The 57,671-nt window shown below is 48.9% G+C and carries 26 protein-coding genes (2 of these 26 only partly in view); 19 read left to right on the plus strand and 7 right to left on the minus strand.

Features of this window, described 5'->3' with window-relative positions; all coding sequences use genetic code 11:
- The 4 genes in view from L3V45_RS08490 to L3V45_RS08505 are tightly spaced (at most 17 nt apart) and all read left to right on the plus strand, a layout consistent with a single transcriptional unit that may run on beyond the window.
- On the plus strand, positions 1–7,187 hold the 3' portion of the coding sequence (locus L3V45_RS08490) for a type I polyketide synthase (RefSeq protein WP_272904913.1). 6,235 nt of this gene lie to the left of the window's left edge; 7,187 of the gene's 13,422 nt are visible here — the last part of the coding sequence; the start codon falls outside the window, past its left edge; its stop codon occupies positions 7,185–7,187.
- Between the two features lie 17 nt (positions 7,188–7,204).
- Positions 7,205–17,749, plus strand: a complete 10,545-nt coding sequence (locus L3V45_RS08495; RefSeq protein ID WP_236837346.1) for a type I polyketide synthase — start codon at positions 7,205–7,207, stop codon at positions 17,747–17,749.
- Positions 17,739–34,040: a non-ribosomal peptide synthetase gene (locus L3V45_RS08500; RefSeq protein ID WP_236837347.1), complete on the plus strand. Its 16,302-nt coding sequence runs from the start codon at positions 17,739–17,741 to the stop codon at positions 34,038–34,040. Before L3V45_RS08495 ends, L3V45_RS08500 begins: the two co-directional genes overlap by 11 nt.
- Positions 34,041–34,053: 13 nt before the next feature.
- Entirely contained in the window at positions 34,054–41,511 is a 7,458-nt protein-coding gene (locus L3V45_RS08505) for a beta-ketoacyl synthase N-terminal-like domain-containing protein (RefSeq protein WP_236837348.1), read from the plus strand.
- Positions 41,512–41,644: 133 nt separating this feature from the next.
- Here the strand turns inward: L3V45_RS08505 and L3V45_RS08510 are convergent, their stop codons facing one another.
- A complete protein-coding gene (locus L3V45_RS08510; protein ID WP_032857407.1) occupies positions 41,645–42,856 on the minus strand; it encodes a cytochrome P450 family protein in 1,212 nt (403 codons plus the stop codon).
- 288 nt (positions 42,857–43,144) lie between these two features.
- On the opposite strand from L3V45_RS08510, the gene L3V45_RS08515 reads away from it, so the two are divergent.
- Positions 43,145–43,579: a NucA/NucB deoxyribonuclease domain-containing protein gene (locus tag L3V45_RS08515; RefSeq protein WP_003154085.1), complete on the plus strand. Its 435-nt coding sequence runs from the start codon at positions 43,145–43,147 to the stop codon at positions 43,577–43,579.
- 59 nt (positions 43,580–43,638) lie between these two features.
- Positions 43,639–44,394 carry a YoaK family protein gene (locus tag L3V45_RS08520; protein WP_003154084.1) on the plus strand — a complete coding sequence of 252 codons (756 nt, stop codon included), beginning with the start codon at positions 43,639–43,641 and terminating at the stop codon, positions 44,392–44,394.
- A 33-nt stretch (positions 44,395–44,427) separates the two neighbouring features.
- Here the strand turns inward: L3V45_RS08520 and L3V45_RS08525 are convergent, their stop codons facing one another.
- Positions 44,428–44,790, minus strand: a complete 363-nt coding sequence (locus tag L3V45_RS08525; protein ID WP_003154082.1) for a protein YmzB — start codon at positions 44,788–44,790, stop codon at positions 44,428–44,430.
- Positions 44,791–44,981: 191 nt separating this feature from the next.
- The gene (locus L3V45_RS08530) at positions 44,982–46,310 is read right to left on the minus strand and encodes a serine protease AprX (RefSeq protein WP_236837349.1); all 1,329 of its coding nucleotides are present in this window, start codon (positions 46,308–46,310) and stop codon (positions 44,982–44,984) included.
- Between the two features lie 179 nt (positions 46,311–46,489).
- On the opposite strand from L3V45_RS08530, the gene L3V45_RS08535 reads away from it, so the two are divergent.
- The 3 genes from L3V45_RS08535 (at position 46,490) to L3V45_RS08545 (ending at position 48,199) form a co-directional block, all read left to right on the plus strand.
- Entirely contained in the window at positions 46,490–46,723 is a 234-nt protein-coding gene (locus tag L3V45_RS08535; protein ID WP_024085328.1) for a hypothetical protein, read from the plus strand.
- Between the two features lie 255 nt (positions 46,724–46,978).
- The gene (locus tag L3V45_RS08540; RefSeq protein ID WP_160249381.1) at positions 46,979–47,686 is read left to right on the plus strand and encodes a poly-gamma-glutamate hydrolase family protein; all 708 of its coding nucleotides are present in this window, start codon (positions 46,979–46,981) and stop codon (positions 47,684–47,686) included.
- Positions 47,687–47,746: 60 nt separating this feature from the next.
- Positions 47,747–48,199, plus strand: a complete 453-nt coding sequence (locus L3V45_RS08545; protein WP_014305039.1) for an OsmC family protein — start codon at positions 47,747–47,749, stop codon at positions 48,197–48,199.
- Positions 48,200–48,212: 13 nt separating this feature from the next.
- On the opposite strand, the gene erbB is transcribed toward L3V45_RS08545, so the two are convergent.
- From erbB to L3V45_RS08560, 3 genes are all read right to left on the minus strand, one after another.
- The gene (gene erbB / locus L3V45_RS08550) at positions 48,213–48,566 is read right to left on the minus strand and encodes an SMR family multidrug efflux transporter EbrB (RefSeq protein WP_003154073.1); all 354 of its coding nucleotides are present in this window, start codon (positions 48,564–48,566) and stop codon (positions 48,213–48,215) included.
- A 16-nt stretch (positions 48,567–48,582) separates the two neighbouring features.
- Positions 48,583–48,897: an SMR family multidrug efflux transporter EbrA gene (gene erbA / locus L3V45_RS08555; RefSeq protein WP_003154071.1), complete on the minus strand. Its 315-nt coding sequence runs from the start codon at positions 48,895–48,897 to the stop codon at positions 48,583–48,585.
- A 138-nt stretch (positions 48,898–49,035) separates the two neighbouring features.
- Entirely contained in the window at positions 49,036–49,329 is a 294-nt protein-coding gene (locus L3V45_RS08560) for a hypothetical protein (RefSeq protein ID WP_003154069.1), read from the minus strand.
- A gap of 101 nt (positions 49,330–49,430) precedes the next feature.
- On the opposite strand from L3V45_RS08560, the gene L3V45_RS08565 reads away from it, so the two are divergent.
- From L3V45_RS08565 to L3V45_RS08605, 9 genes are all read left to right on the plus strand, one after another.
- Positions 49,431–49,835 (plus strand): YmaF family protein, encoded by a 405-nt coding sequence (locus L3V45_RS08565; protein WP_003154067.1) that lies wholly within the window; start codon positions 49,431–49,433, stop codon positions 49,833–49,835.
- 98 nt (positions 49,836–49,933) lie between these two features.
- Positions 49,934–50,878 carry a tRNA (adenosine(37)-N6)-dimethylallyltransferase MiaA gene (gene miaA, locus L3V45_RS08570; protein ID WP_015388203.1) on the plus strand — a complete coding sequence of 315 codons (945 nt, stop codon included), beginning with the start codon at positions 49,934–49,936 and terminating at the stop codon, positions 50,876–50,878.
- Between the two features lie 39 nt (positions 50,879–50,917).
- Complete coding sequence (gene hfq, locus L3V45_RS08575) at positions 50,918–51,139, plus strand: RNA chaperone Hfq (RefSeq protein WP_003154064.1); 222 nt, start codon at positions 50,918–50,920, stop codon at positions 51,137–51,139.
- A gap of 96 nt (positions 51,140–51,235) precedes the next feature.
- Complete coding sequence (locus tag L3V45_RS08580) at positions 51,236–51,511, plus strand: YmzC family protein (RefSeq protein WP_003154063.1); 276 nt, start codon at positions 51,236–51,238, stop codon at positions 51,509–51,511.
- Positions 51,512–51,593: 82 nt separating this feature from the next.
- Entirely contained in the window at positions 51,594–51,809 is a 216-nt protein-coding gene (locus L3V45_RS08585; protein WP_003154062.1) for a hypothetical protein, read from the plus strand.
- Positions 51,810–52,068: 259 nt separating this feature from the next.
- Positions 52,069–52,461 (plus strand): class Ib ribonucleoside-diphosphate reductase assembly flavoprotein NrdI, encoded by a 393-nt coding sequence (nrdI, locus tag L3V45_RS08590; protein WP_003154061.1) that lies wholly within the window; start codon positions 52,069–52,071, stop codon positions 52,459–52,461.
- Positions 52,421–54,523 carry a class 1b ribonucleoside-diphosphate reductase subunit alpha gene (gene nrdE, locus L3V45_RS08595; RefSeq protein WP_003154060.1) on the plus strand — a complete coding sequence of 701 codons (2,103 nt, stop codon included), beginning with the start codon at positions 52,421–52,423 and terminating at the stop codon, positions 54,521–54,523. Before nrdI ends, nrdE begins: the two co-directional genes overlap by 41 nt.
- A gap of 17 nt (positions 54,524–54,540) precedes the next feature.
- On the plus strand, positions 54,541–55,530 hold the full coding sequence (nrdF, locus tag L3V45_RS08600; RefSeq protein WP_003154059.1) for a class 1b ribonucleoside-diphosphate reductase subunit beta: 990 nt from the start codon (positions 54,541–54,543) through the stop codon (positions 55,528–55,530).
- A gap of 48 nt (positions 55,531–55,578) precedes the next feature.
- The gene (locus tag L3V45_RS08605; RefSeq protein WP_003154057.1) at positions 55,579–56,199 is read left to right on the plus strand and encodes a hypothetical protein; all 621 of its coding nucleotides are present in this window, start codon (positions 55,579–55,581) and stop codon (positions 56,197–56,199) included.
- Positions 56,200–56,247: 48 nt separating this feature from the next.
- Here L3V45_RS08605 and L3V45_RS08610 read toward each other — a convergent pair whose 3' ends face one another.
- On the minus strand, positions 56,248–57,006 hold the full coding sequence (locus tag L3V45_RS08610) for an N-acetylmuramoyl-L-alanine amidase (protein ID WP_003154055.1): 759 nt from the start codon (positions 57,004–57,006) through the stop codon (positions 56,248–56,250).
- 306 nt (positions 57,007–57,312) lie between these two features.
- Between L3V45_RS08610 and spoVK the strand changes: the two genes are divergently transcribed.
- Positions 57,313–57,671 carry the beginning of a stage V sporulation protein K gene (gene spoVK, locus L3V45_RS08615; protein ID WP_015417523.1) on the plus strand. The gene runs 610 nt beyond the window's last position, so only the first 359 of its 969 coding nucleotides appear in the window; it begins with the start codon at positions 57,313–57,315; its stop codon lies beyond the right edge, outside the window.

Raw genomic sequence — 57,671 nt, forward strand, 5'->3', positions numbered from 1 at the left:
AAAGCTTGCGGAACGGGGAATGCGAGACAGCATTTGCCGGGGGCGTCAATGTATCTGTTCATCCGAATAAATATTTGATGCTCGGCCAGAACAGATTTTTATCAAGCAAAGGCAGATGTGAAAGTTTCGGTGAAGGCGGGGACGGTTATGTGCCCGGTGAAGGAGTGGGAGCGGTACTCCTTAAGCCGCTTTCTAAAGCGAAAGCGGACGGTGATCATATTTACGGCCTGATCAAAGGAACGGCCGTAAACCATGATGGAAAAACAAACGGGTATTCCGTACCGAATCCGAACGCCCAAGCCGCGGTGATCAAACAGGCGTTAAAAGACGCGGGAACCGATCCGAGGGCGGTCAGCTACATCGAAGCCCACGGCACCGGGACTTCACTCGGTGATCCGATTGAAATCACGGGTCTGACAAAAGCCTTTTCAGAACAAACACAAGATAAACAGTTTTGTGCCATCGGCTCAGCAAAATCCAATATCGGTCACTGTGAAAGCGCGGCGGGCATCGCGGGTCTGACGAAGGTGCTCCTGCAAATGAAACATAAGAAACTCGCACCGTCACTGCATTCCCGGACGCTTAACCCGAATATTGATTTTCTCGCTACGCCGTTCAAAGTGCAGCAGACGCTTGAAGAGTGGAAAAGACCGGTCATAAATGAAAACGGAATAAATAAAGAACTGCCGAGAACCGCGGGGCTTTCCTCATTCGGAGCCGGGGGCGTCAACGCTCATATCGTCATCGAAGAATATACCGCTGATGAGGATAAGGAGACGGCTTTTGCCGCACCTCATCCGTCGATGATCGTCCTTTCCGCGAAAAATGAACAACGGCTTCAAAAACGGGCGGAACGTCTTCTTGATGCGCTGCGGAGCGGGCGTTACCGGGAAGCGGATCTGAGCCGGATCGCATATACGCTTCAAATCGGACGTGAACCGATGGAAGAGCGTCTCGGAATGATTGTCAGCAATTTGCGCGAGCTTGAAGAAAAGCTTGACGAATTTACGGGCGGCAAGGAGTCAATTGACCGGCTCTACCGCGGACAAGTCAAACAGAATAAAGACACGATGGCGCTGTTTGCGGCTGATGAGGACATGGAAAAAACCATTGAGGCATGGCTTGAAAAAGGCAAAGCCGCAAAGGTATTAGAGCTTTGGGTGAAGGGCCTTCCGCTGAATTGGGATAAGCTGTATCAAATGGGCAGACCGCAAAAAATCAGTCTCCCGGCCTACCCGTTTGCAAAAGACCGTTATTGGATCGACACATCAGCTGATGCAGCTGTCAAAAGACCGGCCGAAACACAGTCTGCGCCGATCGCACCGGCGGCCGTCCCGGAACCGGTCATTGAAGTAGCAACTCTTCACGAGGAGACTGCCAAAGAAAAACCGTCAAACATTTCATTGCAGCCTTTGAGCGGCGCGAAACCGAAAAGAACCGTACAGTCTGCTTCCCGTCCGGCGGTATCCGCTGAAAAAGTAAGTGCCGAATTAACGGAAAGGTTGGCGGACGTTTTATATATGGATGCCGACGATATCGACGCAGATGACACATTTATTGATATCGGCATGGATTCAATCACAGGTCTTGAATGGATAAAGGCCGTTAATAAAGCGTACGGCACGTCCCTTACGGTGACGAAAGTATATGATTATCCGACAATCCGCCAGTTTGCGGCCTTCTTGCAAAAAGAACTCGGGACAGAACCGATCCTTGAGGAAGCAGCCGAACCGCAGAAAACAGAGGCCGTAAAAAAACCGTCAAACATACTGCTGCAGCCTTTAAACGCTCATAAGCAGCATGTGATACAAGCAGAAGCGGATATTCTGGAGGCGATGTCTGAAACGGCAGCTTCCGCCGAACCGGAAGAACCGATTGAAGCGGTGCATGACGAGTTATCAAAAGCACTGGCTGATGTATTGTACATGGAGCGGCATGAAGTGGATATTGATGAGGCCTTTATTGACCTCGGTATGGATTCGATTACCGGTCTTGAATGGATAAAGGCCGTCAATAAACGGTACGGCACGGACTGTAACGTAACGAAAGTGTATGATTATCCGACAATCCGTCAATTTGCCGATTTTCTGCGTACGCAGCCGTCCGTCCGCGGCAGAAAAAAACAGGCGGTTCCCGTACGTCCAAAGCCGCTTACACAGCAAGCCGCCCCGCAGGAGAAAACACCTGCCGAGCCGGAGAGATTAACGGTTCAAAAGGAACCTGAACCGGTGCAGGCCAAACGGGAGCCTAAAGACGAGATAGCGGACGCGATAGCCATCGTCGGCATGTCGGGCAAGTACCCGGATGCGCCGGACCTAAAGGCATATTGGGACAACTTAGCCCATGCGAAAAACGCTATCCGCGACATCCCGCTTTCCCGCTGGGATGTAAACAAATACTATGATCCGGCCTTAAACAAGAAGGGCAAAGTATACTGCAGATCAATCGGTATGCTTGACGGCATTGAAGAGTTTGATCCGCTGTTCTTTAATATTTCTCCGTCTGAAGCGGAACTTATGGACCCGCAGCACCGGATATTTTTACAGGAAGGTTTTAAAGCCTTTGAAGATGCGGGTTACAGCTCAAAAGAATTAAACGGAAAAAATTGCGGCGTTTATTTGGGGATTATGAACAATGAATACGGAATGATGTTAAACAAACATCAGACAGGAGGAAGCGCGACGGGCAACAGTTTCAGCATCGCGGCGGCCCGCCTGCCTTATTATCTCAATTTGAAAGGGCCGGCCATTCCGATCGATACGGCATGCTCTTCATCTCTCGTCGGGACTCATTTGGCGCGTCAGGCGCTGTTGAATCATGAAATTGACATGGCCCTTGTCGGCGGCGTCACCTTGTATTTAACGCCTGAATCATACATCAGCATGTGTGAAGCCGGAATGCTGTCTCCTGACGGCCAATGTAAAGCATTTGATAACAGTGCGAACGGATTTGTGCCTGGCGAAGGCGCGGGGGCGCTCGTTTTGAAGAGGCTGAAAGATGCGGAAGCCGATCAAGACCATATTTACGGAGTCATTATCGGATCTGGAATTAACCAAGACGGAAAAACCAACGGCATTACCGCACCAAGCGCGAAAAGCCAAATGGATTTAGAGCGTCAAGTGTATGAAGCGCACAACATCCACCCTGAGAGCATCACCTATGCGGAAATGCACGGCACCGGCACAAAGCAGGGGGATCCGATTGAATTAGAAGCCTTATCTTCTGTATTCAAGGAAAAAACGGACCGCAAACAATTTTGCGCCATCGGTTCGGTAAAATCGAATATCGGGCATACGTCGGCGGCGGCAGGTGTAGCAAGCGTCCAGAAGGTTCTGCTGTCGATGAAGCACCAGCAGCTTGTGCCGACCCTTCATTTCAGCACGCCGAATGAACATTTTGATTTCGATGACTCGCCTTTATTTGTCAATACCGAACTTAAACCTTGGGAAACAGGCGGAGCACCGCGGCGGGCCTGCGTCAGCTCATTCGGCTACAGCGGCACAAACGCTCATCTCGTTATCGAAGAGTATCAGCCGAAAGACCGGGGAAGCCGCAAGTCTGATGAGACAAACATTTTTGTGCTGTCGGCGAAAAAAGCGCCGCAGGTAAAAACCTATGCTGAGTCTGTGATCGAATTTGCAAAAGCCAATCAGAATATCAATCTTTCGGATATGGCATACACGCTTCAGACCGGGCGTGATGCGATGGATTACCGTCTTGCGGTTACAGCCGGTTCGAGAGAAGAACTGATCAGCCGTTTAACCGATTTTGTAAACGGAAATACGGGTGAAGGGATATATGAAGCCCACATCAAAACGGCAAAAAAAGAAATCAAAGCATTTGAAACGGACGATGATCTGAAGCAGCTTGTCAGGTCGTGGTTCGATAAGAAAAAATACGTCAAAATAGCGGAATTGTGGGCCAAAGGGCTTCAGATGGCCTGGGACAGACTCTATCAAGGCGAAAAACCCCGCAGAATCAGTCTGCCGGCTTACCCGTTTGCGAAGGAGCCGTACTGGCTGCCTGAACCAAAAGCCGTACCGCAGGAAACAGAAGACCGGCGCGAGGCTGTGCTTTTAGAAAAGCAATGGGTTCCGTGTGAGATCGATTCGGCCGGTGAGAAAAGCGGCAGGACGGTCATGATTCTGGCTGATGCAAGAACAGCGGAACTTGCCGAAGAGACTGCGAAGCATTTCGCTGACTCGTTCATTCTCCCGGCCGCTGACGCTGACACTGCAGCTAGCGATTGGAATCACATAGATGGCGTAATCGATCTGACGGGATGCGGAGACGAAGACCCTTCACTGGAAGGGATCAGCCGGCTCCAGACTCTGATTGATACAAGCCGCCGGCAAGCGCGGCCGCTGACGTTGCTATATGTAACAAAAGGCTTGGAGCCATTTCAGCAGAAAACGATTCATCTTGCAGGAGCGGCAAAAAGCGGCCTGTACAGAATGCTTCAAAATGAGTATCAAAACGTGACGTCCAGACACATGGATGCCGATACAGATACGGATCAGCAGACGCTTGCCAAACAGATTGCAGATGAATTTTCGGCGGACAGCACAGAACCGGAAGTCTGCCGCCGAAACGGACAAAGATACCGTGCTTTGTTCAGCGAGATTCCAAGCGGGAAGCGAGCAGAACATAAGCCAGCACCGTTTCCTGAAGACCATGTGCTTTTCATTACCGGAGGGACGAGGGGACTGGGTCTCTTATGCGCCCGCCATTTCACAGAAAAACACGGCGTGAAAAAAGTAGTGCTGACAGGCAGAGAACCGATTCCTCCCCGTCATAAACGGTCAGCCGTTAATACGAGGCTGAGAGAGAAGATACGGGCGATTGAAGAGCTTGAAGCAAAAGGAGTGCAAGTGGCGGTGATCAGTCTGAAATTGTCTGATCATGATGCGGCGGCAGCGGAAATTGAAACGATCCGGCGCACGATGGGACCGATCGGCGGCGTCATTCACTGTGCGGGATCGGTTAATTCAGTAAATCCGGCGTTTATCAGAAAGACTGCCGACGACATACAAGAAGTGCTTGAACCGAAAGTCGCCGGGCTTCAAACATTAAGCAGCCTTTTCACAAATGATCCTTTGCAATTTTTTGTCTTATTTTCTTCAGTATCTGCAGTCGTTCCGGCGCTCGCGGCGGGACAGTCGGATTATGCGATGGCAAATGCGTACATGGATTATTTCGCGGCGGCTCATCAGCATCAATATCCGTTAGTCAGCATTCAATGGCCGAACTGGAAGGAAACCGGATTGGGTGAAGTCCGCACAGAAAACCTGAAGCAGACCGGGCTGCTGGGACTGTCCAACGCGGAAGGACTTGACTTGCTGGACCGCATTTTATCTGAAAACATCCGCCCGTCCGTTCTGCCGGCTATCGTTGATCGGAGCGAATGGCATCCCGACAGGCTGCTCTGTCAAGAGAAAAAACAAAAAGAGTCTGAAGCCGTAATAAACGGCAAAGCCGCGGACAAACAATCAGACAGAGAACTGCTTCTTGATACGAAGGCGTGGCTTGTGAAATTGTTTTCCGATGAGCTGAAAATCGCTCCGGATGAACTGGAAACAGACGAACCGTTTCAGGATTACGGGGTTGATTCGATCATTTTAGCGCAGCTTTTACAGCAAATGAATCAAGCGCTCAAAGAGGATTTAGATCCGTCTGTTTTATATGAACATCCGACGATTGACGCGTTTGCCGAATGGCTTGTATCCAATGGGCAGCCGCTGCTTGCAGAAAGGGAGGAACCTGATACGGAAATCTTGGTTCCGGCTGCCGTACAAACGGTTCACACTGAGCAAAAGCGTGCTGCCGTAACTGAAGACATTGCCGTCGTCGGAATGAGCTGCCGTTTTCCGGGAGCGGAATCGTTAGAACAATATTGGGACTTGCTGAGAAGCGGCAGGTCCGCAATCGGCTCCGTCCCGGCGGAACGTTTCGGATATGCAAATCAATATGTTGCGGGATTGATTGACAATATGGATCACTTTGATTCCGAATTCTTTTTCATTCCGGAAAACGACGCGAAAGCGATGGACCCTCAGGCGTTGGCGGTGCTGGAAGAGAGCTTGAAACTTTGGTGCCATGCCGGCTATACCCGTGAAGAAATCAAGGGCATAGAAGCCGGTGTGTATATCGGAGGCCGCAGCCAGCATCAGCCTGATCCTGAAAGTCTTGCGAATACCCGCAACCCGATTGTTGCGGGCGGGCAGAATTATTTAGCGGCAAACGTTTCGCAATTTTTTGATCTGCGCGGGCCGAGTATCGTGCTTGATACGGCTTGTTCATCAGCTTTGACAGGAATGAACATGGCCGTTCAGGCACTGAGAAGCGGCGATATCAAAGCGGCGGTAGTTGGCGGCGTCAGCCTGCTGAACACAGATGCGGCGCACCGGATGTTCCAAGAGCGCGGGCTGTTAAACGAGAAACCGGCATTTCACGTATTTGACAAGCGTTCAGGCGGAGTGGTCCTCGGTGAAGGCGTCGGCATGGCTCTGTTAAAAACAGTAAGCCAGGCGCAAAAAGACGGCGACACGATACACGCAGTCATTAAGGCTGCCGCCATGAACAATGACGGCAGAACGGCAGGCCCGTCAGCCCCGAATATGCAGGCGCAAAAAGACGTTATGCAAAGCGCGCTTTTCAAAAGCGGCAAAAAGCCGGAAGACATCAGTTATATCGAAGCAAACGGATCGGGTTCCGCGGTGACTGATTTGCTTGAGCTGAAGGCGATTCATTCCGTATACCGCTCAGGTCAGCATGTTCCGCTCGGCATCGGGTCAATCAAGCCGAACATCGGGCATCCGCTTTGCGCAGAAGGCATCGCAAGCTTCATTAAAGTCGTATTAATGCTGAAGCATAAACAAACGGTTCCGTTTCTCTCAGGAGACGAACCGATGCCGCATTTTGATATAACAAAGACAGATTTTCACTTTCATAAAACAGCCGGCGAATGGGATGCAGCCAGACCGTCAGCAGCCATCAACTGCTTTGCCGACGGCGGAACGAACGCCCACGTCATTCTGGAAGCTTGGGAAGAAAAAGATACCCGAATGAAAAGAAAGCCGCTGCCGGTACCGTCATTAAGACGTAAGGCTCTGGTAAAAGAACCTGACGTACGAGCGGAGAAACAAGAGCTTCCTGCGAAAAAAATGTTTTGGAAAGCATTTAAATAAGAGAGGAGTGGGAAGGAATGATATCGGAAAAAATCAATATCTCACTGGATCATCCCATCATGAAGGGCCATATGGTCTTTGGTGAAGCGGTATTGCCCGGTCTTGCTTATATCGATTTGATTTATCAGGTTTTTCAGGAACACGGTTATGTATACAATGAGCTTGAATTGAAGCACGTTACGATTTATCAGCCTTTAACCGTCAGTGAAACGGTTGCAATCATTCTGACCATTCAATGTTCTGATAGCGGAGATGGAAAGTGGCTCATCTCCCTTTCAGGGCAGAAACAGCAAGGTGACGAGCTGTCAGACAATATACAATATGCGACGGCTGAAATGGTGAAAAGAGACGCTGTCACATTTGACGAAATCATTGATTTCAGCGATGTGAAGCAGTCAGCCAGGTCTCTGAATCTTGATGATATGTATAACCGCTGTCTGGATCATGACTTGGTTCATTCCGGCATGATGAAATCAAATGGACAATTGTACGAAACAGAAAGCGGCATGCTGGCTGAGCTTTCTTGCGAAGAAGGAAAAGATTTCTTTTTATTCCATCCGGCCCTTTTGGATGCGAGCGGAATCGGGGGGAGTGGTTTGCTTTCAGAAACAAACCGGCTTCACCTGCCTTTATATTATGAATCGTTCACGGCCGCTGACAGGCTTCAATCAGAGTGCACGGCGCGTATCGCCGCTTCCGTCGTCCGTCAGGAAAAAGAACTCACAACGATGACGATCGAGTACTTCAGCCGATCCGGACAAAAGGTGGCGGAGCTTAAAAACATTACGGGAAAAGCGGTTCGGCTCGAAGAAGACGCGAATACAGCCGAACAGAATCAACAGGCTGCAGCTGAGCCGGAAAGCGCAGATGAAAAAGACATCATTCTGTTTTTAAAGAAGCTTTTGGCTGATAAGCTTGGGCAGCCTTGGGAGACGCTGGACGTTCTTGCAGGCTACTACGAGCTTGGACTGAATTCATCTTCTTTGCTTGAGATTGTACAGGATATCAGTAAAAAGACGGGTGCGGACCTCGCGCCCACTCTTCTCTTTGAATATACAAATATAAAAGAACTCGCAGCCTTTCTGAAAAAGACTGGTTCATTTGAATATGCGGAGGAACGTGCGGCCGAATCATCACGATCTGAAGCTGAAGCGCCGGACGCGCCAGAACATCATAAAAACACCGGAGACATCGCGATTATCGGAATGGCCGGCCGCTATCCGAAAGCGAAAAGTGTGGCGGAGTTTTGGGAAAACCTTAAGGCAGGCACCGATTGCATCACTGAAGTTCCGAAGTCCCGATGGGATTGGAAAACATATCAAAACGTAACGTCCCCGTCTGGAAAAACAGTATCAAAATGGGGCGGTTTCATTGACGATGCCGACTGTTTCGATCCGCAGTTTTTCAGAATCTCACCGCGTGAGGCGGAAACGATGGATCCGCAGGAGCGCCTGTTTTTAGAAACATGCTGGGAAACGATTGAAGATGCGGGGTATACGCCTGAAACGCTGGGGAATAAAGGGGAGAAACAGCATCCGATCGGCGTATTTGCAGGGGTGATGCATAAAGATTATTCCTTAATCGGCGCAGAACAATTATCTGAAGCTGATCCTTTTCCGGTTTCACTGAATTATGCGCAGATCGCCAACAGAGTGTCCTATTATTGTGACTTCCACGGGCCGAGCATCGCGGTGGATACCGTTTGTTCCTCATCATTGACCGCCGTTCATCTGGCCATTGAAAGCATCCGCCGCGGCGAATGTGAAGCCGCGCTTGCGGGAGGGGTGAACTTGTCGCTGCACCCGGCGAAATATCTCAGCTACGGAAGCGTAGGGATGCACTCAAGTGACGGCCGCTGCCGCACATTCGGCGAGGGCGGGGACGGCTACGTTTCCGGAGAAGGAGTCGGTGCGGTCTTGCTCAAGCCGCTGGAAAAAGCCGAACAAGACGGCGACCGCATTTACGCGGTCATTAAAGGAAGCGCCGTTAACCACGTCGGGAAAGTAAGCGGAATTACCGTCCCGAGTCCTGCTGCACAGGCAGAAGTCATTAAGGCCTGTCTGAAAAAAGCAGGTATCAGCCCGCGGACCGTCAGTTATGTGGAAGCCCATGGCACGGGTACTTCGTTAGGAGACCCGATTGAAATTGAAGGTCTGTCAAAAGCGTTCAGCCAAGGGACGCAGGATCAGCAATTTTGTTCCATCGGTTCGGTCAAATCAAATATCGGTCACGCAGAATCAGCGGCGGGGATCAGCGGGTTAACAAAAGCGGCGCTGCAGCTTCATCACAAAACGCTTGTCAAATCACTGCATTCTGCGGAATTAAATCCTTACCTGAAATTTGAGGGATCTCCTTTTTACGTACAGCAGCAGACTGCTCCGTGGAAGCAGCCGGCAGCCGAAGAAAACGGAAAAGTCACACATTATCCGCGCCGGGCCGGACTCAGTTCCTTCGGTGCATCAGGCTCGAACGCCCATATCATTTTAGAAGAATACATTCAGCCTGAACAAAAAGCGCCTGCACCTGAGAACAATGCAGCAAAACTCATCCCGCTGTCAGCAAGAAATAAAGACAGGCTTCTGGCCTATGCGGAAAAACTAGCCCGATCGCTTTCAGAAAAGACGGTGCTGTCTGAACTGGCTTATACACTTCAGACAGGACGTGAAGCAATGGAGGAGAGAGCTGTCTTTCTTGTAAATGACACCCGCGACTTGAAAGAAAAGCTGAATGATTTCGTAAAAGGAAACGAAAACATCCCCGGTCTTTGGCGCGGACAAGCCGAGCTGCCGGAACTGAGCGAAACCGCTCCCGAGACGGATGATCCGATACGGCTTGCCGAGTTATGGGCAGAAGGGAAAATAATAGATTGGAATAAGCTGTACGCTTCGGGTAAACCGCGTAAAACAAGCGTTCCGACGTATCCATTTGCAAAAGAACGCTATTGGATTCCGCAGCAGAAAAAACAGGAGAAAAGCCCGTCAGGCACAGTGCTGCATCCGCTTTTACAAGAAAATACGTCAGATTTTTCGCAGCAGCGCTTCACGTCTCTTTTTACTGGAGATGAATTTTTCCTATCTGACCATGTCGTCAACGGGCAAAAAATATTGCCGGGTGTCGCCTATTTGGAAATGGCCAGAGAGGCGGTCAAAAAGGCTGCTGCCGTGACGGAAAAAGGCCATAGCGTCACACTCAGGCAGGTTGTTTGGGTCCGGCCGGTCATGATTGAAGACAAACCGAAGGAAATACATATTGCCCTTTACCCAGAAGATAATGGTGAGATTACCTATGAAATATACAGTGAGGCAGAAAACGGTGAAGATCCGGTTATTCACAGCCAGGGTGAAGCGGTCATTACCGAACCGGGAAGCGCCCAGATTGATATCGAGTCTGTCAAAGCTTCCTGCAATTCAGGGACCGTGACTGCGGAAGAATGTTACGGTGCTTTTGAGAAGATCGGTCTGGATTACGGAGAGGCATACAGAGGCGTACAGCAATTGCTGATCGGAGAAGACCGATTATTGGCCCGTATTTCACTCCCGGCTGCCGTACATGACAATAAAGAACAGTATACGCTTCACCCGAGTATGATGGACGCCGCTTTTCACGCCTCCGTCGGTCTGCTTGTCCGCTCAATACATGACGATGCAGACAGCCACGAGCTTTCTCTGCCGTTTGCGATGCAGGAAGTGGAAGTGTTCGGGCCGTGTCCTGAACATATCTGGTCATATATCCGGTACACAGAAGGCAGCAAAGCAGATGACAACGTAAGAAAATTTGACATTGATATGTGCGATGATGCCGGTACGGTTTATGTCCGGATGAAAGGCGCGTCCGTCCGGGCGCTTGACACAGGCCAAACAGCGGGCGGAGAAACCCCGGAGGCGCCTGTCGGCCATACGATGCTGATTCCGGCATGGGAGCCCGTTGCACTTGAAAAAACAAAGAAAGCAAAAACAGCGGAAAAGCAGACTGCGGTTTTCGGTGAAACTGACAGAACGCATACGCGCATAAAAGAACATCTGCCGAACGCTTCCTATTATCCGATCAGAGGTACGGATGATATCACATCTCTTACGCACATGCTTGAAGGACAAAAAGAACTGGAGCAAATCATTTGGCTTGCTCCGCAGGCTGAGAGTGCTTGCAGCCTCAAGGAACAGGAAAGAAACGTTCTTCATGTGTTCAAGCTGATGAAAGCATTACTTGCCTTGGGGTACGGAGAAAAACATTTGGACTGGTGCATCGTCACAGCAAATGCCCAGCCGTTTTCCGATCAAGACAGCGCCGACCCGTCACAGGCCGCAGTCAGCGGGCTTGCCGGAACAATGGCGAAAGAATATCCGCATTGGAATATCCGCATGATTGACACGGAAACGGACGGCAGCTGGCCGGTCAAAGAGGCGCTCAGTCTTTCTGCCGGAAAAAACGGTCAAATTTGGGCGTACCGCAATCAGCAGCTGTTTGAGCGTCAGCTGATACCGCTTGACAATATGCCGAAAAACGGCACGCTGTACCAAACAGGCGGGGTTTATGCCGTGATCGGAGGCGCCGGATATCTTGGCGAGGCATGGAGTGAATACATGATCCGTCACTACAAAGCACATATCATTTGGATCGGAAGAAGCACACTGAATGATTCCATACAGGCGAAACTCGACCGGCTCAGCGCATTCGGCCCGGCGCCTGAATATGTTTCCGCCGATGCCGCTGACAGTGCTTCCTTAGAGCGGGCTTATCAGTTCATAAAAGAGCGTCACACAAAAATGAACGGAATCATCCACTCGGCAATGGATCTGTCTGAGCAAAGCTTAAATAATATGAAGACAGAAGAGTTCAAATCGGTGCTGCGGGCAAAAGCCGATGTCAGTGTGTCCATGGCGGAGGTATTTGGACGGGAGCCGCTTGACTTTGCGCTCTTCTTCTCCTCGCTTGTGGCATTTATCCATAACGTGAAACAAAGCCACTATGCCGCAGGATGCGCTTTCAGTGACGCATTTGCGAAAGAACTTGATCAGACGTGGAATTGTCCGGTCAAAGTCATGAATTGGGGCTATTGGGGCAACAGCGAAGCGGCTGAAGACGGCGATTTTATTCAGCTGATGGATCAGATCGGATTGGGATTGATCGAACCGGACGCTGCGATGGAGGCGCTTGAAACCCTTATGACGCTGCCGGTTGATCAAGCGGCTTTCATTCATACGACAAAACCGGTCGCAGTCGAAGGGATGAGTGAAATAGAAAAAATTTCCGTTTATCCGTCTCAGCCGCTTGTCTCTTCACAACAGCTGAAGGCCGCTCCGCCCGGCGCACGTCTTGTAAAAGAGGCTGAACATCAAAAGCTCGATGATTTTCTGTATCAGCTTTTGATCGCCCAGCTTAAAGAAGCAGACTTGCTGGCGCCGCAAAGCCTTAAAGCGTATGAGCCCGAACACGAATATTTTAAAAAATGGCTCAATCAAACAATCGCTTTCCTTCTGGAACATGGTTATCTGGAAGGGAATGCGGATTCATATAAACTGTCGGCCCGTGCCGAAGACACAACCGCCTCGCTATGGCAAAAATGGGAGCAGGAAAAAGAGGAATGGCTCAATAACGCCGATACAAAAGCGATGACTGTTTTAGCCGAGACGATGCTTAAAGCACTGCCGGACATTCTGCGCGAAGACGTGCCGGCGACTGACATCATGTTCCCGCACTCTTCAATGGAACTTGTTGAAGGAATTTATAAGCACAATCAAGTCGCGGATTACTTTAACAGCGCCCTGTCAGATACATTAACGGCTTATGTGAAAGAAAACATCAGCAAACATTCAAAAGCCGAGATCCGCATACTGGAAATCGGAGCGGGCACAGGCGGCACAAGCGCAGGCATATTTGAAAAGCTTAGGCCGTATCAAAACCATATAAAAGAATACTGTTACACCGATGTATCGAAAGCTTTTCTCGTGCATGCGGAGACGGAATACGGCAAACGGAATCCTTATCTGACGTATAAGCTTTTTAACGCAGAAGCGCCGCTTGCCGGCCAGGACATAGAGCCGGGCGCATACGACATCGTCGTTGCCGCCAATGTGCTCCACGCGACGAAAGACATCCGCCAGACGCTGAGAAACGCTAAAGCCGTTTTAAAAGACAACGGTTTGCTGCTCTTAAATGAAATGGCGGGAAACAGCCTGTTCCCGCATATTACTTTCGGACTGCTTGAAGGCTGGTGGCTGCATGAAGATTCTGCCCTTCGTATTCCGGGGTGCCCGGGCTTGTATCCGGAAAGCTGGAAGCGCGTGTTAGAAAGTGAAGGCTGGCATTCTGTCTTCTTCCCGGCAGAAGCGGCACATGAATTAAGCCATCAGATTATAGCGGCAAAAAGCAACGGCGTTGTCCGCCAAAAAACGCTTAAAGCAGGGGCCGGAAAACGGACCGCTCCGCCAAAAGCAGCACAAGCGCCGGAATTTAAAGCGCCGCAAACAACGGTGCAAAAAGGCGACACGTCTTTAACAGAAAAAAGCACCGAGTACTTGAAAACGTTAATCGGAGAAACGTTAAAAATTCCGCCGGCTCAAATTGATCCGAAAGCGCCGCTTGAAAAATACGGAATTGATTCTATCGTCGTCGTACAGCTGACAAACGCGTTACGAAATGTATTGGACCAAGTCAGCAGCACTTTATTTTTTGAATATCAGACGATCGAAGCGCTCGTCGCTCACTTAATCAAAACGAAAAAAGACGCGATGATCAAACTGACGGGACAAACGCCTGTTCAGGAAGAACGGAAGGCATCACCAGAACCGCAGGCTGTACAGCCGGCCAAGCCGCTTCGCACTGACTGGCGGCGGAGGGAAAAGCGGGCAGCCAGAGAGACCGTCCGGCAAAGTTCGGTTCGCGACGTGGCCATCATCGGTGTTTCAGGACGCTACCCGCAGGCAAAAACAGCGGCTGAGCTTTGGGCCAATATTAAAAAAGGAAAAAACTGCATAGAAGAAATTCCGCAGGAACGCTGGAACTGGCAGGATTACTATGATGAAGAGAAAGGTAAAGAAGGCTCTATTTATACGAAATGGGGCGGCTTCATTGAGGATATGGACAAGTTTGATCCGCTGTTCTTTCAGATTTCTCCTTTGGAAGCGGAGCGAATGGACCCGCAGGAGCGATTATTTTTAGAAACGGCGTATGCGAGTATCGAGGATGCCGGCTATACGCCTGACAACCTGTGCCAAAGCAGAAAAATTGGTGTTTTTGCCGGTGCGATGAACAAAAACTACCCGACAGGCTACGGCTACTGGTCCATTGCCAACAGGGTATCTTACCTTTTTGATTTCCAAGGGCCGAGCATTGCCGTTGATACAGCCTGCTCCTCTTCTTTGACAGCCATTCATCTGGCGCTTGAGAGCATATACAGCGGTTCAAGCGAATGCGCGATTGCCGGGGGCGTAAACATAGTGACCGACCCGATTCATTATATGAATCTGTCAGTCATGAACATGCTTTCCGCAAGCGACACGTGCAAATCGTTCGGAGACCGCGCGGACGGTTTTGTAGACGGAGAAGGGGTGGGCGCGGTCGTATTAAAGCCGTTGGAGCAAGCGATTGCCGACAACGATCACATTTACGGTGTGATTAAAGGAAGCGCTATTAACAGCGGAGGCAAAACGAACGGATACACCGTTCCGAATCCGAATGCGCAGGCCGCCTTAATAAAAGAAGCTTTCGAAAGGGCAAACGTCCCGGCGCGCACCGTCAGTTATATTGAAGCCCACGGCACGGGGACCGCATTAGGGGATCCGATTGAAATCGCCGGATTAACGAAAGCATTTGAAGAGGATACAACAGACAAACAGTTTTGCGCCATCGGCTCAGCAAAATCAAATATCGGCCATTGCGAAAGCGCAGCGGGCATTGCGGGTCTGACAAAAATATTATTCCAGCTCAAAGACCGCCAAATTGCGCCGTCCCTGCACGCGGAACAGCTGAACCCAAATATTGATTTCGCGTATACGCCGTTTGCCGTTCAGCAGGAGCTCGGTGAGTGGAAACGTCCCGTCATTGGCGGCAAAGAGCTTCCGAGAAGGGCGGGGTTAAGCAGCTTCGGCGCAGGAGGAGCAAACGCCCACCTCATCATAGAAGAATATACGGCAGACAAAGAGCCTGATGAGACGCCGGCAGATCAGCCCGCCATCATCGTCCTGTCCGCGAAAAACAGCGAACGGCTCACTGAAAAAGCAAAACAGCTCAGAGACGCCATCCGTGAAAAAAGATACAGCGGCCGCGATCTTATGAGCATAGCCTTTACTCTCCAGACTGGCCGGGTGCCGATGGAAGAGCGTCTCGGTTTTATCGTCCATTCACTTCATGAACTTGAGGAAAAACTGAACGGATTTATCGCCGGACAAAACAGCGCCGGACTGCACCGTGACGGCACGGAAGAAAACAAACGGATGCTTGCCGTATTTGCGGCCGATGATGACATGGAAACCATCATAGACGCTTGGATCAGCAAACGGAAATATTCTAAGCTGCTTGAGCTTTGGGTAAAAGGATTGGACATCAATTGGGCGAAATTATACGGAGACCGTCCTCCGGCCCGCATCAGCCTGCCTGCTTATCCGTTTGCGAAAGAACGCTTCTGGCATCAGCAGCCTGTACAAAGCAAGGCCGCGCCCGTTAAGGCGCCGGCTGATGAAAGTGATCCGGCGGAGCAGTTTGAAGTAATGGCTTTTAGAGAAGTTCTTAAAGAACAGGCTCTGCCGGCTGCCGGAGAAAAGCAAGTCAAAACGGTGATTTCTTTCTTAACTGATCAGAAGAAGCAGCAGGAAGCCGTCTCTGTGATCAAATCGTATGACAGTGACATTGACGTTATTTTTATCGCTCAGGGAGACCGGTATGAGGCCTTGTCCGCCGGCCGCTGCCAAGTGGTGCGGGAAGATCCGCAATCATATGTGAACGCTTTTGCGGATATTCAAAAAGAGTACGGTGAAGCTTCTGCCATTTTGTATTTATGGGCGCTTGAAGATAAAAGCTGCATCGAAGATTATTCATGTATTGTCCATATTCTCAAAGCAATGGCTGAGACCGGTCTGCAGCCGGAAAGGCTGTTATTGGCGGGGGAATATGCATCCGGTCTGGAAAGGTGCTACTTGGAATCATGGATCGGCTTTGAGCGTTCGCTCGGCATTGTTCTTCCGAAAACAAGTGTTACCGGCCACTTCCGAAAAGCCGGCGCGGCCATAACGGACTGGATGAGAACCATTTGGGACGAGCTGAAAGCTGAAACAGACCATACCGTTTTCTTGGAAGAGGGAAAACGATATGTCTATCACACCGAACCAACCGGACTAACGAAAGAAAACGGCAGGATCAGAACCGGCGGAACATATCTCATTACAGGCGGATTAGGAGGGCTCGGCTACTTATTTGCCCGCCATCTCGCCCGGAACTACCAGGCAAATGTCATTCTCACGGGGCGGTCGCCGATCAATGAAGAAAAGAAAGAAAAAATGAAAGACCTGGAAAATCTCGGCGCGGGTGTTCTTTACGCCGAAGCCGATGTTTGTGATCCGATCGGAATGGGCGACTGCATCAAGCGCGCGAAAGAACGATTCGGAGCTATTCACGGCGTCATTCATGCGGCGGGCATCGAAAGCAGAACATCCGTCTTTGAAAATGAAATCAGGAATTTCCGCAGTACGCTTGAACCGAAAATAAACGGGAGCCTGCTTCTTGACGAGTGGCTGAAAAACGAAACGCCTGATTTCATCTGCTACTTTTCATCCACATCTGCTGTTTTAGGAGATTTCGGCTGCTGTGATTACGCGGTCGCGAACAGGTTCCAAATGGCGTATGCCCGCTATAAAAACGAACAATCCGAAAGCGGAAACGCTTTTGTCATAAACTGGCCGGTCTGGAAAAACGGCGGAATGGCCGTCGGCGGTGAAGAGACGACGGGCATGTACCTGCAATCAAGCGGACAGCGCCTGTTAGAAACAGATGAAGGCATTGAGCTGTTTGAGCGCATCATTTCTCAAGACAACACCCAGTGCCTTGTCATTGCCGGCAAAAGAAGCCGCGCCGAACGATTTTTAGGCATACGGCGGGACGATTCATCAAAACCGGATGCGCTTTTGGAAACCGTGAGCCGCCGCATCCCGGAAGAAAGCACGGAAAAACGGCTCGAAGCGGATTTGAAAGAGCTGATACACAGTCTGCTGAAAATATCTAAAGATAAACTCGTCCTGCATAAAAACTGGGCGGAATTCGGATTTGATTCCATCTATTTAGCCAAATTTGCCGCTCTTTTGTCGAGTCATTACGGCATTGAAGTCACTCCGGCGTTATTTTACAGCTATGCCACGCTCGGAGACGTCATCAGCTATTACCTGACAGAACACAAAGAAACGATCGAAACGTTTTACCGAACGGAAGAAACTGAAACAAAAGCCGCCGCTCCGGATAACAAGGAGTACACGGATCAGGAGATCATCGCCATGATGAAACAGGTCTCTGAGGGGACATTAGATTTTAAAAGAGTGCAAGACATCATAGAAGGGAGTAAGACTTATGAATCATAAAGAACTTCTCGATGCCTACAGATCAGGAACGCTCACCATCGCTGAAGTAGAACAAAAGCTTCAGCCTTTCAAGCGGACAACTGCAAAACGTCCGCTTTCTGAAGGCCAGAAAGGTTTGTGGATGCTTCAGAAAATGTTTCCGGAGATGAGCGCATATAACATTCCGTTATGCTTTCGTTTTCAAAAGCTGGATATCGAGACATTCAAAAACGCCCTTTTGTCCGTGCAGCGCCAGCACCCTATTTTGACCAGTGTAATAAAAGAGGAAAACGGCCTTCCGTATCAGATAGAAGATACGGATCGGCATTTTCCGATTGAAGAAATGGATCTTTCTGAATTAAGCGGGCGTGACGCTCTTTCGTTTATTAAAGAAAAAGCAAAAGAACCGTTCGCGCTTGAAACCGGGCCGCTCCTGCGTGTTCATGTATTCCGGCGGGCGAAGCGGGAGCCGATTGTGTTAATCACCATTCACCATATTATTTTTGACGGCGTCTCTCTTATGACGTTTATGTCGGCGCTGCTGGACGCTTATGTAAAAGCAAGTGAAGGCAAAGAACCTGTCATGGTTCAGCAGGCCGCAGATTATCATGACTTTGTGAAATGGGAAAAAGAGCTGCTGGAAAGCGAAGCGGGAAAAACGCATCTCTCTTATTGGAAAAAGCAGCTGGAAGGACCGCTGCCGGTGCTTGAGCTTCCGTCGGATTATCCGAGATCATCGGTTCAAACTTGCAAAGGGCAGGCGTATCAGCGCTTGCTTCCTGATGAACTGAACCGGCAGATTAAAGTGTGCGCCCAAAAACATAATGTCAATGAATCCGTTGTGTATCTCGCTATTTTCAAAGGACTGCTCTATCAATATACGAATCAGGAAGATGTCATCGTCGGCATGCCGACGATGGGGCGCTCTGAGGCTCAATTTGAGTCTGTCATCGGATACTTTATTAATATGATCGCGGTCAGAAGCAGGGCGACGGGCGCCAAATCCTTTACGGCGTTTTTGAAGGAGCTGCAGCTGACACTGGCAGAAGGGCTGGACCATGCCGCGTATCCGTTTCCCGCGCTTGTCAAAGAATTGAAGACGGAACGCTCGCCTGCGGTTTCGCCTGTTTTTCAAACCGCGTTTTTCTATCAAAACTTCTTCCGGACAGAAGGAGCGGAAAAGCTGGCGGAACTATATCAATCACTCGGCATTGAAATGATAGAAGACATTCATCAGGAAGGCGAATTTGAGCTTGCGCTTGAAGTCTATAAAAAAGAAACGGGAACCGTCCTGCAATTTCTGTACAACCCGGATGTCTACAGCCCTTCTTTCATCGAACGGATGGCGGAGCATTATATGAAACTGGCAAAAAAGGTGCTTTCTGATCCGGAGATCACTTTTGAAGCCTGTTCCGGCCTGCTCAATCAAAAACGTGAAGCAAGCCGTTCATCCCATCAGCCGAATGAGCGCTGCATTCATGAAGTGTTTGCGGAAAAAGCCGGACGCCACCCTGACAGAGAAGCCGTCACATTCGGTGAAAGCAGTCTTACATATCGTGAATTAGATGAACGAAGCACGGCGCTCGCCGTGTACCTGCAAGAAAAGGGCGTCACACCGGAATGCCCGGTCGGCATTTGTACGGAGCGTTCTTTTGAGATGGTCATCGGCATCCTCGCCATTTTAAAAGCGGGAGGCGCGTATGTGCCGCTGGACCCGGCTTTTCCAAACGAACGGATGGCGCACGTGTTGACTGACAGCGGCGTTTCAATCGTATTAACGCAAGCAAATACGCGCGGCATGATTGAACAGTTGGCCGTCGGCGGTGTGAGCACGGTGGAAATTGAAAAGAGCGGACGTTCTGTCAGCGGGGCAAAACTGACGCCGTGTTCAAAACCGCATCATCTCGCTTATATTCTATATACGTCCGGAAGCACGGGAAAACCGAAAGGCGTCATGGTTGAGCACAGGGCCATCATGAATACGCTGCAGTTTTTGGAAGCTGAGTATCCGGTCGCACAAGAGGATGCCTATTTGTTAAAAACGAATTACGTATTTGACGTTTCGATTTCTGAATTATTCGGCTGGTTTATCGGAAACGGACGGCTTGTCATTTTGCCGCCTGGTGCAGAAAAAAACCCGCAGCTTTGCATGGAATACATCCAAACCCACCAGGTCACGCATCTGAATTTTGCTCCCGCCGTGTTTAATGTATTTCTGGAAACGGTAAAGCGGCATACGGCATTTACAGAAGACGGCCCTGTGAAATATGTGATGGTGGCCGGTGAGGCATTTCCGAAAGATTTAGTCAAAAAGGCCGTTTCCATCTTCAAACATGCCAGAATTGAAAACATATACGGCCCGACGGAAACATCTATTTATGCCGCTTACTACAGCTGCGGCCAAAAGGAAATCACAAGCAGGAATACGCCGATCGGGAAACCGATTCACAATACGCGGCTTTATATCGTCGATGAAAAGCTCAGCCCCGTCCCTGACGGTGTGGCCGGCGAGCTTTGCGTGGCCGGCGCCGGTCTGGCCAGAGGCTATTACAATCAGCCTGAGCTGACGGCGGCATCATTTATTGATAATCCGTTTAGTGAAGGAGAAAAGCTTTACAAGACAGGTGATTTGGCCAGATGGCTGCCTGACGGAAATATAGAATATGCCGGCCGGATTGACAGTCAGGTGAAAATTCGCGGCTTCCGCATCGAATTGGGAGCGATTGAAACGAAATTGAACGAACATCCGGACATTCTTGATCAGGCGGTTGTTGTTCAGGAAAAGAACGGACATAAAAAGCTGATTGCTTATTATACGGCCCGTTCCGGTCATACGGCAGATGAAAAAGCGCTCCGCAACCATCTTTTATCGAGTCTGCCGGATTATATGGCGCCTGCCCATTTTATCCGTCTGGATGCGCTGCCGTTAACACCGAGCGGAAAAGTGAACCGCAAAGACCTAAAACAGCGCAAGGTAATTGTTCACCGGTCTGAAAAGACGGGCAGACTGCCGTTATCAGAAGCGGAAGCGAAAGTGACCGCAATATGGGAAGACCTGCTGAATACGGCGGGCATCAAAACCGAAGACGGCTTTTTCGATGTGGGAGGCGACTCGCTTTTGGCTGTTGCGGCGGCAGAACGCATTAAACAGGAGCTGGAATGCGATTTTACCGTCACGGATTTATTCGAACACTCTACCATTCAGGCGATCAGCCGATTTATTGTTGAAACTAAACAGGCGGCTGAATCAGAGGCATCCGGCCAAGATGAGAGAGAAAGAGAACAAACACCGCAAAACGGGGTGCCGTCTTACTTTGACGACAGTGTGGCGATAGTGGGGATTTCCTGCCAGTTCCCCGGCGCGAAAAATCATCATGAGTTTTGGAAGCAGTTAAGAGAAGGAAAGGAAAGCGTCCGGTTCTACTCGGAAGAAGAACTTCGGGAAGCCGGCGTGCCTGAAGATTTGATCGAAAATCCCGACTATGTGCCGGCATTATCGACGATAGAAGGAAAAGATCTCTTTGACCCTGAGTTCTTTCACATTTCTCCGAAAGACGCAGAATTTATGGATCCTCAGCTTCGGCTTCTGCTGCTACATTCTTGGAAAGCCGTCGAGGACGCGGGATATGTATCCAAAGAGATTCCGAAGACAAGCGTATATATGTCGGCAAGCAATAATTCGTATCGGTCGCTTTTACCGGAAAAAACGACAGAAGGCCATGAATCTCCCGACGGCTATGTGTCATGGGTGTTAGCGCAGAGCGGCACGATTCCGACGATGGTTTCCCATAAGCTCGGATTAAAAGGGCCAAGCTATTTCGTTCATTCCAATTGCTCATCATCATTAGTCGGTCTTTATTCAGCCTATAAAAGCATCACGAGCGGAGAATCGGAATACGCGCTCGTCGGCGGAGCAACGCTGCATGCAGCGACAAGCATCGGCTATGTGCACCAAAACGGATTGAATTTTTCAAGCGACGGGCATGTCAAGGCATTTGACGCTTCAGCCGACGGTATGGCGGGCGGAGAAGGAGCTGCCGTCATTCTGCTGAAAAAGGCGTCGAAAGCCGTTCAGGACGGAGATCACATATACGCCATGCTCAGAGGCATCGGTCTGAACAATGACGGAGCGGATAAAGTCGGTTTTTACGCACCGAGTGTAAAAGGTCAGACTGACGTCATCCAGCATGTTTTAGACAGCACGAATATTCACCCGGAGACGATTTCCTATATCGAAGCGCACGGCACAGGAACGACATTGGGTGATCCGATTGAAATGTCCGCGCTGCAGCAAGTGTATAAACGTTACACGGACCGGGAGCAGTATTGCGGAATCGGCTCCGTAAAAACGAATATCGGACATTTGGATACAGCAGCAGGTCTGGCCGGGTGCATCAAAGTCGCCATGAGTTTATATCATCGGGAGCTGGCGCCTACCATTAATTACACGTCACCGAACCCGAATATCAAATTCAGCGGTTCGCCGTTTTATGTGGCGGATAAGAGAAAACTGCTTCCGGAGAGAGAGACGCCGCACCGGGCAGCGTTAAGCTCATTCGGACTCGGAGGAACAAACGCACACGCCATTTTTGAACAGTATGAAAACAAAACGATCAGCGGATTAAATGACGGACAGCCGCCTTATATCGTTCCGCTGTCAGCGAGAAATAAGCAGCGTCTTACTGCCTACGCAACTTGTTTATCCGGCTTTCTGGATGAAGCCGAAAACGATGTTTCCTTGCATGATCTGGCATTTACGTATCAGACCGGACGTGAAGCGATGGAAGAGAGAGCCGTTTTTATCAGTCATGATCGTCACGATCTGAAGCGTCAGCTGCAGGATTTCATCAACGGCAATGACCAAAACATCTTACGGGGCGAAAAAGTGAGAAGCAGAGAAGTGTCGGCTCAGGAGATGGAAGAGCTTGCGGCATGTCAGACACGTGATGAAAAGCTGAAAGCACTTGCGGCGCTCTGGATTGAAGGAGCGCGTGTTGATTGGGGCTTATTGTATCAGGATTCCGCGCCGCGAAGAATCAGTGCGCCGACCTACCCGTTCGCAGAGGAGCGCTTCTGGCCGGAAGAAACTGTGAAGCAAACAGATGCGAAGTTTTTGCATCCGCTGGTACATCAGAATACATCCGTCTTGCAGGAGCAGCGGTTCAGTTCGGAATTTACGGGAAAAGAGTATTTTATTGCCGAGCATATCATTAAAGGAATGGCGATCGTGCCGGCTGCCGTCACCCTTGAGATGGCACGGGCCGCGGCGGAGAAAAGCATCGGCGGGGCAACAGAGGATTCTCTCGGCCTGCGCTTAAAGAATATCGTATGGGTCCGCCCGGTGATAGTCGATCAGGACGCTGTCCGTGTCCATATCGGACTTTATGAAGAAGAGGACGGACAGATTCAATACAGAATGTACGGCGGTAACGATTCTATCGGTGAAGAAGCTCCTCTTTATAATCAGGGCATCGCTGAAATCATCCGGAAGGAACCGGAGGAAGCGGCGGATATTGAGCAGCTGAAGCGCCGGTGCACGCAGGGAACAATCGAATCTCAAGCGTTTTACAAAGGAATGATCGGAGCTGATTACGGGCCGGGCTACAAAGGTGTCCAGCTTGTATACAAAGGCGAAGACCGGCTGCTTGCTAAATTGAAGCTTCCTGAATCCGTCTCCCATACGAAAGCTGATTATATCCTTCATCCGAGTATGATGGACGGTGCGCTTCAGGCCGCCGAATATTTGCAAAACGTGACGAGAGCGCTGCTGGCAGAAAGCGGGGAACCATTCAAAGCCGCATTGCCGTTTGCTTTAGAGGAGCTGGACGTTCTGAATCCGTGCGCTGATGATATGTGGGTGCACGTCACATTCAGTGCGAACAATAAAGCCGGCGATCCTATCCAAAAAGCCGATATTGATTTATATGACAGTAACGGCGGGCTTTGTGTGCGGATGAGAGGTTTCTCAACGCGGATCATGGAAGAAAACGCGGGTGCCGGCGTTTCGGTCAGCCGTACGGACACATTGTTCGCTGAACCGGTCTGGAAAGAGCAGCCGGCACCGGCCGATCACGCGCCTTCGTATGAAGAGCATATCATTTTCCTTTGTGAGTACGATGAAGCCGTTAAACAAGCTGTCGAAGCAAAGCTTGAACATGCACGCGTCATTATCCTGGACGATCGTCCCGCATCTATTGCAGAGCGGTATCATTCTTATGCGGGTCAGCTGTTTGGCCATATCAAAACCATAATGAAAAGCAAGCCGAAGGGCCGCGTTCTTTTTCAGGCTGTTACGCGGTCAGCAGGCTTACAGCAGGTGTTCTCAGGCATTACCGGCCTCTTCAAAACCGCATGTCTTGAACATTCCAAGCTGATCTGTCAAATGATCGAAGCCGAGGAGAAAGAAAGTGCTGAAGGCATCGCGGAAAAAGCGGCGGAAAACCGTATGCATGCCGAAAGCGTCCATGTGAAATATGAAAACGGCAAGCGCTTTGCCGCTGATTGGGAAGAGATGGATATTTCTCAAGCGGAGCCGGACATTCCGTGGAAAGACGAAGGCGTTTATCTCAGTACAGGAGGTGCCGGAGGTTTAGGTCTGATTTTTGCAAAAGAGATCGCAAACCGTACAAAAGACGCCGTCATCATACTAACCGGCCGGTCCGCTCTCGGAGAAAAGCAGAAAGACATGCTGGAAACAGTACGTGCTGCCGGCGCTTCTGTTTTCTACGAGCAGACCGATGTCACGGACGAAGCAGAAGTATACCGATTGATCCGCAATATCCGTAAACGGCACGGCAAGCTGGACGGGATTGTTCACAGTGCCGGCATTATAAAAGACAACTACATGGTGAAGAAGACGGCAGAGGAATTCCAACACGTTCTCGCTCCGAAAGTGAAGGGCCTTGTGTATCTTGATGAAGCGTCACAACATGAGAAATTAGATGTCTTTATTGTCTTCTCATCCTTATCAGGTGTGCTTGGAAGCGTCGGCCAGGCTGATTATGCGTCTGCAAATGTTTTTATGGAGATGTATGCCGAGTACCGCCGTTCTTTACAAGCCGCAGGACAAAGATACGGAAAGACGCTTTCTGTCAGCTGGCCGTTATGGAAAGAAGGCGGAATGCAGGCAGGAAAGCAGACGGAAGATATGCTGATGCAGCAGGCGGGAATCGCACCGCTCAGCACAGATGCCGGCATCAAGGCTTTATATCAAGGCTTGATGAGCGGGACAGCCCGGATGACGGTTTTTGAAGGAGATGTGAAACACATGAAAGCAAAACGGTTCCGCAAAGAGAATGATCATCCGGAAGCAGAGATCGGCGTACGTCATGACATTGATGCTGACAGCCTGCTTGAAAAAGTGAAGCATCTGTTAAAACAGCAGACGGCCTCGCTGTTAAAAGTAAACATTGACAGAATTGATCCTCATGAAGAAATGACAAAATACGGGCTGGATTCTATCTCGATGACTGAGTTTACGAACCAGTTAAACAAAACGTACCGGCTTACGTTAACGCCGACGATTTTCTTTGATCATCCGACAATCCATGAATTTGCCGTTCATTTAATCAGTGAATACGAAGAGGAATTTGCCGGACGGTTTGCGGTAAATACAAAAACGATTCAATCGGCAAGACCGGTAAAAGAGACTCAAATTACGCGCCCGGCCGTTAAGCGACGCCGCACTCTGCCTGAGACACTTCCGCAGACAGTGCAGCGGGACCAAGGGCCGGAACCGATCGCAATCGTAGGCATCAGCGGGATTTTCCCGATGGCAGAAGACATTGAAGCTTTCTGGCAGAACCTGAAAGAAGGCAAAGACTGCATGACCGAGATTCCGAAAGACCGCTGGGACTGGCGGGACTATTACGGGGATCCCGCAAAAGAAGCCAATAAAACAAACGTCAACCAAGGCGGGTTTATTGACGGAATTGCTGAATTTGATCCGTTGTTTTTCGGGATTTCACCGCGGGAAGCGGAGCAAATGGACCCTCAGCAGCGCCTCTTGCTGACGTATGCGTGGAAAGCGATTGAAGATGCCGGATATGCGTCAAAGAGTCTCTCAGGCACAAAGACAGGTGTGTTTATCGGGACCGGAAACACCGGCTACGGTTCTCTTTTAGCCAATGCCGATGCGGCGATTGAAGGGTCATCCGCGGCGAATACAAGTCCGTCTGTCGGACCGAACCGTGTCAGCTATACGCTCAATCTGCACGGGCCGAGCGAGCCGATTGATACCGCCTGCTCAAGCTCACTCGTTGCCATACACCATGCCGTTTCTTCAATTGAAGAAGGGACGTGCGACATGGCTTTGGCGGGAGGAATCAATACGATTGTTCTTCCGGATGTGTATATCAGCTTTGACAAAGCGGGCGCGCTGAGTAAAGAAGGAAGATGCAAAACGTTCTCCGATCAGGCTGACGGTTTTGCCCATGGTGAAGGAGCCGGACTCTTTTTCCTTAAAAAGCTGAAAGCCGCTGAGGCGGATGGGGACCATATTTACGGCGTCATTAAAGGAAGCGCGGTGAATCACGGCGGCCGTGCGGCATCTTTAACAACGCCTAACCCGAAACAACAGGCGGAAGTTATTAAAGCCGCATACAAAAAAGCGGGCATTGATCCGAAAACAGTCTCTTATATCGAAGCGCACGGCACCGGAACAGAACTGGGAGATCCCGTTGAAATTAACGGCCTGAAACAAGCGTTCAGCTCGTTTGCAGACGGAAAAGAGAAAGCGGCCGGCTATTGCGGCTTAGGGTCGGTCAAAACGAATATCGGCCATTTATCCCTTGCCGCGGGAGCAGCGGGCATTATTAAAATTTTGCTGCAGATGAAGCATCGCACATTAGTCAAAAGTCTCCACTGTGAGACGGTAAATCCGTACATTCAGCTTGAAAACAGCCCGTTTTATCTGGTGCGGGAGACGATGGAATGGAAGACGCAGACGGACGAACGCGGAAACGAACAGCCGCGCCGCGCGGGCATCAGCTCATTCGGCATCGGAGGCGTAAATGCCCACGTCGTCATTGAAGAATACATTCCAGAAGACAGAGAGGAAGCAGATGATTCTCATATCGACCCATGTCTTTTCGTTCTGTCCGCCAAAAATGAAAAACGCCTGAAAGAGCAGGCAAAACAGCTGAAACGTGCGCTTACTGAAAAACGGTACGATCATTCCAGCCTCGTTTCTATGGCATATACTCTCCAAATCGGAAGGGACGCCATGGAAGAACGCCTGGCGGTTATTGCCGGATCCGCAGAAGAACTGCAGGAAAAACTGTCACAGTTTATCACTGGAGATAAGCATGCGGATTTGTACAGAGGAAGAATAGACAAAGGCACGCTGCAAATGCTGACGGAAGATGAAGAAATTCAAGAAGCCGTTGAAAAATGGATGGCACGCGGCAAATACGCGAAGCTGCTTGAATTATGGGTCAAAGGGCTGAACGTCGATTGGGCGAAGCTGTATGGAGACCGGCCGCCTAAACGCATGAGCCTGCCGTCGTATCCTTTTGCAAAAGACCGCTATTGGGCGGCGAAACACACCGGAAAACACGAAAAAACAAGCACTGTATCTGCCGGAAAACAAGACGCGCTTCATCCGCTTCTGCACAGAAATACTTCAAACCTTGCAGAACAGCGGTTCAGCTCAATCTATACAGGAGAAGAATTTTACCTTGCGGATCATGTTGTAAAAGGCGTGCCGATTTTACCGGGTGTGGCACATCTTGAAATGGCGCGCGCAGCAATGGAACAGGCATCTGAAGTTCCGGCCGGACAAGGAAGCGTCAAGCTTAAGAATACGGTTTGGGTGCGGCCGATTACCATTGAAGACGAGCCGGTTCATGTCAACACCCGTCTCATTCCCGAAACGGCAAATGACGTTCAATTCGACATTTACTGCGGCCGGGAAACAGATCAGCCGTCCGTTTACAGCCAAGGGGCAGTATCAGTCCGCCCTGACGCAAAGGCTCCGGTCATTGATCTCCAAAAACTGAGATCACAATCCGCCGAGACACCGTTTTCTGCAGATGAAGTGTACGATATGTACCGCAAAATCGGTTTTGATTACGGCCCGGCTTTCCGGGGTGTCAAAGCGATTTATACAGGTGATGATTTCGTATTGGGCAGACTGTCTCTTGATGCGGCTTGTGCGGACACGGTACAGGAGTATGTCATGCATCCGGGCTTAATGGACTCTGCATTGCAGGCATCAAGCATATTAACCGGAACAAATGATGAACAACTGATGCTTCCGTTTGCGGTTCAGGAGCTTGAAGTATTCAGCGCATGCGCTGCCGAGATGTGGGTTTACGCCAGACTTTCTGAAGACCACAAAGCCGGACATGTTGAAAAACGCGATCTTGATATTTGTGATGAAAATGGCAAGGTTTGCGTAAGGCTGAAAGGTTTGTCATTCAGAACGGCTGAAAAAGAACCTGAGAAAAAAGAAAAAGCTCCGGAAACGCTCATGCTTGAGCCGGTATGGACACGAAGCGATGAAACTGCTGCTCAAACGGAACCGGTTTTTGCCCGGCATATCGTAATGCTTTGTGACACAGACGCCGGACTAAAACAAGCGGTTGAAGCCGCGGGAGCTGAATGTATTGAAATGACCTCCCCGCACGGGAAAGCGGCGGCGCGCTTCCGTGATTATACAGGACGGATATTGGAGACGCTGCAAAAACTGCTGAAGGAAGAGACGGAAGGAGACGTCCTTATCCAGACGGTTCTCTCTAAAACAGATAAGCATCAGCTGCTCTCAGGGATTTCAGCTCTGCTAAAAACAGCCGGCCTGGAACATAAAAAACTGAAAACCCAGCTGATTGAAATAGAACCGGCGGAAAACGGCAGAATCACAGACATCATCAGAGAAAATAAAACAAGGGCTGATGACAGCCATATCAAATATGAAAACGGCATCCGATACAGCGCAGATGTCAAAGAAACGGCCGTGTCCGGCGGCAAAATACGCATTCCGTGGAACGACGGAGGGATTTATCTCATTACCGGAGGAGCCGGGGGCCTCGGCTTTATTTTCGCGAAAGAAATCGCCCGGAAAGTCAAAGAGCCGACGCTGGTTTTGACAGGCCGTTCCGCATTAAGCGAGAATCAGCGGATGCAGCTGAAATCGCTTGAATCACTCGGAGCAAAAGCGGAATACAAACAGGCTGACGTAACAAACGCTCTAACTGCGGCAGACCTGGTCAAAACAATTGAAACGGAATATGGCGGCCTTCACGGCATCATTCATAGCGCGGGTGTGATGAAAGATCAATATATCGCAAAGAAAACAACCGAAGAGTTTTACAGTGTATTGGCTCCTAAAACGGACGGATTTGTCAACCTTGATGAAGCAACCGAGCATTTAGCGCTGGACTTTTTCATCGTTTTCTCATCCATTTCCGGTGTCACCGGGAATGCGGGACAGGCGGATTATGCGGCGGCAAACGCATTTATGGACAGCTATGCGGCATACCGCAACGCGCTGGTTACGGCAATGTACCGCCACGGTCACACATTGTCAATCAATTGGCCGCTTTGGAAAGACGGCGGAATGCAAGTCAATGAAGAAATGGCGAAGCTCACCGAAAAAAGAACCGGTGTAACGCCGATGCGCACTGAAACCGGAATAGAAGCTCTTTACAAAGCATGGAGCACGGGGAAAACAAGCGTGCTCGTTATGGAAGGAAGCCGCGCCGTAATGCGGGAAAAACTGCTTCAAAAGACTCCCCCAGCCGCTTTTGCACCGGTTAAGAAAACGGAAGAAACACCTGCGCCGAAAGACCTGACGGCCAAACTTCAGGAATTGCTGGCAAAAGAAGTTTCCGGGCTTCTGAAAATAAACATTGAAGAAATCGATATCGAATTGGAGTTCAATCAATACGGATTTGATTCCATTACGCTGACGGAATTCGCCAACAAGCTGAATGACACTTATCAGCTTGATCTGACACCGACCGTATTTTTTGAATATGCGACGATTCAAGCCTTGGCGCATCATTTAGCAGAAGACTATCAAACGCAATTTGCCGGCAGCACACAGCCGAAAGAAGAAAAGCAAAGCGGTGTAACAGATGATGGCGGCATCAGACTGGCAGGGAACAAACGATTTGCAAAAACAGCCGTACAGCCTGTTCAGACTGCGGCTGAACATAAACCGGAACCGATCGCCATTGTCGGCATGAGCGGAGTGTTTCCGAAGGCCGCAAATATTGATGAGTATTGGCGCAATTTAGAAGAGGGAAAAGATTGTATAACAGAGGTGCCGGCGGATCGTTGGGACTGGCGGGAGTATTACGGTGACCCGCTTAACGAAGCCAACAAAACAAATGTAAAGTGGGGCGGATTTATTGACGGAGTTGCGGAATTTGATCCGCTGTTCTTCGGAATTTCACCGCTGGAAGCCGAACAGATGGATCCCCAGCAGCGCTTGTTAATGATGTATGCGTGGAAGGCGATAGAAGATGCGGGATATTCCGCTAAAAGCCTTTCCGGCACGAAAACAGGCCTGTATATCGGCACGGGAAATACCGGGTACGGCTCACTGTTTTCCGACCTGGATATCGGCGGTGCGTCAGCCGCAAATATGAGTCCGTCAGCAGGGCCGAACCGCGTCAGCTATATGCTCAATCTGCACGGGCCGAGTGAACCGATCGACACGGCTTGTTCCAGCTCGCTGGTCGCGATTCATCACGCCGTATGCGCCATTGAAAACGGGAACTGCGAGATGGCGATCGCTGGCGGCGTGAATACCGTCGTCACACCGCAAGGCCACATCGCTTATGACAAAGCGGGTGCGCTGAGCAAAGAAGGGAAATGCAAAACGTTCTCCGACAGGGCGGACGGATTTGCCGTCAGTGAAGGTGCCGGAATTCTGTTTTTAAAAAAGCTGTCAGAAGCGGAAAAATCGGGCGATCATATTTACGGCGTCATTAAAGGCAGCGCGGTCAACCACGGCGGACGCGCGAACTCCTTGACGACACCGAACCCGAAAGCCCAGGCGGAAGTCGTCAGAACGGCTTATGACAAAGCAGGCATTGATCCGAGAACCGTCACTTATATAGAAGCGCACGGAACCGGAACGGAGCTTGGCGATCCGGTCGAAATCAACGGCCTGAAATCCGCCTTTCAAAAGCTGTACGAAAAAACAGGCGATCCCGCCGTTTACGCGAGTCACTGCGGTTTGGGATCGGCAAAAACCAATATCGGCCACCTGTCACTGGCAGCCGGTGTCGCGGGTGTGATCAAAGTGCTGATGCAGATGAAGCATAAAACACTTGCAAAAAGCCTCCACAGCGAGGTCATCAACCCGTATATCAAACTGAAAGACAGTCCGTTTTACATCGTACAGGAAAAAAGAGAATGGACAGCATTGAAAGACGAAAACGGCAAACATCTGCCGCGCCGTGCGGGAATCAGTTCTTTCGGCATCGGCGGCGTAAACGCCCATGTCGTCATTGAAGAATATATCCCGAAGGAAGAAAGAAAAACAGCTGTTTTCACACACCCTCAAATCTTTGTGCTGTCGGCCAAAGAAGAAGAACGTCTGCAGGAACAGGCGCAGCAGCTGGCGCAAGCTTCTTTTACGGATGCGGATCTTGCCGATGTTGCTTACACGCTTCAGCAGGGACGTGATGCGATGGAAGAAAGAGCGGCCATTATCGCTTCCTCGGCCGAAGAACTGCGGGACAAGCTAAAGAGCTGTGCGAAAGGACGTTATGACAAAGCGGGCATTTATAAAGGAAAAGCGGGTAAAACCCCGCTGAAATCCATTCTGGCAGGCGCAAACGGCGAAGCGGATATCGAAGAGCTGATAAGCCGCCGAGAGAATGACAAGCTTGCGGAATTATGGGTGCAGGGCGCGGATATCAAATGGGACGGCTTATATTCTGATATCAAGCCCCAACGGATGAGTCTTCCTGCTTACCCGTTTGCGAAAGAGCGGTACTGGATCACGGACAACCGGCCGAAAGCAGAAAAACCGCAAGCTGTGCCGACGGCGCGGGTGCTGCACCCGCTGCTTCACGAGAATGTATCGGATTTAACAGAGCAGCGGTACCGATCCGAATTTACGGGACAAGAGACGATTTTCACCGATCATCTTATTAAAGGCAAGCCGGTCATGCCGGGCGTCGCCTACTTGGAAATGGCCAGGGCGGCGGTTGCTCAGGCAGTCAAAGGGCAAAAGGAAGTTCCGTCTGTCATCCGTCTGAAAAACATCGTTTGGGTTCGGCCGATCGAAGCGGGAAACCGCCCGATTGAAGCGCAAATCAGCCTGAACCCGAGGGAAAACGGTGAAATCGTGTATGACATTTACACGGATTCACAAACAGAAGCAAGCGGCAGGCAGATACACTGTCAGGGGGCTGCCGGCATTCTCGGCGCCGGGGAGGCTCCGCACCGTGATATAGGCGCACTGAAAGCTCAATGCGGCCTCAGTATGCTGACTTCTGAACAGTGTTACGGCTTATTCAGCAAAATCGGCATTGACTACGGTCCCGGACAACAAGGAATTCAGCACATTCATATCGGAAGCAATCAAGCATTAGCTGAGCTCCGTCTGCCTTCCTTCCTCGAAGAAACGGCAGATCAATATGTTCTTCACCCGTGTATGCTTGATTCAGCTCTGCAAGCGACAATCGGACTGAAGCTGCATGCAGATGATAACCAGCTGTCACTGCCGTTCGCCCTTGAGGAACTGGACATTTTCAGCCCGTGCACGACCAGCATGTGGGCGTATGTCAGCTCCCGGGGAACGGATGAAAAAATACAGCGGCTGGACATTGACTTATGCGATGAGACAGGCCGCGTCTGTGTCAGGATTAAAGGGATTTCTTCCAGAATGATGGAAGGCCCGGCGCCGGAAACATCATTAAATGGAGCAAACCTTCTGGCTCCGGTATGGGATCTTGCGGAATTCCGTGACCAAAGCCCGGCATATAAGACGGAAGAGGTTGTCTTTATCGCAGGGGATGAGGAAAGCGAAGCTTTTCAATTGCATCATCCTTCTGCGAAACGGCTTCATATCAACCCGGAGGATGAAATAGAGGCTGTTGCGGCTGAACTGAAAGCAAGAGGGTCTTTCGGGCATATCGTATGGATCGCTCCTTTTCACAGCGATGGTGACATGGTGAAAGCTCAAGATGCGGGCGTCATCCAGATGTACAGAGTGATTAAGGCGATGCTTGCTTTAGGATACGGAAGCAAGCGAATCAGCTTGACTGCAGTCACAATAAAAACACAGTCCGTACAGCCGGCGGACATCATTGATCCGGCTCATGCAGGCATTCACGGTTTGATCGGTTCGCTCGCAAAAGAGTATCCGAACTGGCAAACACGGCTGATTGATGCCGGATGTCCGGAAGATGTTTCAAAGGCGGAGCTGTTCTCAGCGCCGTTTGATGAGCAAGGCAATACATGGGCGTACCGCAACAATCACTGGTACAAACAGCGCCTCATCCCTGTACAGCAGCCGGTGTCAAGCCGGCCCGCTTACCAAAAAGGCGGCGTTTATGTCGTCATCGGCGGCGCGGGGGGCATCGGCGAGGCATGGAGCGAATATGCCGTGAAAACGTATCAGGCGCGAGTCGTTTGGATCGGCAGACGAAAACATAACAGCGCCATCCAGGAAAAAATCGACAGACTCAGCCAATTCGGGCCGGCGCCGATTTATATTGAAGCTGACGCGGCAAACCCGGATGAGCTCACACGGGCGTATAAAACGATCAAACGCACGCACCCGCAAATTAACGGAATCATCCATTCCGCAATTGTTTTAGAGGATCAGAGCCTGGCGAATATGCCGGAAAGCCGTTTGAGAAGCGTGCTCGCTGCAAAAGTCAATGTCAGCGTGAATATGGCCCGCGTGTTCCAAAATGAGCCGCTGGACTTTGCTTTGTTCTTCTCATCCGTTCAATCATTTGCGCGAGCGGCCGGACAAAGCAATTATGCTGCCGGGTGCAGTTTCAAAGATGCCTTTGCCGCTCATTTGGCTCAAGTTCGGCCGTATTCGGCGGCAGTGATGAATTGGAGCTACTGGGGCAGTGTCGGAATCGTATCATCTGCCGAATATCAAGAACGGATGAAACAGGCGGGAGTCGGATCAATTGAAGCGCCGGAAGCAATGGCGGCGCTTGAACGATTGCTCGGCGGCCCATTGAATCAGTTCGTCATGATGAAACAGGCGGAAGAGCCGGAGGAAAAACCGGAAGAAATGATAGAAGTATACCCTGAACATCACGGCTCGGCGATGCAAAAACTGCGAAGCTATCAGCCTAAAGTAACAAGACATGTACAACAATTGAGTTAAGGAGGGGACGGCTTTGCAAAACACTGAAGATCTTCTTTACAAACTATTGGCAGGCCAGCTGAAATCTGTCGGATTTTTTACGGAAAACGAAACGCAGCCTGTCATGCAGGGGTTTTACGGCAGGTGGCTGGAAGAAAGCATCTCCATCTTGGTGCAAAAAGGCTTTTTGAAACAGTCTGGCAGTACGTATGTGTTAACGGGTCCGATAGAGCGTGAGGACGTTCTGTGGCAAGAATGGGATGAAAAGAAAGCTCCTTTACTCAAGGACAGCAGCAAACGGGCGATGATCACCTTAGTGGAGACCGCTCTCAGAGCTTTGCCGGATATTTTATCCGGCAGAGTTTCTGCCACTGATGTTCTGTTTCCTGATTCCTCAATGGAATTGGTTGAAGGAATCTATAAAAACAATGAAACGGCAGACTACTTTAATGAGGTGCTCGCTGACACATTGACGGCTTTCATTGAAGAACGCCTGAAAGAAGACCCGAACGCGGAAATCCGGATATTAGAGATCGGAGCGGGGACGGGCGGGACGAGCGCGGCCGTTTTCAAAAGATTAAAAGAGGTCAAACATCATGTGAAAGAATATTGCTACACCGATCTGTCAAAGGCCTTTTTCATGCATGCTGAAAAAGAATACGGTCCCGACAATCCGTATTTGACTTATAAGCGGTTTAATGTGGAAGAGCCCCCGGCTTTGCAGGGTATAGAGGCGGGTGCATATGACGCGGTCATTGCGGCAAATGTGCTTCACGCGACAAAAAATATTCGGCGGACACTTCGCAATGCCAAAGCGGTGCTTAAAAAGAATGGGATTTTGCTATTAAATGAGATCAGCAGCCATTCGGTTTATTCTCATCTGACATTCGGTCTTTTGGAAGGCTGGTGGCTGTATGAAGACGCCAAACTGCGTATTCCCGGATGCCCTGGGCTGTATCCTGAAGCGTGGCAGTCTGCGCTGGAAAGCGAGGGATATCGGTACGTTACATTTATGGCGGAATCGTCACATCACCTCGGCCAGCAGATCGTGGCGGCAGAAAGCGACGGCGTCATCAGGCAAAAGCAGCCGGACGCGCCGGCGGTTGAAGAAATTGCGGCTTCCAAAGAGCCGGCTGATTTCACAGAACCGTCTTTCTCAGTCACAGACCGGACGGTGCAATTCATAAAAGAAACGTTAGCCAAGTCCATAAAGCTTGCTCCCGAGCGCATTCAGCCGGAAACCAGCTTTGAAAAATACGGCATCGACTCCATTTTGCAGGTGAATTTTATCCGTGAACTGGAAACATTGACGGGCGAGCTGCCGAAAACGGTCTTATTTGAACACACGAATACGAAAGAACTTGCCGAGTATTTGCTGGAAACTTACCCGGATAAGCTGCAACAGGCATTCGGAGCCGATCAAGCGCCTCCTGAAACGGAGCATCCGGAACCTGCAATGAATGAACCGGTGCCGCTTGTCACGGAAACGCGGCGATTTATCACTGAACAAAAAGAGCCAAAAGCGCCAAAGCCGGAAACAGAAACCGTCACCGATAATCGCTCAGATCGTGACGACATTGCCATTATCGGCATCAGCGGCCGCTATCCCGAGTCTGAAACCCTCGATGAGCTGTGGGAGCATTTAAAAGCCGGAGACAGCTGTATTACGGAAGCTCCGGAAAACAGATGGAAGTCCGGTCTTCTGAAAACGATGGCAAAAGAAACACGAAAAGAAGAACGCAAAACACGGTACGGCGGATTTCTGCAGCATATTGACGCTTTTGACCATCACTTGTTTGACATCCGGGAAGACCATGTGATGGAGATGACACCTGAGCTCCGTCTAAGCCTTGAAACCGTATGGGAAACATTTGAAAACGGCGGCTACTCGTTAGAGAGAGTAAACGAATGGCAGGAATCAGACAGCGGAATCGGTGTATTTATGGGCAGTATGTACAATCAATATTTCTGGAATATCCCGTCATTGGAAAAAGCTGCGCTCAGCTCTAACGGAGGGGATTGGCATATCGCCAACCGCATTTCCCACTTTTTCAATTTAACGGGTCCGAGCATGGGCGTTACGACCGCATGCTCCAGCTCACTGAGCGCCATTCATCTCGCCTGTGAAAGCCTGAAGCTTAACAGCTGTTCCATGGCGATTGCCGGAGGGGTCAATCTCACGCTTGAACCGTCTAAATATGATGCGCTCGAACGGGCGAATTTGCTTGAACAGGGAAGTGAAAGCAAAAGCTTCGGAACCGGCACGGGGCTGATGCCGGGAGAAGGAGTCGGTGCGGTGCTCTTGAAGCCGCTCTCCAAAGCGGTTGCCGACAAAGACCATATTTACGGGGTCATTAAAAGCAGCGCGTTGTGCCATAGCGGCGGAAGGCAGATGTACACGGCTCCGGATCCGAAACAGCAGGCGAAGCTCATGGCGGCTTCCATTGACAAAGCCGGAATCAATCCGGAAACAATCAGTTATGTTGAATCAGCGGCAAACGGCTCTGTATTGGGAGATCCGATTGAGGTCATTGCCCTGACGAACGCGTTCTCGCAATATACCGATAAAAAACGATTTTGCGCGCTTGGATCCGTCAAGTCAAATCTTGGCCATTTAGAGGCGGCCTCCGGGATGTCCCAGCTCGCGAAAGTGCTGCTGCAAATGGAGCGGGAAACATTAGTTCCGACCATTAACGCAAAACCGCAAAATCCGAATATCGCGCTTGAACAAACGGCCTTTTACCTGCAGGAGAAAACCGAGTATTGGGAGCGTCTGAAGGATGCCAAGACGGGAGACATCGTACCGCGGAGAAGCATGATCAATTCCTTCGGGGCAGGCGGGGCATATGCAAATCTCATCGTAGAAGAATATATCAGCCCGAATTCCGATCAGGCCCGTCACGGCGATGAGGAATATATTTTCCCTGTGTCAGCGAAAACGAAATGGAGTTTTGAAGCCTATCTTGAGAGACTTGCGGCCTTTTTAGAAAAGACGCCATCTCTTCATCCGGCCGCCATCGCATCCGCGCTGCAAAAAAGAACGCATCATCCGGAGTATCGGGCGGCATTTACGGCTGCTTCCGTTCAGGAACTGCTGGAAAAACTGGCCGCTTACCGCATGGATCAGCGGAATCTCAATTTCTCCGATTCTGATATCGGCCGGCGTGCGCGGCAATGGGAAAAAGGAGAGAATATCACGTTTGATCAGTTGCAGCAAGAGCACGCCGTTCATCTGCCGGCCTACGCTTTTGACCACGGGACTTCTTTTCATTTCGGTGAATCAGAAAACGCTGCCGGCGTTCAGGCGGTGTACAGTGATGACGACCCATACGTGAAAGGGCATCAATTCAGCGGAGAACCGGTACTCGTCGGCGCTACATATAACAGTCTGGCAGTCGATCATTTTTGTGACCTTTTTCCTGAAGCGGAAGGAGGACATATTAAAAAACTGAATTACGTCAGCCCCATTACCGTAAAAAAAGGCGATCGCATCGAGCTGAAAACAGAATCGAAACAAAACGGGGATGGATTTGAACTGAGCATAATGCACCGCAGCCGCACGTCTCCTGATTGGAGCATAGCGGCGTATGCCGAGTGCAGCCCGTATCCGTTTCAAAAGCAGCACGCAGATCTGGCGGCCATTCAGCGCTCTTACCGGGAAGTGGGCCGGATAGATGAGCTATACGGAGACGGAACGGGAACCGTCGTGTGGGGAGAAGAATTTAAAACGATCACCCGTCTGTACAAAGGCACTGATGCCGTTTTAGCGAAAGTGAACCTGAACAATAGCGACTCACAACAAGCGCATCATTATGCCATAAATCCATTAATCGCCAACAGTGCTTACTTGGCCTCGCTTTCTTTATTGGACCAAACAGAGACGGAAAGCTATCTGCCGTTCGGCATTAATTCCGTCACCTTCAGCAGCCCGGAAAATCTTACCGATTGCTGGCTGCACATCAAGCTGGCTAAACAAACGGGGGAAATGATTCTGATTAACGCAGATGTCATCAGCAGCCGATCGGAAGTGGTGATGCGTTTTGAAGGCTATGCCCTGAAACGGTTCCGCCCGAAAACCGAACAGATGAATCAGCCGGCCCGAACGGCTGTTAAAAATGCGGGAGCACCGATTTCTGCCGGCAGTCTGACAGATGATATCCGCAGCTACATCCTTGGCAAGCTCGCCAAGATGATGGATGAACCCGCGTCATCTCTTCGTTCTAATGCGAATATCATGGAATTGGGACTTGATTCAGCGAGTCTGATCGGGCTGACAAAAGAGATCGGCCAAGAGGCGGACATCGATGTGAATCCAACATTGTTTTTCGAGTATCCGACGGCGGAGGAGCTGACCCGCCACTTCGCGTCAGCATATGAGAGCAAGTTTTCTCAATTGCTTGCCGATCATAAGCATTCAGAAGAGGCTGGGGTCACGGAAACAGAAGAGCGCACTTTACCGAAGAAACAGCATACGCCTTGTGATAACGCCGATGTCAAGCAAGGAATCGCGATTATCGGTATGTCAGCTCAGTTTCCGCAATCCCCGGATATCCAGTCTTTTTGGGGGCACATCGTAAACGGGGATCACTGTATTACCGAAATTCCGGCGGACCGCTGGGACTGGCGCCGTTACGCCGGCGATGAGAATGACACGAGTCTCAGATGGGGCGGTTTTATTGACGGTGTCGGCGAATTTGACCCGCTCTTTTTCGGAATTTCTCCTAAAGAGGCATCACAAATGGGGCCGGAGCAGTTTCTGCTTTTGATGCATACATGGAAGGCAATGGAGGATGCGGGCCTGACAAATAAGGCATTATCAAGCAGACCGACAGGCGTTTTCGTTGCCGCGGGCAACAGCGATCCGAACAATGGAACAGCCATTCCGTCCATCATTCCGAACAGGATATCATATGCCTTGAATTTACAAGGACCGAGTGAATATTACGAGGCTGCCTGCACGTCAACGTTGGTGGCATTGCACAGGGCGGTTCAATCAATCCGTCATAACGAATGTGAGCAGGCTGTCGTGGGCGCCGCCAATATTCTGCAATCGCCGAAAGGTTTTATCGGTTTTGACTCAATGGGATATTTAAGCAAAAACGGCCGGGCGAAATCGTTCCAAAAAGATGCCGATGGCTTTGTCAGAAGCGAAGGGGCGGGCGTGATCATCATCAAACCGCTTGAGGCGGCAATTGAAGACGGCGATCATATTCACATGGTCATTAAAGGAACAGGAGTGTCTCACGGCGGTAAAGGCATGTCGCTTCACGCACCGAATCCGGCGGGAATGAAGGCCGCGATGAAAAAAGCGTACGAAGACACCGATGTTGATCCGCAAACCGTCACTTATATTGAAGCGCACGGCATTGCCTCCGAAATGGCAGATGCGCTGGAGTTTAATGCAATCAAAGCGGGTTACGGCGAGTCTGCAAATCAAGAGGAAAGCGCGCCTTGTTATATCAGCACTGTGAAACCTTGCATCGGGCACGGCGAACTCGCTTCCGGACTGGCCGCCCTTATAAAAGTAGCGATGGCCATGAAGCATCATACCATCCCGGGCATTCCCGGATTTACAGCTGCAAATGAGCAAATGGTTATTCAAAAAAGCCGCTTCCGTTTCACCGAAGACAATCAGGAATGGTCACAGCTCACCGACCATACGGGCAGACCGATCCCGCGCCGGGCCGCAATTAACAGCTATGGCTTCGGCGGCATGAATGCGCATGTCGTCTTGGAACAGTACAGTCCGAGCCATAAAGACAAAGAATCTGCGCATGACCCGCAGCTTATCGTGCTTTCTGCTAAGAGCGAAGGGCGTCTTAAGGCGGCCGCAGGTCAGCTGGCTGATTTTGTGCAAACTGGAGATACTCCGTCACTGCGGGATATTGCTTATACGCTTCAGACCGGCCGTGAGGCGATGAACTGCCGCTTGGCACTCGTTGCCCGCAATCAAGATGAATTGCTGGAAAAACTGAAAGAGTACAGAGCATTTTCCGAAGAAAGCAATGGAATGAAAAGCTTCTTTACAGGCAGTCAGCAGACTGGATCAGGAGATATCGGCGTTTTACTGGAAGGGACTCTCGGTACAGTCGTCACGGAGACGCTGTTGGCTGAAAACAATCTGGAAAAGCTTGCATTTTGCTGGGTGAAAGGAGCGGATATACCGTGGGACAGACTCCACCAAGGCAAATCTGTTCAAAGAGTGCCGCTTCCGACATATCCTTTTGAACACCACAAGTATTGGAATGGCGGTCAGCCAGAAGACATCACCCTTGCGCCGGTTTCCCAGGACCCTCAGCTCCGCCGCGAGAGCGCAGCTGACATTGTGGCTGACATTTTGGGGATGAAGGCAGCGGAAATTGATCAAAATAAGCCGCTGACTGAATACGGCTTTGATTCAATCTCCTCTATTCAGCTGCTGAAAAAACTTGAGGACGGAGACAGCCGCATCAGTCTGGAAGCTCTTCAGAAATGCAGCACTCTTCAGGAGATCGGCATGCTGTTAAAAACGAACCAACCGCATGAGGCGGGCCGGAATTTTCCCGAACTCGTCAAGCTGAATGAAAGAGAAAAAGGCCGTCCTGTTTTTTGGTTTCACGGCGGAACAGGAGGCGTTGAAGCATACCAGCCATTCGCCAAAAAGAGTCAGCGTCCTTTTTACGGCATCCAGGCAAGAGGTTTGACAGGGAAAGAGCCGCTGCAAGGAATCGAAGAGACGGCCGCTTCTTATATGAGAATCATCCAAGCGGTACAGCCGAAAGGCCCTTATGACCTCGGCGGATATTCCTTGGGCGGGATGCTTGCTTATGAAACCGCGCGCCTCTTGCAGGAGGAAGGTCATACAGTAAAAAGCGCCGTCATGATCGACACCCCGTACAGTGAAAAATGGAAAGAGAGAAAACCATCTGTTAAGTCAGTCATGCTGCAAACGATCAATACGATGCTTACGGCATATCTTAAGCCTGAAAACCTTGAAGAGGCATTAATCAGCAGAGAAGACATTACCGTCCAGGCTGAGGAAGAAGAAGTATTGAAAGAATTGATCGGCCTTGCCAAAAAGCGCGGTCTGCCAAAATCCGAAGAAGCGATCCGGATGCAGCTGGAGCAAATGATGAAGACGCAGCTCGCTTACGGAATGGAAGAGTATGACATGAAGCCGCTGCCTCATCCGGAAGCGCTGCAATGTTACTACTTCCGTAATAAAAGCGGTTTGTTTCTCGGAGATTTTGAACGTTATCTGACAGCAGAGGAAGAACAAATTCCGTTAGACCATGATGCGTATTGGAAAGAATGGGAACACCAGATGAAACACTTTCACCTGCTGGACGTCCACTCTTCCAATCATGTCACAATGCTGTCGGAACCAAAGCCGCAAAACGCCATTAAGGCATTCTGCGAAAAACTGTACGCAAACAAAGGAACGATAAGCGCAAATTTCCTTAAATCTTTCAAAAAAAAGCTGGACGAAACAAATGAGTTGGTAAAACGGTAATAGAGAACGGCCGGAGCAATCCGGCCGCTTTTTTTGCAAATAGAACTAAATACACTATGTACTAAATATTCACTATTATATTGATTTCCTGTTTATAAGATATTAAAAAACCCCCGATAAACAGGGGGCGATATTAAAATCTGACAGGCAATGTTTCAAGCCCTCTCAAAAACACGTTTTTTCTCCACGTTACATCCTCGTGCGCACCTTTCAGCTCTATATTCGGAAACCGTTTTAAAAGAGAAGTAAAGGCAATGGATGCTTCCATCCGGGCGAGCGGAGCCCCGAGACAAAAATGAATGCCGAATCCAAAAGAGATATGACGGTTCGGTGTTCTCGCTATATTTAATGTATCAGGATCATCGAAATATTCCGGGTCCCGATTGGCTGAACCGATGCCGATAAATATCATATCGCCTTTTTTAATAGAAACATCTTTATAGGTGAAATCTTCAATCGCCCATCGATTCGCCATCATGATGACGGGAGAGGTGTAACGCAAAAGCTCTTCGACCGCCGTCTGGATATTTTCGGGCTGCCGCTTTATCTTCTCCATCTGGTCTTTGTGCAGAAGAAGCGCCAGGGTGCCGGAGCCGAGAAGGTTAACCGTTGTTTCAAGCCCGGCAACGACTAACAAAAACAGCATGGAATACAGCTCTGATTCACTCAGCTTTTGGCCGTCCTCTTCAGCGTAAATAAGCTTGCTTGTCAGATCTTCAGCGGGATGTTTTCTTTTTTCTTCGATCAGTGTTTTCATATATTGTTTAAATTCTTTGAGAGCCTGGTTGGTCGCATCTTGTCCGCTCTCTGACGTGTCGACCATCGCGTTTGTCCATACTTGAAATTTGGCGCGGTCCTCTTTCGGAATTCCGAGCAGCTCGGAAATGACGATAAACGGAAGCGGTGCCGCGAAATCTTTCATGATATCAGGGTCTGCTTTTGTTTCCATTTCATCCAGCAGCTCTTCTGTGATCTGCTCTATCCCGGTGCGAAGCTGCTCAATCATCCGGGGAGTGAACCCCTGATGCACCAAAGATCGAAGACGTGAATGATCCGGAGGGTCTTTTGCCAGCATATGCTCTGAGACAAAATCGATATCTTCGCTGACATTCAGCTTCGCGATCAGCTCCTTCGGCATGACCCGTTTTACATCTCTCGTAATTCTGCCGTCTTTTAAAAACGCCATACAATCATCATAACGCGTGATGAGCCATGCCGGAAAGGTGCCTCCGAAACGCTGCAGTTCGAATTTATGTATGGGGTCCTGCTCTCTGAATCTGCTTAAAACCGCAAAAGGGTCTTCGTGAAACTCGGGTGAGTGTGGGTGAAACATTGTTTTTTCCATCTGGATTTCCCCGCCTTCATGTTTTTGAAAAGACATAACCAACAGCCGGTGCCTGCCGACCGGACGGCATTCCTCCTTTTATCTGCCGAAGACACTGATCACAACGGCTCATAAGTATGTCTAAAATATATAAGGAAACAGAAGCCGGTTCAATAGACAAATCGTAAAGCCGCCATTTTCGTTGATTATCAACAAAACAGCAAACTTTTTTTGCCATTTCATCATGTGTGTTAAATCCGGCTAATATACATATTTACGCTTCATATCAACTTCTTAAGGAGGATGTGAATGAATGCGTTTATGAAATGGGCGGCAAGTCTGCTTTTGGTGATCTCTCTTCAGTTCGGCCTTACGGGCGCCGGCATCCATTCGGACAGTGCTGCTCATGCTGCATCCCGATACGATCAGGTGCTGTATTTCCCGCTGTCAAAATATCCGGAGACAGGAAATCATATAAAAGACGCCATTTCGGCAGGTCATTCTGAGATTTGTACAATTGATCGGGGCGGAGCGGAGAACAGAAGGAAAGAATCATTGAAAGGAATTCCGACAAAGCCCGGGTTTGACCGTGATGAATGGCCCATGGCAGTATGCACAGAAGGCGGGGCGGGGGCTGATATCAGATATGTAACCCCATCGGATAACCGCGGGGCCGGTTCATGGGTTGGAAATCAAATGAGCGGCTATTCCGACGGCACGAGAGTATTATTTATCGTTCAGTAACTTCTCCGGTTCGCCGGAGTTTATTTATGCTTTGAAAAAGCGGCACGCCGGCTGGACATATGAAATGGCAAAGAGTAAACTTATATGTTGGAATCAGCATGAGAAAGGATTGGATCACATTGACAGTGACTACATACCGAAATATTGCACTTTTACTTCTTTGTTTAACAGCGGGAATTGTGGATGTGATCGGTTATTTAAGCCTGGGACATATCTTTACCGCCAATATGACGGGGAATATCGTTCTGTTCGGCCTGGCGATCGGCAACTCATGGCACCTTGCCGTACTCAAATCGTTAACCTCGTTAATCGGATTTATTGCCGGCGTTATTGCCGCGGCCCTGCTTGTGGGCAATAAAAAGAAATCATTCTGGCCCCCTGCGGTAACTGCCGCTTTAGCTATTGAAGGAGCTGTTTTGCTGCTGTTTGCTTTGTTCTCCTGCTTTTTTGCAGACGCCATTTCTGTTTATGTGCTGATTATGCTGCTCAGCTTCGCAATGGGAATGCAGACGACAGCCGCGAGAAAACTTGGTGTAGCGGGGATTTCCACGACCGTATTAACGGGAACGCTCGCTAATTTTTTTGAAGATCTCACCGCAAGGTTTTACAAAGCGGACAAGCGGAAGCAGTTTACGAGAGATGCTGTATTGCGCGCGCTTGCCTTGGTTCTGTATTGCTTTGGAGCGGTCATAGGCGCTTTTGCCGAACCGGATTATAAGTTTGCCGTGATCTGGCTCCCGATTATCATTATTTTAGGCATTATGCTTTGCGCATTCACGATGTTCCACGGATATTCTGAAGAAAAAAACCAATAAAAAAACGCCCTGAATCAGCGGCGTTTTTTCTTTTTATTGCTCTTTCCGGGTCCCGATTGTATACACGGCCCGATCTGTATGTACCTTTAATCCGTCTTGCTCCTGTTGGATGGTAATGTCGCCGAGCAGAGGAATTTCATACGCATCTTGGGGAAGCGGAACATTTCCTTCCTCCGTATAGGTTGTGCCGTGCCCTTTTAAGACGAGTTCTTCATCCGCTACATAGTCATCGGGATGGTTTGTCCGGCGGACGAGAACGTCATCAAGGTGAAGCATGATCTGATCCATATCAGAAATCTCGTTTCGGCTGTCTGTCAGCTCTCCTTTTCTGATATCAAGCGTTTGTCCGATCTGTTTTTGCAGCCATTCAGACAATTCGGTGTTTGTAAGTGCCATTGTGATTCCTCCTTTTATCTACACCATACTTATTCCCTATTTTTTTAGAAATACACCGCCTTGCATTGATCTTTTTTTCTGACAGCCGGTTCTGAACTGTTCCGAGTTCCTTCATTATAAATGTTTCATCTATTCACCTGAAAAACGGAGTCATCTGCCGTGCAGACGACCCCGTTCTCATGATAAAAAGGTTACTCTTTCGGCACAGCGTTTTCAGCGTTCACTGCGCCCGCTCCGTAAATGTTCGGATCTTCATTTGTCCATTGATCCGGACTTTGTCTGATCAATGTTTTCACTTCGTCAGGCGAAAGCTGCGGGTTTTGCTGAAGGATTAAGGCAGCGATGCCCGCACAGATCGGAGTGGCCATGGACGTGCCCGACAGACTGAAATACAAGGAGCCTACACGGTTTGATTTCTGTAATTTGTCAAGATATGAACGCGGAGAACGTAGAGATACGATATCGACCCCGGGCGCAAGAATGTCAGGCTTCTCTTTTCCGTACACCGTCGGGCCGCGGCTTGAGAAAGAAGCGACCGTATCGTCCTCATTGCTGGCCGTATCATTGTCATCATAGGCGCCTACCGTGATGACCTTCTCGCTGACACCGGGGCTTGAAATCGTTTGAGCTTCCGGACCGGAGTTGCCCGCGGCGACGCAGACGACGATTCCTTCATTCCATGCCTCTTCAACGGCCTTGACGAGCGGGTCGTCCGTTTCTTTATCATATCTGAGCGCATCTCCGCCCAGTGACATGCTGATGATTCTGATCGGATTCTTTGTGTGTTCTTTATTATATCGTATGCACCATTCCACACCTTCAATGATATCAGCCAAGGTTCCTGATCCTGATTTGTTTAAAACCTTGACTCCGATCAGATCGGCTTCCGGCGCCGGCCCCTGATATTTACCCGAAGATGAAGCGCCGCTGCTTGCGATATCACCGGCGCAATGGGTGCCGTGTCCGTTGTCATCATACGGTTCTGTCTTTTGGTTGACAAAGTCCGCAAATCCGATAATCCTGCCTTCTAAATCGGGATGCTGATAGATTCCGGTATCAATAACGGCGACGGTTACGCCTTTTCCTGTTAATACGGTGCCGTTACGGGTCACTTCTTTTGCATGAGACGATTCAGCTGCTGTATCAAGGAGAGCTTTTACTTCACGGTTTAAATAGATTTTACGGATATCCCGGCATTGCGAAAGAAGCATGTGAAGGGCGGACGGCGTGACTTCGGCGCTGCAGCAATTGATTGTTTGAAACTGCTTTTTTATAGTGCAGCGTTTTTCTTTTGATAAGACCTGTCCTGTGCTGTGAAAACCGGATTCATGGCAGCCCTCTTCAAATTCAATGATGACTGACATTTTCTTTCTGTTTTTCACCTTTTTTTCGAAAAAATTGTGTAAAAAGCAAGGTGTCCATTTGAAAGGTTTATATAACTGTAATACGTTTTCTCTGAGCGGCCAGTCCAGCTTATGAGCATTTGACCGCACCATTTGTACCATTGAGTAACCAAACATATATACTTTTCCTCCCATTCTGGCGATTCTCTCTATACCATATGAACAGGCCGTAAGTTCGGTCAGTTTGTTTGTCCTTCAGGAGCGCTGGTTACTTGCGGCTTTTTCAGGAGAAGAAATCGAGTTGAAACGGAACGTTTGTTCGTTTTGTAATGAAGCCGGCGGAAGGTAGTATATACATGAACATCATATTGAGACATTCCTTGGAAAAACAGCTTCCGATTGATATTATATATATGAAAAAAGACGGCTCCGTTTCAAAACGGACCATTATGATAAAAAAAGGGGATGAGCGGGCTGTAATGGCATTTTGCTGTACAAAAAGGCAGATGAGAACTTTTTTGACGGGCTCCATTCTGTCCTGCGCATTTGCTTCGGGAGGCGGATATTCATTTCTAAAAGCGTATTCTTGATGCCGTCCGTTTCCGGCCGTGAATCTCCCGCCCCTGAAAATTCGGGCGTTCCTCCCTTTTTTTTTGCCCTCTCTCAACCTTTTTTCACTGATGCCCGGCATTTGAGCGCTTGAACCGTGACAATCCATTGATTTTTCGAAACCGGGAAGTTTTTCACTGATGATAATGTTAATAGAATGTTAAGATAAGACCTATTGACAAAAATCCATATAATGAATATTTCATTTTTCAGAAAGGAGCAAAGAAGGAGAGCTGATGAAAAGAATTTTACTTAATGTCATCATTATCGTAGCAATGGTCTTACTAATAAGATGTGCTCATTATGCGTCAGACCCTGATCCCTCGAATTCTTCTGATACATACACAGATTTTAAAGATCTGGCTGAACATGAAGACCCCGATGATTATCATATATCGTACAATAAGAGAAAGGGGAGCCCCGTATTGATCATGTCCCCGCACGGAGGGAGAATTGAGGGCGGGGTGAGCGAGATCGTCCGCTCTTTCAGGGATGATTATTCAACCTACCTGTTTGAGGGATTAAAAGCGCATGATAACCAGACTCTTCATATTACGAGCACCAAGTTCGATGAGCCTTCAGCAGTCGAAAGCATTAAGCAGCACCATTATGTTATCGCAGTTCACGGTTATAAAGGCGACGAGAAAAATACTCTTGTCGGAGGAAGCGATCGGAAGCGGGCGAAAAAATTGGTGAGAGCTCTCAAACGAAACGGATTTCCTGCAGAATTGGCAACCTCAAAAACCGGTCTGGCCGGGGTTGACACCGAAAATATCAATAACCAGGCGCAAACCGGGCTGAGTATACAGCTTGAGATCAGCAGAGAACAGCGGGAGGCGTTTTTTGATAATTTTGATTACCGCGAAAGGGAATTCACAAAAACGGAGGCATTTTACCGGTTTGTCCGTACGATAAAAAGAGTGATCAATCAAGAGTATTCGTGAGCTTAAAAAAAGACAAACCAGTGAAAGGTGAGTAAACTGAAAAAAAAGGAGGTTTGTCCCTTGGCAAAACATCACTTTTATTTAAAAGCAAATTGGCCCGGAAATCGCAATGACGTCGGCGATATTAAAAGCGGCCGGCTGGAAACCGCTGTGTCCATTCCTAAGGAAATGGACGGACCCGGAGAAGGCACAAATCCTGATGAAATGCTGCTTGGAGCGGCCGCGACCTGTTATATTATAACGCTTGCGGCGATGATGGAAAGAAGCGGCCTGGATAAAGAAGATCTACATATGGAATCTGAAGGAATTGTAGACGTCACGAACGGTGTGTTCACGTACCAGAAAATCATTCACCGCCCGTTTATATTATTAAAGCCGGATGCAGCCGAAACGGACTTTACGCTCGCCAGGAAGTTAGCGCAAAAAGCGGAGTCCTCATGTATGATTTCACGAGCGGTCCAAGGAAACGTGGAGATGGAGCTTGAGGTTGAAGTAAAAGCTGCCCGCGCTTGACGAGTTCAAACGGTCAGCTCCGGGCCGTTTGATTTTTTTTAGCTTTTTGAGACTTGGAACGGTTCAGCAGGATGACGCCCGTGATGACAAAAATAAGCCCGATCATCATTTTAGCTGTCATGGCTTCCTTAAAAACAAAAAAGCCGACAATTGCCGTTAAAGCCGTGCCGACACCTGACCATGTCGCGTATGCGGCGGATAAATCAAGGCTTTTCAAAGAGAAGCTCAAAAACATAAAAGAGGCTCCGATTCCGGCAATGACGCCGAGAGCGGGCCATAAGTGCGTAAAACCGTCCGACAGCTTCAGCATCGTGCTTCCGAACACTTCTGATACAATGGCTAATGCCAGGCAGAGTAATCCTTTCATATCATGCTTCTCCTTTCTACCAATTCATCAGAATGACACCGGCCAATAAGAATACAAGTCCGATGACGGCCTGCTTGTCCAGTTTTTCATGAAACCATTTCGCTCCGATAATGGATGCGAGCACCGTTCCCGCTCCGCTCCATGTTGCATAGGATAAGCTGAGCGGAATGAGATTCAGTGTAAGTGAAAGCATATAAAAGGCCAATGAATAGCCTGCCACTACAAGCGCGCTCGGCAAAAACCGCGTAAATCCGCGGGAGACCTTCAGCATGGCCGCGCCGATTGACTCTGATAAAATAGCAATTGTGAGGAAGATATAACCCAGAATCATATCAAATCCCCCTCTCATCATAATCCTTATGCCTTTTGTTTAAGGCAGTAAAATAAAATAATATCCGAACTTTGCCCGCCAAGTCAAGACATTAGGCCTATATAAAAAGGCCCCTGAAAGGAGCCCTTTTTAATTGTCTTAGTAGTAATACGGATAGTAAGGGTAGCCGTAACCTCCGTACAAATACGGATTGAACAAAGCGCTTCCGACAAGCCCCCCGACAAGCCCTCCGAAGAACGGTCCGCCGTAAAAACCAAACGGCCGTCCGAATCCATAACCAAACCAAGGCCGGCCAAATCCAAAACCCGGCCGCCCGAAGCCGAAGCCGAATCCGGGACGCCCGAACCCGAAGCCCGGCCGTCCAAACCCAAATCCGGGCCGTCCAAACGGTCTCATATCACTATCTGCTGCATATGTGTATTCTTCATTCATAATTTAGGTACCTCCAAGAATAAATTTGAGATGATAACAGAGTATTCAGCCCACCAATTTTTGATTGGGCATTTATCAAAAAAATAAAGGAGTGAGCTTTTGTGGGCCTGTATCAGTCCGATTGGTCAAAAAAACCTCCGCACACACACGCATACCGGGCTGTTACGGATGTAGTGCAGGGGCACTACCATATGATCGAAGGCTTTTCGCAGCCGGAGAACGGCAGCAATACAGATGAGCATACACATTTCTATACGGGCATCACCTCGTTTGAAAACGGCCATTTTCATAGGTATTACGGCATTTCCGGCCCTGCCATCCCGAGGGTTGACGGAACACATTACCATGAGCTTTCAGAGACCACCTTTGCCGCCTACAATGAGCCGATTCGGATCCAGCATGGCGGCGTCGTTTACGATCCGCGGGAGGAAGGACGGAAAACGCACCGCCATACGCTCAAAGGAAAAACGAGAGAGGTTGTCGGAAACGAGCCGATCGGGTGGTAGCGGACGTTTAGCGCTCAGGAAAAAGGGCAAAATGGATAGGTGCCTGAAGAAATGAATGCTATAATTAGGGGGAGATTTATAAAAGAGAGTGATACATATTGAAAAATAAAAAACAGCCTGTCGTCATACTCGTCGGACCGACGGCAGTCGGAAAAACAAAACTAAGCATCGGACTCGCGAAAATGCTGAATGCGGAAATCATCAGCGGAGATTCCATGCAGGTATATAAAGGGATGGACATCGGAACGGCCAAAGTCACCGAAGAAGAGACAGAAGGCGTGCCGCATCACCTGATTGATATTTTGGAGCCGTCCGACACTTTTTCAACGGCGGATTATCAGAAAATGGTGAGGGGAAAAATCACCGAGATTGCCGGTAGAGGAAAGCTGCCGATGATTGTCGGGGGGACGGGTCTGTACATTCAGTCCGTGCTGTATGACTATACGTTCACGGAAAACTCCGGCGACCCTGTATTCCGGGAGCGAATGGAGAAACTGGCGGCTGAAGAAGGGGCGGAAGCGCTTCATGCCAAGCTTGCGGCAGCCGACCCGGAAGCGGCGGCAGCCATTCATCAAAACAATACGCGAAGAGTCATCCGCGCGCTCGAAATCCTGCATGTATCGGGAAAAACAATGTCAGAGCATCTTAAAACCCAAAAACGGGAGCTGCTTTACAATGCGGTTCTTATCGGTCTTACAATGGACAGAGAAGTACTGTACGGCCGGATTAACGAGCGCGTTGACCTGATGCTGGAAACCGGCCTTCTTGACGAAGTAAAGCGGCTGTATGATATGAATATCCGGGACAGCCAATCGATTCAGGCAATCGGCTATAAAGAGCTGTATGAATATCTTGATGGAAAAGTGCCGCTTCCTCAGGCCGTGGAGCAATTAAAACAAAATTCAAGGCGATATGCGAAACGCCAGCTGACCTGGTTTCGCAATAAAATGCCCGTTTCATGGACAGATATGACGCCGCCTGTTGATATTGAGCAGAAAAAAAAGGAAATTTTCGAGTGCATAGCAGGAAAACTGGAAATTTAATCGAAACAGTATTGTATTGAGAACCAAGGAGGACGAAACATGAAACCGATTAATATTCAAGATCAGTTTTTGAATCAAATCCGAAAAGACAATACGTTCGTCACGGTGTTTTTACTCAACGGCTTTCAGCTTCGCGGCCAGGTAAAAGGCTTTGACAACTTTACCGTTTTGCTCGAAACGGAGGGGAAGCAGCAGCTTATTTATAAACATGCCATCTCCACGTTCGCCCCGCAAAAAAACGTCCAGCTTGAGCTTGAATAGACTTTTTGACAAAGACCATGAACAATGGTCTTTTTCTATGCGCGTCTGTATATTGCAGGCCGTATATCGGAAAGATAAAAGGGGGTTCGGAAAATCGTGTTCGAAAGTGAAAATGAACTGAGAAGAATCAGGATTACGCTCGTTTGGATCGCTGTTTTTTTGCTGTTTGGAGCTTGCAGCAATCACGAGACGGTGGTGACGGATGATGACGGCGGCTTGGCGGATGCCGAATCGCAGACAGAAGGCATGGTGCAGCTGGAACATAATCGTTTCGGCATTGTCGAGGACGGTTACTTAAAAATATACCGCTATGATGAAAAAACGAATAAAATCGAACTGAAAAAAGAAACGGCGCTGGATGAGCTTGAATAAATTTCACAAGCGTTCGAATTTACAAAGCGGGCCGCACAAGCTACACTAAGTACTGACATTGATCATGCAGAGGGTGAGACGATTGAAACACAAGGTGATAATCAACCATTGGGAAGAAACTTGTGAAGATGATTCCTGCTATGAATATGGAACCAGCATCATCGTTGACGGCAAAGAACTGATCAGGGAGGCTTCCATCACAAGCGCTCTGAAAGCCGTACTGAAAGAAATCGGTGCTGATGTGGAGATTGAAGAAACCGTTGAAAGCGAAAAAAAATGTGATTCTTACAAAAAATAAGAATAAAAGTCTAGACTACTAAGCAGTTTTTTTTCATGTTATGATAGACATCGGCTTACACATGACACCTTGAGTAGGATGAGAGATGATTCTCGTTCTGCTCTCTTTTTTGGGCGTTAATCGGGCCGGAGCCAAAGTCCGCTCTTTCAAAAATATGAATTTTTTATAAATCGATCTCAATATGTTGTGTTTTTCTGAGAGGTTAGTATACTATATATAGTGTTAAGAGATTCATTATTTTTGATAGGTCGTGATAAGGATGGTTCAAATCATATTTGATTCAAAGACAGGGAATGTTCAGCGTTTTGTGAATAAAACAGACTTTCAGCTGATCCGCAAGGTGGACGAAACGGACCACGTGGACACTCCGTTTGTTTTGGTCACCTACACGACAAACTTCGGTCAGGTACCGGCATCAACACAATCATTTCTCGAAAAATACGCCCATCTCTTATTAGGAGTCGCTGCGAGCGGCAACAAAGTATGGGGCGATAACTTTGCAAAAAGCGCCGATACCATCTCTAGACAATATCAGGTGCCGATCTTGCACAAATTTGAACTCAGCGGCACATCTAAAGACGTTGAATTGTTTACTCAGGAGGTAGAAAGAGTTGTCACAAAATCAAGTGCCAAAATGGATCCAGTTAAATAACGAAATCATGATCCAACAAGATGGAAAATTCCAGTTTGATAAAGATAAAGAGGCTGTACATAGCTATTTTGTAGACTATATCAATCAAAACACAGTTTTCTTTCACGATTTAAAAGAGAAGCTGGATTATTTGATTGAAAACCAATACTACGAAGAGGAATTCTTAAGCCTTTATTCTTTTGAAGACATTAAAGAAGTGTTTAAGACAGCTTACGCTAAGAAGTTTCGTTTTCCTTCCTTCATGAGTGCGTTTAAATTCTATAATGACTATGCTTTGAAAACGAATGACAAGAAAAAAATCCTCGAGCGTTATGAGGACCGGATCTCAATTGTTGCGCTGTTCTTCGCAAATGGCGACACTGAGAAAGCAAAAGAATATGTGAATCTGATGATCAATCAGGAATATCAGCCGAGCACACCGACATTTTTGAATGCCGGCAGAAAACGCCGCGGAGAACTGGTGAGCTGTTTCTTGCTCGAAGTCAATGATTCCTTAAACGATATTTCACGGGCGATCGATATTTCCATGCAGCTTTCTAAACTGGGCGGCGGTGTTTCTCTTAACCTGTCCAAGCTCCGCGCGAAAGGTGAAGCGATTAAAGATGTTGAAAACGCCACAAAAGGTGTTGTAGGCGTCATGAAGCTTCTTGATAACGCGTTCCGTTACGCTGACCAAATGGGCCAAAGACAAGGCTCTGGCGCGGCGTACTTAAACATTTTCCACCGCGATATCAATGACTTTCTTGATACGAAAAAGATTTCTGCGGATGAAGATGTGCGCGTCAAAACGCTTTCTATCGGTGTCGTCATTCCGGATAAGTTCGTTGAGCTTGCACGTGAGGACAAAGCGGCTTATGTATTCTATCCGCACACGATTTATAAAGAATACGGCCAGCATATGGATGAGATGGACATGACGGCGATGTATGAGGAGCTTGTTGACAACCCGCGTGTCAAAAAAGAAAAAGTGAATGCGCGCAAATTGCTTGAAAAGCTTGCCGTTCTCCGTTCTGAGTCAGGTTATCCGTACATTATGTTCCAGGACAACGTAAACAAAGAGCATGCGAATAACCACGTATCAAAAGTGAAATTCTCGAACCTTTGCTCTGAAGTGCTTCAGGCGTCACAGGTTTCGGCTTACACAGATTATGACGAGGAAGACGAAATCGGCCTGGACATTTCCTGCAACCTTGGTTCATTAAATATTTTGAATGTCATGAAACATAAATCGATTGAGCGCACGGTGAAACTCGCGACGGATTCCCTGACTCATGTATCTGAGACGACGGATATCCGCAATGCGCCGGCAGTCAGACGCGCGAACAAAGCGATGAAGTCGATCGGTTTAGGCGCCATGAACCTTCACGGCTACCTGGCCCAAAACGGCATCGCTTATGAAAGCCCGGAAGCAAGAGATTTTGCGAATACGTTCTTTATGATGGTGAACTTTTATTCCATCCAGCGTTCAGCTGAGCTTGCGAAAGAAAAAGGCGAAACGTTTGAGCATTATGAAGGCTCCACTTATGCAACGGGAGAATATTTCAATAAATACATCGAAAAAGAGTTCTCACCGGCATACGAAAAAATCGCTGCGCTCTTTGAAGGCATGCACATCCCGACAATCGAAGACTGGAAAGAGCTGAAGGCGTTTGTCGCCGAAAACGGCATGTACCACAGCTACAGACTGTGCATCGCGCCGACAGGCTCCATTTCCTACGTCCAATCCAGCACGGCGTCCGTTATGCCGATCATGGAACGGATCGAAGAAAGAACATACGGAAATTCAAAAACGTATTACCCGATGCCGGGGTTAGCGTCTAATAACTGGTTCTTCTACAAAGAAGCTTATGATATGGACATGTTCAAAGTGGTGGATATGATCGCGACAATCCAGCAGCATATCGATCAGGGAATCAGCTTTACCCTGTTTTTGAAAGATACGATGACAACTCGTGATCTGAACCGTATTGATCTGTATGCCCACCATAGAGGCATCAAAACCATTTACTATGCAAGAACGAAAGATACCGGGCAGGACAGCTGTCTTTCTTGTGTCGTTTGATTAAAGGAGAGTTAACAGTGACAAAAATTTATGACGCAGCAAACTGGTCAAAGCATGAAGATGATTTCACCCAAATGTTCTACAACCAAAACGTAAAGCAGTTTTGGCTTCCGGAAGAGATCGCATTAAACGGCGATCTTCTTACTTGGAAGTATTTGGGTAAAAATGAGCAGGATACGTACATGAAGGTGCTCGCCGGCCTGACACTGCTTGATACAGAGCAGGGGAACACAGGCATGCCGATTGTGGCCGAGCACGTCGAAGGCCATCAGCGAAAAGCGGTTCTTAATTTCATGGCGATGATGGAAAACGCGGTGCACGCAAAATCATATTCAAATATTTTTATGACGCTTGCTCCGACTGAAACGATCAACGAAGTATTTGAATGGGTAAAGCAGAATAAATATCTGCAGAAAAAAGCGCAAATGATTGTCGGGCTTTACAAAGCCATTCAAAAAGATGATGAAATTTCACTGTTCAAAGCGATGGTTGCTTCTGTCTATCTGGAAAGCTTCCTTTTTTACAGCGGTTTCTATTATCCGTTATATTTTTACGGACAGGGAAAACTGATGCAAAGCGGTGAGATCATCAACCTGATTCTTCGTGATGAAGCGATCCACGGTGTATATGTCGGACTGCTGGCCCAGGAAATATTCAATAAACAAACAGAAGCGAAAAAAGCGGAACTTCGCGAATTTGCGGTTGAGCTTTTAGAAGAGCTTTATCACAATGAGCTTGAATATACAGAGGATCTCTACGACCAAGTCGGGCTGTCTCATGACGTAAAGAAATTCATCCGCTATAACGCCAATAAAGCTTTGATGAACTTAGGGTTCGATCCTTACTTTGAAGAAGAGGATATTAATCCGATTGTATTAAACGGATTAAACACCAAAACAAAATCACATGATTTCTTCTCCATGAAAGGGAACGGCTACAAAAAGGCGACGGTAGAACCGATTAAGGACGAAGATTTTTATTTTGGCCAAGATGAAGAGCAGATATAATATCTGCTCTTTTGGCTTGAGTGGAGAGGTAAGACAGGAGGAACGGGCATGAATAAAATGGATGAAATCATCTTGGCTGCACCGCGGAGTGACGTCTTTCAAAACGAAATGCTGACATTTCAGGGAGTCAACAGCGAGGATGAACGTATCATAAAAATTATGGCTCAAATTGAGGCGCATTTTTTTGAAATCAGAAGAGGCGACGCGGAAGAGGACCCGCGATTTAAACAGCCGATTCCGTATGTCGTCATCCGCCGCGATGATGAGGTATTTGTGTATGAACGGCTCGCGGGCGGAGGGGAATCGCGCCTCCATAATAAGCTTTCTCTCGGCTTCGGCGGACACATGAACCCTATGGAAGGGGCGGCTTCATTTTTGGAAGTGCTGAAACAGAACACCGACCGGGAGCTGGCGGAAGAATTGTACATTCGCGAGGAGGACAAACAAAACATTGTCACACTCGGCCTGATCAATGATGATGAAAACGATGTAGGGAAGGTGCATATCGGCATCCTTTCTGCGCTCCAGTTAGCGCCTGCAGCACAAGTCGAAGTGAAAGAAAAAGATCAAATCGCCGGGCGCTGGATGAAACTGAGCGAACTGAAAGAGGAAAATGTGTATCATCGTCTTGAAGCTTGGTCTCGGTTTGTCGCCGATATACTTCAATAACAAAAAACCCCCGTTCGTCCCAAAAAGGGAGAGCAGGGGTTTTTTCATTTAGTCTTGCACAATGAAGGCATCAAATCCGGCTTTTTCGGCCCGCGCTGCCAACGCTTCACCATAATCTCTGAAAGAGAATGCGCCGATCTGCACTTTAAATAAGCCGCCTTTTGGAAGCACAATCGCGTCAAAACCTTTAGACACCGCATCGGCGGCAAGCGCATCAGCATTTGCTTTCACGTTGAATGCGCCGATTTGCACTTTATATAAGTCAGCCTTTTTTTTTAGACCGAAAGCTTGCTCCAAGCCCTTGGCATGTCCTCTTGCAAGGCTTTCAATAAAACTGGCTGTTTTCAGTTTGTTTGCATCAGCTGACGTATCAACAAAACCATTCTCCGTCAAAATCGCCGGCATCCTTGTCTCCCGCAGCACATGGAAGTTGGCTGTTTTTTTTCCGCGGTCATTAAAACCCGATGCTTGAATTACTTGCGTGTGGACGGCTGATTGGTAAGTCGAGGTCGGCGCTCCGACACCGGGGTAAATATAGCTTTCGAATCCGGTTCCGCCTCCTGAGTTAATATGAATGGATAAAAAATAATCTGCGCCCCAGCTGTTGGCGGCATCCGTTCTTTCCGTCAGGCTGACCGTCTTATCGCTTGTCCTGCTCATCGTGACAGAAACTCCTTCATACTCATTCGTCAGAATCGTGCGCAAAGCCAGTGCGATCTCCAGCGTGACCGCTTTTTCCTGAAGTCCGTTTCCGGTTGCACCTGAATCAGTTCCGCCATGACCGGGGTCTATAAAAATTTTAACCATTCTCCATCACCTCATTACAGCATATGATGATGTTCAAAAGGTGCTTGTACGGCTGTCATTCATGAAAAAAATGAGAGATACACCCAACATTTCCCGGAAAATAAAAATAAATGGTTTGTCCTCCCGTTTCTGCTGAATACAATAAGAAATGAAAAATATTTCTCGGGAAAGCGCAGGATTCAACATCATTCCCGAAGAGAACGGAAAAAGTGACAGATAAAGAGGAAAACGGGCCTCATGATGATAGGCGGATGTCACCGAACCTCTTCATCATGAGTAAGATAAAGAGAGAACAGAGAGGTGAGCATGTTGGAGCGCGCTGTAACCTATAAAAATAACGGACAAATTAACATCATTCTTAATGGCCAAAAGCAAGTGCTGACAAATGCAGAAGCTGAGGCGGAATATCAGGCCGCCCTGCAAAAAAATGAAGCCAAGCACAGCATTCTGAAAGAAATTGAAAAAGAAATGAACACATTAGTGGGTATGGAAGAAATGAAACGCAATATTAAAGAAATTTACGCCTGGATATTCGTCAACCAAAAACGGGCCGAACAAGGGCTGAAAGTCGGAAAACAAGCTCTTCATATGATGTTCAAAGGGAACCCCGGCACCGGGAAAACCACCGTCGCGAGACTGATCGGCAAGCTTTTCTTCGAAATGAA

Origin of the sequence: Bacillus sp. R45 (genome assembly GCF_021729365.1) — a bacterium.
GTDB lineage: Bacteria > Bacillota > Bacilli > Bacillales > Bacillaceae > Bacillus > Bacillus velezensis.

Coding starts and splice junctions, on each gene's coding strand:
- L3V45_RS08515 (WP_003154085.1), top strand. CDS start 43,145: ATGAATGCGTTTATGAAATGGGCGGCAAGTCTGCTTTTGGTGATCTCT.
- L3V45_RS08520 (WP_003154084.1), top strand. CDS start 43,639: ATGAAATGGCAAAGAGTAAACTTATATGTTGGAATCAGCATGAGAAAG.
- erbA (WP_003154071.1), bottom strand. CDS start 48,897: ATGATTCTGGGTTATATCTTCCTCACAATTGCTATTTTATCAGAGTCA.
- L3V45_RS08540 (WP_160249381.1), top strand. CDS start 46,979: ATGAAAAGAATTTTACTTAATGTCATCATTATCGTAGCAATGGTCTTA.
- nrdI (WP_003154061.1), top strand. CDS start 52,069: ATGGTTCAAATCATATTTGATTCAAAGACAGGGAATGTTCAGCGTTTT.
- L3V45_RS08495 (WP_236837346.1), top strand. CDS start 7,205: ATGATATCGGAAAAAATCAATATCTCACTGGATCATCCCATCATGAAG.
- L3V45_RS08500 (WP_236837347.1), top strand. CDS start 17,739: ATGAATCATAAAGAACTTCTCGATGCCTACAGATCAGGAACGCTCACC.
- L3V45_RS08510 (WP_032857407.1), bottom strand. CDS start 42,856: ATGGAAAAAACAATGTTTCACCCACACTCACCCGAGTTTCACGAAGAC.
- L3V45_RS08535 (WP_024085328.1), top strand. CDS start 46,490: ATGAACATCATATTGAGACATTCCTTGGAAAAACAGCTTCCGATTGAT.
- L3V45_RS08525 (WP_003154082.1), bottom strand. CDS start 44,790: ATGGCACTTACAAACACCGAATTGTCTGAATGGCTGCAAAAACAGATC.
- erbB (WP_003154073.1), bottom strand. CDS start 48,566: ATGAAAGGATTACTCTGCCTGGCATTAGCCATTGTATCAGAAGTGTTC.
- L3V45_RS08610 (WP_003154055.1), bottom strand. CDS start 57,006: ATGGTTAAAATTTTTATAGACCCCGGTCATGGCGGAACTGATTCAGGT.
- L3V45_RS08560 (WP_003154069.1), bottom strand. CDS start 49,329: ATGAATGAAGAATACACATATGCAGCAGATAGTGATATGAGACCGTTT.
- L3V45_RS08530 (WP_236837349.1), bottom strand. CDS start 46,310: ATGTTTGGTTACTCAATGGTACAAATGGTGCGGTCAAATGCTCATAAG.
- L3V45_RS08605 (WP_003154057.1), top strand. CDS start 55,579: ATGAATAAAATGGATGAAATCATCTTGGCTGCACCGCGGAGTGACGTC.
- hfq (WP_003154064.1), top strand. CDS start 50,918: ATGAAACCGATTAATATTCAAGATCAGTTTTTGAATCAAATCCGAAAA.